Below are 57671 nucleotides of genomic sequence, written 5' to 3'. Positions count from 1 at the left end.
ATCGGCAAGAAACGCACACTCGTCGCCGTCCTGCTGGCCGTCCTGGCCGGCTGTCTGATCGCCGCGCTCGCGCCCAACATCGGCGTACTGATCGTCGCCCGGGTCGTCCAGGGCATCGGCGGCGCGCTGTTCCCGCTCTCCTTCGGCATCATCCGCGACGAGTTCGACGCGTCCCAAGTACCGGGCAGCATCAGCAACTTGTCCGCCGTGATCGCCGCGGGCGGCGGTGTCGGCATGGTGGCCGCCGGACCCATCGTGTCCGCCCTCGACTACCGCTGGCTGTTCTGGTTCCCCGTCGGCATCGTCGCCGTCACCACCCTCATCGCCCTGCGCTACGTCCCCGAGTCGCCGAGCCGCGCCGAGGGCAGCGTCAACTGGTCCGGCGCCGTACTCCTGTCCGGCTGGCTGGTGGCGCTGCTGCTCCCGCTCAGCCAGGCGAGCCGTTGGGGCTGGGGCTCCATCCGCGTCGTGGGCCTGTTCGCCGCGGCCGTCGTACTCTTCGCGGCCTGGCTGTACGCCGAGGCCCGCTCCCGCAGCCCGCTCATCGACCTCAAGGTGATGCGGCTGCCCTCCGTGTGGACCACCAACACCGCCGCGCTGCTCTTCGGCGCGGGCATGTACTCGATCTGGTCCTTCCTGCCCGGCTTCGTCCAGACGCCGTCGTCGGCCGGCTACGGCTTCGGCGCCAGCGTCACCGCGTCCGGACTCCTCATGCTGCCGATGCTGATCGCGATGTTCGTCTCCGGCGTGCTCAGCGGCCGACTGGAGCCGGTGGTCGGCGCCAAGGCGCTGCTCACCACCGGTGCCGCACTCGGCGCGGTCGCCTGCGCGATCCTCGCCCTCTGGCACGACCAGCAGTGGCAGATCGCCCTCGTCGCGGGCATCTTCGGTCTCGGCATCGGACTCGCCTTCGCCTCCATGGCCAACCTCATCGTCGGCAGCGTCCCGCCCGAGCAGACCGGCGCCGCGACCGGCATGAACGCCAACATCCGCACCATCGGCGGCTCCATCGGCGCCGCGGTGACCAGCGTCCTGGTCACCGGCCACCTCCAGGCGTCCGGCCTGCCGTACGGCTCCGGGTACACCCACGGCTTCGCGCTGCTGGCGGTGCTGCTCCTCGGGGCCGCGCTGGCCGCACTCCTGGTGCCGGCGCGACGGTCCGGCCGTAGCGGCGGAAAGACCGTCAGCACCTCCGAGTCCGCGCTCCTGAAGGCGGAGGAGGAAGCGTCGGTGATGGCTCCCGGCGCCCTCAACTGACCCGGCCGGTGTGCCAGCATGAGCCGATGATCGAACAGAGCGCCCGGCGCCCCGGTGCCGAACTCCTGGACGTCCACCGGCTCAGGCTCGTCGAATCAGCCGCTCCTCGGCTCACCCCCGAGGAGCGGCTGGCGATGGACCGGGTGTGGGACGCGAAGGTGCGGGACAACCCGAGCTTCTTCGACGGGCCGGTCCTGGTGTGCGCGGGCGCGGAGCGGGACGGGCCGTACGAACTGGTCATCTCCTGGGTGCGGACGACGTACCGCCACTTCGCCCTGCGCCGGGTCCCGTTCGCCACCTCATGGCTGCCGTCCTTCTTCGTCTCCGTCCTCCAACCGGCCGACGACGGACGCCTGTTGGTCGGCCGCATGTCCGACTCCACGGCGGCGCCCGGCCGTTGGCAGCTGCCGGGCGGCTCGCTCGAACCGCCCGAGGGCGACGAACCGCTCGACATGAAGGCCCTGCGCCGCCACGCCGCACGGGAGTTGATCGAGGAGACCGGCATCGAGGCCCGGCCCGAGGACCTCACCTTCTGGAACGTCACCCGCGCCGGGAACGGCGGCATCGGCGTCCTCTTCCGCGCGCCGTCGCTCCCGGAGACCGAAGTGCGCGCGCGGCACGCGGCGATGGCCGAGGCGGAGCGGGCCCGGGGCCGCGAACCGGAACTCGACGCCATCGCCCTGATCCACTCCACCGCCCAATTCCCGCTCCTGGTGGGCACACGCGCGGACTATCTGGAGCCGATCGTCCGCCGCTACGCGGAAGGCGGCGGAACGGGTGTCTCGATATGAGACACCCGCAATGGTGACGAAGCCTTCAAGATCGGCAGAGCACGACCGCTGTGAAGAAAGGTGATCACCATGGCCCTCGCACTGCTCAGGCGCTGGCTGCCCCAAGGCGCCGCCGCCCCGGCGGCGGGCCTCTCGCTCCCCCTCCCGCCCGGCGCCGGCGGCCTCGGCCGTGAGATCGTCGACCCGATGGGCGCGCCCATGGCGTCCGCCGAGGTCACGGTGACGGCCCTGGACTCGCACCGCGTAACCGCCTCCGGTACGACCGACCCGTACGGCTTCTTCCTCGCCGCGCTGCCGCCCGGGCGCTACAGCCTCCTCGTCTCGGCCCAGGGACTCCAGCCGCACCAGGAGACGGTGGAGATCGCCGCCGGAACCGCCGCGCCCACCGAACGCGTGTGGCTCCAGCCCGGCCGCGCCCAGGAACTCCCGCCGCCCGGCACCTGGCTCTTCGACCCGCCGCACACCGCGATCCGCTTCATCGCCAAACACGTCGGCATGGCCCATGTGCACGGCCGCTTCGAACGCTTCCAGGGCGGCATCCAGATCGCCCAGGAGGTGACCGAGTCCAAGGTCCACGTCCGCATCGACGCGTCCAGCATCACCACCGGCAACACCACGCGCGACAACCACCTGCGCTCCGGCGACTTCCTCGACGTGGAGCGCTACCCGTACATCGACTTCACCAGCACCCGGTTCGCGTACCGCGGCGGCAGCAAGTGGACGCTGCAGGGTTCCCTCACGATGCACGGCGTGAGCCGATCGGTGAACCTGGACACCACCTACCTGGGCACCGTCAACGGCGGCTACGCGGAGGAACTCCGCTGCGCGGCCCTCGCCACGGCCGAACTGCACCGCGAGGACTACACGTTGAACTGGCGCAGCATGCTCGCCCGGGGCATCGCGGTCGTCGGCCCCACCGTCCAGCTGGAGCTGGACATCCAGGCGATGTACCGCACCCACGACACCCCGACGCCGCCGAAGTGACCCGGCGCATGCGGTAAGGTTTACCTGCGCGTTCACCCGACCGACCGGGTGCGACGCGACCGGGACGTGGCGCAGCTTGGTAGCGCACTTGACTGGGGGTCAAGGGGTCGCAGGTTCAAATCCTGTCGTCCCGACTCTATGGAGTCGCAGGTGAGGGGCGGTTTCGGAGGAATCCGAAGCCGCCCCTCGGTCATGGTTGGGGTCCGGCGTCCCTTGACCGCACTCAGTGGGTGAGGACAGTCGTTGTGGGAAGGGCATTCAGCACGCCGAGGAGTGCGGAGAGCGTCGTACCCGCGGCTGTGATCTTGTGGACGTCCGGGGGCAGGTAGCGCTGAGCGGTAGTCCGCGAACCGTGGCCGGCGATCCTGAGCGGTAGGTGGAGGGGGATTCCGACGACCTCGCCCCAGTGGGTGGCGTCGCGCAGGATCGCGGTGGAACAGGATCCCGTTGACCATCGGCCGCCGCGTTGGCCTGGCGGAGGCAGATACGGCTTCAGCCGCACCGACTCCGCGCTCGTCAGATCACCCCGCCCCAGACCGAGACCAACGAGCAGGCAAGCCGACAGTCACATGATCTGCCGGGTAGGGTCGCGGGGACCTGGACCACGGGTGGACTCGGCTTCTCGGCAGTCTGAACGTGCGTACCTGGTTCCAGGGAGCTCCAATAGTCGTATGACCAAGGCGCCCGGGCAGCGCTCAGCGACCTGCTGCAGCGGCTCGCGCGGCGGAAGGGGCTGCGACCACCTCGCGAGCGGATGAGGATGTAGAAAACGCTGGAGCGAACTGTCGCCCTGCTGGCGGCGTTTAGCGCTATCGCCGTTGTCGGCTTCATCTGGAAATCGATCAAGCAGCTCAACAGTGAGCAAGTCATTACCCGAGAGGGACAGATCACCGATCGATACATGGCCGCCGTTGAGCCTCTCGGCAACAAGGACTCCGAGGACGTGCGTCTCGGTGGCCTCTATTGTCTCCAACGTGTCGTGCAGGATTCCCCACGGGACCAGCCCACCGCGATCAACGTAATCTTTGCCTTCATCCGTGCCCACGGGAAAGACCGAAGCCTGGCGCTGGTCAGAAGGCTGTGACCAGTGGCATCGCTGAGGCAGCTGCCCAGACGCGTCGTCCGTCCTTGTTGACGATCGGGCGCCAGGTTTCCGCTCACTGACTAGGCTTGTCGCTCATCAGCCGCGTACGGGGGTGGGGACACGGTGAATGGTGACACGGTGTGCGAGGTGAGCCTCCTGCTGGAGGGCGGCGAGGACAGCGAACAGGAAGAACTTGACCGTCTCACCCTCCAGTTGCGTGAGTGGCTCCTGGAACTGGACGTCGAGCGCGTCCAGTTGGACCGCACGGACCGGGCACCGGGTGGCTCCAAGCCCGGTGACGTGATCTCCCTAGGCGCCCTGACCGTCACCATGGCCCCGTTCGCGCTCCGGGCGGTCGTGCGCCTGGTTGAGCGGTGGATCGAGCACCGGCCCGTTCGCACGGTCAGCATCACGCTCGGTGAGGACAGCCTGGAACTCCAGGTCGTCTCATCGACGGATCAGCGTCGGTTGGTCGACGCCTTCATCGCCGCTCACGAGTCGCATCCCGCCGAGGCGCGAGCTGTTGGCCCCGGGTCCGAACCCGGGCCGGTGTCCGGTTCCGGAACAGGCGAGCGGGCCTGAAACCGCCGCCGTGACCGGAGGTCGCTTCGCCCTGCTCATCGCCGCGGGCCGCTATGACCAGCCGGGCCTGCGGCTGCTCCGCTCGCCCCAGTACGACGTCGACGGGCTGGGCGAGGTGCTCCGGGACCCACGGATCGGCGGGTTCGAGGTCCACCGCCTCATCGACGGCCGGCACCACGAGGTGAACCGCGCCATCGAAGTCTTCTTCCGTGACCGCGGCCTGAACCAAATGCTCCTGCTCCACATCTCCTGCCACGGCATCAAGAACGACAGCGGGGAACTGTTCTTCGCGGCACGCGACACCGACCGGGAACTGCTCGCCTCTACCGCTGTGTCCGCGGCCTTCCTACAGGCCCAGATGCGCGGTTGCCGCGCCAGATCGATCGTGCTGCTGCTCGACTGCTGCTACAGCGGCGCCTTCCTGACCGGCAGCAAGGGCGACGACAGCGTGCTTGTCGCAGAGGAGCTGGCCGGGCGCGGCCGGGCGGTTCTCACCGCGACCAGCCGCACCGAGTACGCCTGGGAGGGAGACCGCCTCGACGAACTGGGCCCCGAACCCTCCCACTTCACCGGTGCGCTCATCGAGGGACTGCGCTCGGGCGAGGCGGATCACGACCGGGACGGCCTGGTGACTGTCACTGACCTGTACCACTACGTCTACGAGCGGATGCGCGCCGCGCGCCTGAAGCAGCGCCCGCAGATGTGGGCCGAACTGGAACACCGGGTGGTGATCGCGTACTCGGCCCGGGGCGACCTCGCCGGAAACGGCCCTCTCGATCTCACGGCCGGCCCGCTTGATCCGAGATCCGGCCCGATCGCCGCCGTCCCGCAGGCAGAGGCGAGCACCGTGCGGCCTCTCCGGCTCGCCGACCGGTACGAGCTAGGTCATCTGCTCGGCCGGGGCGGGGCGACCGAGGTCCACAGGGCTCGTGACACCCGGCTGGGCCGTACCGCCGCTGTGAAGACGCTCGGGGCGGGCCTCGCCGACGACGCGTCCGTCCTGGCCCGGTTCCGGCGGGCGGCCCGGTCGGCCGCCCGACTCAACCACCCCGCGATCGTCGCGGTGTACGACGCAGGCGAGGACTGCGTCGACGGCGTCCGCGTCCCGTACATCGTGATGGAGTACGTCGACGGCGTCACCCTGCGGGAACTGCTGCGCCCCGGACGGAGGATGCCGCCCGAACGGTGCCTGGAGATCACTGTCGAGGTCTTGCGGGCTCTCGAGTACGCCCATCGCAAGGGTGTCGTCCACCGTGACGTTCAGCCAGCGAACGTCATGCTGACGCGCACGGGCCAGGTCAAGGTCACAGACTTCGGGATCGGCCGCGCGATGGGCGGTGTCGGTGTCTCGACGAGACGGTCCGCCGCGATGACAGGCACGGTGCACTATCTCTCCCCGGAGCAGGCGAAGGGTGAGCGGGTCGACGCCCGCTCCGACCTCTACTCGACGGGCTGCCTGCTGTACGAACTTCTGGCCGGTCGCCCGCCGTTCATCGGGGACGTCCCGGTCGCGATCGCGTACCAGCACATGCGCGCGGACCCGAGTCCACCGAGCGTCTTCGATGCCGGAATCCCGCCCGCGGTGGACGCCGTAGCCCTGAGGGCCTTGGTGAAGGAGCCGAACGACCGCTATCAGTCGGCCGTCGAGATGCGGACGGACATCGAGACCCACCTGTATGGCCGAGTCGGTGCGTCCGCCGGTGCACCTGATCCGACCGCGGAGCAGGAGTCCGGAGCGACGAAGTCGTCCTGCGGAGAGGGCGACTTCGTGGCGGGTCCCGGACTCGCCGACCCGATCACGTTGTCCACTCAGCTCTGCGAGAGCTGCGCCGTGGTGAGATTCGGCGGGGAGCTCGACTACGCGAGCAGCTGGTTCGTTGCCGAACTGCTGCGAGATCTCCGGACGCAGGGCCGTGTGCACTACGTGGTCGTCTTCGAGGAGGCGGCCTTGCTGGACTCTGCCGGGCTCAACACGTTCTTGGCCCATCTGGACGCCGTCAGGGCCTTGGGCGGCTCGATGCGTGTCGTCATAGAAAGCAGCGTGATCCGCAGGGTCTTCGAAGTGACCGGCGTCGACGGTGTGCTGCTGGTGGATCACTCCCTCGACGAGGCGATGACGGCCATGCGGGCGACGGCGAATTGCCCGGATCAGTGAGCCCTTTCGGGTTTTCGATGTGGTGGCCGAACCGAGACCGCCTCCACGGCGGAAAGCCTCCTCGTCAACTGCCCTGCAGGCACCGGCGCGTCGGTCCGGGCGCTGTCCACCGAGGTCGGCTTGTGGCGTCTCCGTAGTCAGGCGCCCACCCAGTGCTCCTGTCATCTATCGTCCCCAGAGAGACCGAAACTGTCGAGCCCGCATCCCTTCGACACTGACAGTCCACATACGGGGGTCGTTCATGCCACGTGCACTGTGCTACGCCGATGCCGTCAAACTGCTGGGTGGCGACAGCCCGTTGGTGAGGGCGATCGACCGACTGACAGGCGGACTCCTCCTGTTGGCGACCGGAGGCGGCAGCGAGCTTGCACTCAATCTCTTCGACGCGAAAGGTGAACTGGCCGCAGTCAGCGGGCAGTTAGTGGGGCGCCTGCGAGACCGGCTGCACGGGTTGAGCCGCATCGACCGCACCGAACGGCTGACGGCCGCGCACAAGGTCATCGTTCTGACCTCGTACTTCGAGGCACTCAGCACGGTCGAGCTTCCCTTCGACCGAGAAGCGCTCCCACGGCGCCGAGCCTCCCAAGTGGTGCTGGCTACTGGGGAGTCGGCGTCCTCGGACAGGCTGGGAGACCTTGCCGGCATTCTCCGTGACACCAGCGTGCCCGGAGAGTGCCTGCCGTTCGGCGGGGAAGCACCGTCCGACGAACTGCGGCGGTTCTACGCCTCCGTCAGTGCCCGGATCAGCACCTATGTGCAAGGGCTCGATGCCTGGAACGCGGTCAGCCCCGACATGCAGGCCGGCTTCAACGGCTGCCTGGCCGACGAGATACCAGCGCTCGCCCTTCGCGGCTACGAGGAGCACCTGCGGCGGCTTGCCGCCGAGTTCCCCGAGGTGGCGTTCTGGACGCACCGACAGGGCCTCGGCTCGGTCCATGAACAGCTCCGGCAACTGCACACCGGACTGGAGGGGTTGGGGCAAGTCCTCGGCGAGATCGCGTCCGGTGCTTCTCCGGACGACCGGCGCGAGGCTCTGGCCCGCCGGTACCGGAACACCCTGGAGCGGCCGATCGTAGCGACCGGAGAGGTGCCCGCGGGCCTGACCATTCCGTCCCTGGCTGTCGCCTACATCAACCATCGCTACCGCGCGGCCCCCGCCACGGTCTCCGCCCGGCTGGACCGGGAGTCCTGGTGGCAGGAGTTCCCCGTGCAGGAAGACGTGCAGGAGTTCCTGGCCGGCTATCTGACCTCGGCCCGCGCCACAGAGGGCCCGCTGGTCGTACTCGGGCAGCCCGGATCGGGAAAGTCCGTGCTGACCATGGCGCTGGCCGCCCGTCTACCCGCCCGCGACTTCCTGACGATCAGGGTCTCGCTGCGGGAAGTGCCGGCGGACACCGATCTGCAGTCCCAGATCGAGTACGCGATCCGCGATGCCACCGGAGAGAATCTCTCCTGGCCGGTGCTGGCTCGGTCGGCCGGCGATGCGCTCCCCGTGGTCTTGCTGGACGGCTTCGACGAACTCCTGCAGGCCACCGGAACCGGCCAGACCGACTATCTGGAACAGATCACCCGCTTTCAGGAGCGGGAGGCCGACCAGGGACGGCCGGTGGCCGTGATCGTCACCAGCCGTACCGCCGTCGCCGACCGGGCCCGGATCCCGCAGTCGGGAGCCGTGGCTCTGAGGCTGGAGGCGTTCTCCGAGAGCCAGGTGGAACGCTGGCTGACGGTCTGGAACAACCACAACTCCGCCTACCTGACGGAGCACGGGCTGAACGCGCTCCCGGCGAGCGTGGTGCTGCTCCAGCCGGACCTCGCGGCCCAGCCGCTGCTGCTGATGATGCTGGCCCTCTACGATCTTGCCGGCAACGCGCTCCAGCGCTACGGCGAGGGCCTCGACGAGGCAGACCTCTACGAGCGGATCCTCACGAGTTTCGCCGAGCGTGAGGTCCGCAAGACCCGGCCCGAGTTGCACACAGGCCCCCTGCAGACCGCGGTCGAGGAGGAGTTGCTACTGCTGTCGGTCGCCGCGTTCACGATGTTCAACCGAGGTCGGCAGTGGGCAGCGGAGGACGAACTGTCCGGCGACCTCGTCGCCATGCTCGGCGATATTGTCACACCCCGCGGTGCGACGGGATTCCATGCCGCAGCCACCCCCGCGCAGACGCTGGTCGGCCGCTTCTTCTTCATCCACGAGGCACAGGCCCTGCGCAACGACGTCAGGCTCACCTCGTGCGAGTTTCTGCATGCCACCTTCGGTGAATATCTGGTGGCGCGCCTTACCGTTCGCGAACTCGATGACCTCGCCCTGGTCGCCTCAGCGCGCAGGCGGCACAGTGGAGACGATGGATTCCTTCGCGCGCTGCTGTCCTTCTCCCCGCTGACCATCCGCGGGAAGATCATCGACTTTCTCACCTCGTTGATGCAACGGCTTCCGGTGGACCGACGCGCCCTGGCCCGGGAGGTCCTGCTCACCGCCTTCCGCGGCGCCCTCGCCCCCTGGAAGGACGGCGGCCATGAAGGCTACGGCCCGGAGCAGGTCAGCATGCCCGCACGGCACGCCGCATACTCGGCGAACCTCGTCGTTCTCATCCTCATGGCAGGCCACCCCGAACCGGTCACCGGCCGCGACCTGTTCCCTCAGACCCCGTCGGTCAAGCACGACTGGCGTTGCCATGCGATGCTCTGGCGCTCCCAGTTCACCATCGAGGGATGGGCCAGCCTGGCCCCCCGGCTACGCCTCGAACGCACCTGGACGCTCGGAGAGCGGGACATCTCTCTGAGCATCGCCCCCTGGACGCCGCCCGACCCCGAGGGTTTCTGGGTCTCCAACAGCCACCCCGAGAACGTGGAGGGGTGGGTGGGATGGAGTCATGCGTCGGTGGAAGACCTCCGCCGGGAAAGCTACTTCACCTGTGATTTTGCCGAGGACATCGCATGGCACGCGTTGCTGCCGATCATCGAGGCCCTGGACGTGGCGGCGTCAGCGGGCCGCGAAGGCACCGACGCCACCACGGCGTTCGGCGTCCCGTCCGGCGGACGAGCCGTCTCCGCCGCGCAGGCCATCCTCGCGCTGTGGATGGCTTCCAGTGGTCCCACGACCACGGAAGAACTCCAGCAGTCCTACGAGACATGTCTCAGAGTCATTGACTACAGCCGCCCAGAGAATGACGCGAACCGGCATGTCCTGCTCGCTCGCGTTCTGCGACAGCTGGCCGCGGACCGGGACAGGCTCTCCCGTGAATTCCGGGACAAGCTGTTACAGGACGTCTTCGGTCCTTCTCTTCTCGCCGATGCGTACTTGGACGAGCATCCAACAGTCCGGCAGTGGGCTGCCCAGGCTTTCGGAGACATAGGCTTCACGGACCCGGTCGGCCCCAGTCCCCGTTAAGGGCGTCCGACGGACCTTGGTGGGGGACTTCGCCCTCGGCACCAAGGCCCTGCGAGCCTTCCGGCAGGAGATCTCCCGACCAGTGCTTGGTTCACTGCAGAGCGCCTTCAAGGAAGATGCCTGTTTTCCTGTCGTCCCGACTTTTCGAAGTCGTGGATCAGGGGCTGTTTCAGAGAGATCTGAAGCGGCCCCTTTGATCGTTTTCGGGGAGCGCCTGGGGAGCAGGACGTTCGGCCAGGAGGAGATTCCCGTGGGGAAGACCTGACCGGCGGGAACCTTGTCGGGCTGTCTTACGCGTGCGTAGCGTGTGTCGTGACCTGGTGCCTGGGAGGCGTCGACAGGGCGACGCCGGTGAAAGGGCTGACCGGCCAGGGCAGAGTGCGGACGGTGCGCGCGTCCGATCGCCGGGGGTTGTCGTGGTGACGTTCAGACTTCTCGGGCCCGTCGAGATAGTGGGCCGCGGCCCCGTCGACGTAGGCCCTCCGCAGCGGCGGAGTGTGATGGCGGCGCTCGCGGTGGACGCCGGACGGGCGGTGCCGCTCGAGACGTTGATGAGGCGGGTGTGGGGTGAGGAGCCGCCGGAGGGGTCGCGTTCGGCGCTGTACGCGCATGTGGCCCGTATCCGGCAGGTGTTGGCAGCCACCGGGGGCGTTCGCCCGCCGGGCCTGCTGCGGCGCGGCGGCGGTTACGTGCTGGACACCGACTCCGACGAGGTGGACCTCCACCGGTTCCATCGCCTGGTCGCCGACGCCCGCAGAGCCGGCCGGAGCGACGCCGACCAGGTGAGGATGCTCCGCGAGGCCCTGGACCTGTGGCGCGGGGAGCCGCTCACCGGACTGTCGGGGGAGTGGGTGTCGCGGATGCGCGACACCTGGGAGCGGCAGCGGCTGGACGCGGTCACGGCCTGGGCCGACGCGGAGACGGCGGTGGGCAACCATGCGGTGGTGATCGGCCGGTTGCCCGAGCTGATCGGCGAACACCCGCTCGTGGAGCCGCTGGTGGCCGCGCTGATGCGGGCGCTGTACGAGGCGGGGCGCGGCTCCGAGGCCCTGGGGTGCTTCGCCGAGGTACGGAAGCGGCTGGCCGAGGAGCTCGGCGCCGACCCCGGGACCGAGCTCCGGCAGATCCACCGGGCGATCCTGCAAGGTGCCTACGAGCCGGGTCGGGCCACGGCTCCGCCGCCCGCGGCGCGGCCCCGGTCCACGCCGGTTCTGGCTCGACTGCCCCTGGACGTACCGGCGTTCACCGGCCGGGAGGAGGAGCTGGCCCGGCTCGACAAGATCCTCGCGGAGGGCATCGGCAGTCCCGCGGTGGCGGTGGTCTCGACCCTCTCCGGCACCGCGGGCGTGGGGAAGACAGCGATGGCCGTCCACTGGGCGCACCGGGTGGCCGACTGGTTCAAGGACGGCCAGATCTACGTCAACCTCCACGGCTTCGAGCCTTCGCGGCCGCCCGTGACCCCGGCGGAGGCACTGCCCCGACTACTGGAGGCACTGGGCGTGCTCCCGCAGCACATGCCGGTGAGCCTGGAGGCGCAGACCGGGCTGTACCGGAGCCTGCTGGCGGGACGGCGGATGCTGGTGATGCTCGACAACGCCCGCGACGCCGAACAGGTGCGGGCGTTCCTCCCCGGCAGTCCGGGCTGCTTCACCCTGGTGACCAGCCGGAACCGGCTCTCCGGCCTGATCGCCCTGGAAGGCGCCCGGAGCCTCGTCCTGGACGTGCTGCCCGCCGCGGAGTGCCGACGGCTGCTCGCCCGCCGGATAGGGGCCGAGCGTGTCATGTCCGAACCGCTGGCGGTCGACGAGATCGTGAGCCGCTGCGCGCGGCTGCCGCTGGCCCTGGTGATCGTGGCGGCCCGCGCGGCCATCGAGCCGCGGCTCGGCCTGGCCCGGCTCGCCGCCGAACTCCGGGACGCCCAGGCCTCACCCGACGGGCTGGACAGCTTCGGCGACGAGGACACCCGGGCGGACGTACGGACCGTCTTCTCCTGGTCGTACGGGACCCTGAGCCCGCAGGCCGCCCGGATGTTCCGGCTCCTCGGCGTGCACCCCGGGCCGGACATCGGCGTGGCCGCCGCCGCGAGCCTGGCCGGGCTCCCCGTCCACAGCGCGGACCGACTGCTGACCGTGCTGGCCGACAGCTGTCTGGCCACGGAGTACTCGCGCGGCAGATACGTACTCCACGACCTCTTACGGATGTACGCCGCCGAACTCGCCGGCACCGCGGACGCGGCCGACGAGACGCGCGCCGCCCACGACCGCGTGTTCGGCCACTATCTGCACTCCGCCCACTCCGCCGACCGCATGCTGGATCCGCACCGCGACCCGATCGCTTTGCCGCCCGTGGTGCCCGGCGTCTCCCCCGAACACGCCGCGGACCACGGAGCGGCCCTTGCCTGGTGCACGGCCGAGCACCAGGTACTCCTCGCGGTGGTGCACCGGTCGGGCACCGCCACGCGGGCGCCGGATGCCCCGGTCTGGCAGCTGACCCGCGCCCTGAGCACGTTTCTGCAGCGCCGCGGCCACTGGTCCGACTGGGCCGCGGCGCAGGAGGCCGCGCTGGACGCCGCACTCCGCTCGGCTTCCCCGGTCGGCGAAGCCGACGCCCACCGCGGCCTCGGCCGTGCGTACACCCGCCTGACACGTCTGGACGACGCGCTCACCCACCTCGCCCGCGCCCTGGACCTCCACAAGGCCCTCGACGACCGTACGGAAGTGGCGCACACCCACCTCGACCTGGCCCGCCTGCACGCCCGGCGGGACGCCTGTCCCGAAGCCCTGGCCTGCGCCCAGGAGGCCCTCGACCAGTACACGTCCCTGGGCCATCGGGCCGGACAGGCGCGGGCTTTGAACGCGGTCGGCTGGTACCACGCGCAGCTCGGCGACCACCGGCGGTGTGTGGAGTTGTGCGGGCGGGCGCTGGAGCTCTTCACCGAACTCGGCGTCCGCGACGGACAGGCGGACACCTGGGACAGCCTCGGCTACGCCCACCAGCACCTCGGCGACCACCGAAGGGCCGCGGACTGCTACGGCAACGCCGTCGCGCTCTTCCACAGCCTCGGCGACCGCTACTTCGAGGCCGACGTGCTCGTCCACCTCGGCGAGAGCCACCGGGCCGCCGGCGAGGCCCAGGCGGCACAGCGGGCCGCCCGGAGCGCGGCGGACATCCTCGACGAACTCGGCGTACCGGACTCGGACGGCGTCCGAGCCCGGCTGCGCCGGCTCGGCCTGCCGGCCGGGCCGGCGCGCGGAGACGTCAGGGAGCGTCAGTAGTAACAGACGCCCGTGTGCCTGCCGTTCTGGCCGTTGGAGTAGTCGTATGCTTGAAAGTGGAAGTAGGAGCTGGTGATGGGGCCGAAACGGCCGTCCACGTCCACCACGTGGGAGTGCCAGTTGTTGTTGATCTGCGTCTGGGCGTTCCGCACCGCCTGCTCGGTGGCGGGGCCGAAGTCCCGGTCCTCCGCGATGTTCTGGTCGAAGCAGGCGTTCAGGCTCTCCTGCACGACCAGTACGGGGAGGCCTTTCATCCCCCGGACCACGACGCAGTTGTAGTTTCCCGAACCCGCCGACGGCACATGGAGGTACCAGTCGCCACCGAGACTCACGTTGGTGAAGCCGGTGCACGGGACCTCGGCGGCGGCCGTGTCGGACGCGGCCGACGCCGTTCCCGGGCTGCCCACCACCAGTGCCGGGACGGCGAGCGCCGCCACTGCCGCGAACGAAGCCAGGCTTGTCCGTCGTGTTGCTCGCATTGATTCCCTCTCCTTTGTCCCACGTCCCCCGCGCGGATGCGCTCGGTGCACGTGACGACGATGGAGAGGTGTTCTTGCCGGAACCTTGTCGGAATCTTGCTGCCTGTGGGGCGCAACCGCGTGCGCCGTCGCTACAGCGGAGTCGCCGCGTGCAGCAGGAGCAGCAGGGTCACCGCCGAGTTCGCCGAGAACGTCGCGGACAGGGCCGCACCCGCCGCGGCGCTCCAGAGCGCCAGGCCCACGGCGGTGAACAGCGGCGGCCAGGTGCGTGCCGGAGGCGCCGGCGCCAGCAGCGCGGCGACACGGCGGGGGAGCGGGCCCGGCGCCGCGAGGCCCGCGAGCGTCGGTCCCGGCGTGCCGCGTGGGACGAGCGCCGCTTTGCCGATCGCGCGGGCCACGGCCTTGCGGCTGCCGACACGGTGCGCGGCCTCCTCGTCCGCCCAGCGCTCGGCGACGTAGGAGACGGCCGTGCGCAGCGGCACCAGGAACGGGTTGGCCTGCGCGGCCAGTTGAGCGATCAGCAGGTGGCGGTGGTGGCGGGCGGTGAGGTGGGCCCGCTCATGCGCGAACAGGGCTCGGCGCTCCCGGCTGTCCAGGCGGTCGAGCATGCCGGTGGACACGACGATCCGGTCGCGTGGACCGGCGGGCAGGGCGTAGGCGTACGGCTCGGCGTCGGGGAGGACCGCGACCGGGGTGTCGCGCAGGCCGGTGAGCGCCGCGTGAGCCTGCCTCCGTACGCGGACATGGCGCCACAGGGTCCGGCCGCAGCCCGCAACCACCGCCAGGAGCAAGGGAATTGCGGCTTTCCCCGCGATCTCGTCCTGGGGCACGCTCTCCCGTACCTCGGGGTCCGACCAGCCGTCCGGCAGTGGATTGCCGGGGAGTTGGGCGGTACCGACCACCATCAGCAGGCCCAGGCACAGGGTGCTGCACACGGCCATGACGGCGGCCACGACGCTCAGCAGGGTCGTGGCGGCGCGGGGGTGGAGGTGTTGGGTGGCGAGGTGGGCGATCGGCCAGGCCGTCAACGGCAGGAGCAGCGGCAGGAGGACGAAGACACCCACGGGGCGTCAGCCCGCCGACTCGTCGGGCTCGTCGGCCGCCTGGTCCAGCAGGGCGCGCAGCAGTTGCTCGTCGTCCTCCGGCAGGGCGGTGATGAAGCTGGCCAGTACCGCCCTGCGGTCCTGCTCGCGATCGAGCACCTTGCGCATCTTCAGCGCGGCGAGCCCCGCCTCGTCAGCGGCGGGCGACCAGACGAACGAGCGGCCCTCCCGCCTGCGCGTCACGGCCTGCTTCTCCAGCAGACGGATCAGCACGGTCATCACGGTCGTGTAGGCGAGATCGGCGTCCAGGTGCTCCTGCACCCAGGCCGCGGTCACCGGCGTCCCGGCGGTGTGCAGGACGGTGAGCACCTGCGTCTCCAGCGCGCCCTGTGCCCGGCGCGGGGGACGCGGATCCGGCTTCGCCACGTTCCGTTCTCCTCCTGCCGCCGCGGGGACGCGATCGCCACATCGTAGCGACGCGGGGCCGACCGGCGGTGCCGACCTCCCGCGGATTTCTACACTGTTGTAGATTCTAGCTGCGGGTCCGTGCCTCGGACCCGGATCGTCGGCATGCGTGGAGGGACGAGTCATGGGTGTTTCCCTGTCCAAGGGCGGCAACGTTTCGCTGAGCAAGGAGGCGCCGGGCCTCACCGCGGTACTGGTCGGACTCGGCTGGGACGTGCGCACCACGACCGGCGCGGACTTCGACCTGGACGCCTCCGCGCTGCTGCTCGACGCGTCGGGCAAGGTCCCCTCCGACCAGCACTTCGTCTTCTACAACAACCTCAAGAGCCCCGAGGGCTCGGTGGAGCACACCGGCGACAACCTCACCGGTGAGGGCGAGGGCGACGACGAGTCCCTCAAGGTGGACCTCGCCACCGTACCGGCCGAGGTCGACAAGATCGTCTTCCCCGTCTCGATCCACGACGCCGACTCCCGCGGACAGAGCTTCGGACAGGTCCGCAACGCCTTCATCCGCGTCGTCAACCAGGCCGGCGGCGCCGAACTCGCCCGCTACGACCTGTCCGAGGACGCGTCGACCGAGACCGCCATGGTCTTCGGCGAGCTCTACCGCAACGGCGCGGAGTGGAAGTTCCGCGCGGTGGGGCAGGGTTACGCCGCCGGGCTGGCCGGCATCGCCGCCGACTTCGGGGTCGGTGTCTGAGAAGTCCGACCCCGGGCCCCGAACTCCTCGTCCAGCAGCCCGCCGAACGGCAGAAAGAGAGACCGCGCATGTCCGTCAACCTGGGCAAGGGCCAGCAGGTCAGTCTCAGCAAGTCCGACGGCAGTGCCCTGACGTCCGTACGCATGGGGCTCGGCTGGCAGGCCGCGCCCCGCAAGGGATTCCTGGCCAAGCTGACCGGTCCCCGCGAGATCGACCTGGACGCCTCGGCCCTGCTCTTCGCGGGCCGGGAGTCGGTCGACGTCGTCTACTTCCAGCATCTGACGAGCAATGACGGCTCCGTCCGCCACACCGGGGACAACCTGGTCGGCGGGGCCGGCACCGGTGACGACGAGACGATCCTGGTGGACCTCGGCCGCGTCCCCGTCCACATCGACCAGATCGTCTTCACGGTCAACTCGTTCACCGGACAGACCTTCGCCGAGGTGCAGAACGCCTTCTGCCGGCTCATCGACGAGACCACCGGACAGGAACTGGCCCGCTACACCCTCAGCGGCGGTGGCACCTACACGGCCCAGATCATGGCGAAACTTTACCGAGCCGGTGGCGGCTGGCAGTTGAAGGCGATCGGCGAACCCGCGGCCGGCCGCACCTTCCAGGACCTGCTGCCCGCCGTGACCGCCCATCTGTGACCGCTCCCGACCCGTGCCGAGCGGCACGGGTCGGGAATCGGGAGCGCCGACTGTGCTTCGCCCCCGCGAACTGCGAACTGCCGCGCCTCATCGCGGACTTGGGCATCCGTAACACCGCCGACCGCGCTACCGCCGTGTTCCGCACCCCGGGCAGAACGCGGCGCCGTCCGGCACCACGGCGGAGCAGGACGCGCACGCGGTGGACTGGGCGAGGTGATAACCGCAGCCGGAGCAGAAGGCGGCGCCGTGGGTCTCGGTCCGGCACTGCGGGCACACCAACTGCCGCGGTGTGGAGGGGTCGTAGCCCTGCCCGGCCTGCTGGCCCGCGGCGTAGGCCCGCTGGGACGCCATGTCGTTGAGGCCGCGCTGCTGGGCCGCCATGGCCTCGGCCGCGGTGTCGGGCGCGCAGCGCAGACACAGGCCCTGGGCCGCGTTCCAGCAGCGTCCGCAGACGTAGTCGGTGCAGCGCGCGCAGCGGTTGAAGTGCCCCTCAGCGTTGTCGATCGCCTGCTGGAAGGCGTGGTCACGGGCCTGTCCCCAGCCGGCGCCCGCGAGCCCGTCGGCCGCGGACGACACTCCCCGGCCCGCGCTGCCCAGCAGACTCCAGGCCACATCGACGCCCTTGCCGAGCCAGGTGGCGGCCCGCTCACCGACGTACGCCTCGAACGGCGAACGCCAGGTGTCGTAGCAGCGGGCGCACGAGAACTCGAACTGGAAACCGGCCCCCGTTCCGTTGCGCACGCACAGATCACGGTAGTTGTTGCTGAAGTAGATTTCACCGCTCACGTGGTCCCCCCACAGTTCAGGCCATCGGCACACTGCCGTATGACGCGAGCGGCAGAGTACTGGTTCTCGCCAAATTCCCGGTGATGGGGGGACATCTGCCCAGGGGAAGGGCCTGCGGTACGTTCGGTCCCGGATGTGCACGCCGTCCCGAGAGAAGGCGGGAGATGGCCGAACCCCGGTCCCGGCGCCGCTGGCTCGCGCTCGTGGTCTTCGCGGTCGTCGTCTACGTCCTCGTACGCGCGGCCGACACCCCGCAGGCCGCGACTCCGCGCCCCTCGACCGGGCCGGGGGCGTCCGGATCGGCCTCACCGAGGAGTTCGGCCAGTCCTTCACCTCGGGTCACCGCCTCTTCCTACGACCCCGCCGCCTACGCGCCCCAAGTCCGCGCCAGGGCCCAACAGGCCGGGGTGAGCGCCCAGTTGGTGATGGCGATCCTCTACAACGAGGCGTACAAGCCGCACGACGCGGCCTTCGAGCGGGCCTGGCAGCGGTCCAAGCCGGACGCGGCCTTCGGTATCGCCAACATGCACCGCGCGACCTTCGACGAGGTCAAGCGGGGCCGGGACTTCGCCGACCGCAGCTGGGACGAACTCCCCGACGACCGCGACCTCGCCATCGAGGCCGAGGCCTGGTACCTGCACGACCTCGCGGCCCAACTCCCCACGACCCGCCACACCTCCCTCGGCAAGGACGACCTCCTCGCCCTCGGCTACAACACCGGCGCGGGCAACATGCTCGCCTTCGCCCGCGGTGCGACACCGGGCAGCCAGGCGCAGTCGTACCTGGACCGCTTGCACGCCAACTGGGCGAAGGCCGGGAAAGCCGTTGCGCGGTAGGGCAGGCGAGAGGCTGCGCGGCCGAACAGGGCCTCGCCCGATCCGAGTTGGGGACCGCGGAAGGGGGAGCCCAGAGGCGGAAGTGATGACAGTTGCTATATTGCGCAATCATCCGGCCCGTGGGCTGGGCCCTGACGTGCGGCTCGGCCCGTCGGTGCCGCCCGTCGGGGCGGCGGTCGGTGCCGGTGTCGAGGACAGCGTAGGGAGTGGTGGATGAGCGACCCCCGGGGCGAGAGGTCCGGCCGTGCGGCCACGAGGGATCGCTCCGGCATGCCACGCCCGCGCAGAGCGGACGAAGGGTCGGCCCATCGGCCACCCGCCGGGAGGGCCGCGGCGCGGCAGGCGGCGAGGAGCGGCGGCCATCGCTCGCGACGCCGGGCCAAACCGGTGGCCCGGCGCCGAAAGGCCGCCCGCATAGCCCTGATCACGGTCTCGGCGCTCATCCTCGTCACCGCCGGAGTCGGCACCTGGCTCTGGCAGCACCTGAACGGCAACATCAACAGTGTCGCGCTCGACGACGGCGCGGGAGGCAAGGAGAAGGCCGACGCCTTCGGCCGTACACCGATCAACCTGCTGGTGATCGGTTCGGACGGGCGGAACAACGCGGCCGACTGCAAACTGGGCGGCGGCTGCGGCTCCGGGAGTTCGACCGTCGGCCACAACGCGGACGTGGAGATGGTGGTGCACGTCTCCGCCGACCGCTCCAACGCCACCGTGATGAGCGTGCCGCGCGACACGATGACCCAGGTGCCCGCCTGCAAGGACCCGGACAGCAGCCAGGCGACGGCCGGTTACTACGGGCAGATCAACAGCGCGCTCCAGTACGGCCCGGCGTGCCAGGTGAAGACCGTGCACCAGCTCACCGGCATCACGATCGACCACTTCGTGATGCTCGACTTCGCCGGCGTGGTGAAGATGTCCGACGCGGTCGGCGGGGTCTCGGTCTGCGTCAGCGACAACGTCTACGACACCTACTCGCACCTGAAACTGGCCAAGGGCACCCACACCCTCAAGGGCACCGCGGCACTGGAGTTCGTGCGCTCCCGGCACGGTTTCGGGGACGGCAGCGACCTGGGCCGTACCGTCTCCCAGCACCTGTTCCTCAGCGCGATGATCCGCAAGTTCAAGAGCGCGGGCACGCTGGCCAATCCCGCCAAGGTGTACTCCCTGGCCGACGCCGCCACCAAGGCCCTGACCGTCGACACCGGACTGGGCAGCGTCGGCAAGCTCGTGGACCTGGCGACCGACCTGGACAAGGTCCCGTCGAAGCGGATGACCTTCACCACCATGCAGACCGGTGCCGACCCGGCCAACGCGGACCGGGTCGTCCCGGCGGCCGGTGCCAAGTCCCTGTTCGCGGCCATCGCCAACGACCAGTCCCTGAGTTCGGGCAGCGGCAAGAAGAAAGCATCCTCCTCGCCCTCCACGACCGCGCCCGCCACCGTGCCGGCCGCCGAGGTCGCCGTAAAGGTGGAGAACGGCACCACCATCGGCGGACGCGCCTCCGTGATCGCCAACGCCCTCATCACCAAGGGCTTCAGCCCCGGCACCAGCACCGGCAACGCACCCGAACAGGCGGCGACCACCAAACTCACCTACGGCCCCGGCGAGAAGGCCGAGGCCCAGACGGTGGCCTCCGCCCTCGGCCTGTCCGCCGCACACCTCACCCAGAGCAGCGCGAGCGGCCTGACCCTCGTCATCGGCGCCGACTGGCCCACCGGCACGACGCTCTCGAGCGGTTCCTCGTCCGCCGCCCCCGCCGACACCCACGCGGCCGTCTCCAACGCCAACGCCTCGACCGCCGACCAGTCCAAGACCTGCGCCAAGGTCAGCCCGTACAAGACCGTGTCCCTGAACGGTGTGCCGATGACCCCGGCCCAGGCCTACGCGGCGGCGAGCAGCAGGAAGGACTCGGCGTCGTAGCCGAGGAGACCGTCGTAATAATCCCGGCAGAGGTCTTCCCCACGTCCGTATGATCCTGCCGCGATGAAGAGACGAGTGCAGTTCACCGAGCAGGTCGCGCGGTTCCGTGAGTACATGCCGGCCTCTGACCGGGAGAAGTTCGAGCGCCTTGTCGACCGGATCGTGGCCGATCCCGAGGGCGACGACAGTCACCTCGTCTACACCACCGACACCGTGACGCGTTCGGCCTGGGAGGACCGCGTGATGGTCCACTTCGTCGTGACGAGTTTCTTCGTGGTCGTCATCGAGCTGGACATCTACGACGCGGCACGCGGCTTCAACGAGGTGTAGCAACGCGCAACATTCATAAATTGCGTGACAGTGCAAGAAACTTGCATCGGCTTGCGTAATTCATTCTTTGTTTCGTCGTAATCTAGCGGGCTGGATGCGGGCTCTGTACGGTCGGGGCGCCGGTTCCCCCCACTCCGTGAAGGAGCATCAGATGCTGACGATCCTCAGACCCCGGCGACTGGCGGTGGCCGTAGTCGCCACCGTCGGCGCGATGTGCGTATCCGTCTTACCGGCCGCCGCCACCCAGCAGTCGCCGCCGACCAGGGCGGCGGCGCACCCAACGGCAGTTCACCCGGCCACAGCGAGTGCAACGGCGGGCGCGACAACCCCGTTCGAGGTCGACGAAGCCGAAGCCGGAACCCCCACCGCAGGCGCGGTCGTCCGCTCGCTGACCTCGGCCCCGACGACCCAGTACTCCAGCGCAGCCCTCGAGGCCTCAGGCCATTCCTACGTCCATCTGGACGGCACAGGCCAGTCGGTGCAGTGGACGAACACCACCGGCCGACCCATCTCCTTCCTCAACGTCCGCGCGAGCATCCCCGATTCGGCGTCCGGCGGTGGCACCACCGCGACACTGAACCTGTACGTCGACGGCGTGTTCCGGCAGGCGCTGAACCTCAACTCGCTGCAGAGCTGGGTGTACGAGGGCAACGGGAACTACAACACGAGCGACAACCAGAACCCGGCCGACGGCGATCCGAGGGTCTTCTGGGACGAGTCGCACACCTTCGTCACGGGGGACCCGATCCCGGCCGGCGCCACCTTCTCACTGCGCAAGGACTCCGCCAACAGCGCGTCCTTCTACGACATCGACTCCGTCGACGTGGAGAACCCGCCGGCGCCGAAGGCACAGCCGGCCGACTCGATCTCGATCACGAGTTGCGGCGCCGTGGCGGACAGCACCCCGACCAACGGCGCGGCCGACAGCCAGTCGGTGGACAGCCGGGCCGCCATCCAGAACTGCATCGACCAGGCCGAGCAGCAGGGCAAGATCCTGTGGATCCCGCAGGGCACCTTCTATGTGAAGGGCACCGCCGGACTGACCGCGCAGGGCATCACCGTCGCGGGCGCGGGGCTCTGGTACAGCACGGTCTACCGTGACGTCCCGGTCCCCAACTCCACACCCCTGGCAGCCCTGTTCGACCTGACCTCCTGCACGGTGCGTGACTTCCACATCGACGCCAACGCCGTCAGTCGGAGCACCATCGGCGGGGACGGCGGTGCGATGGACACCACCGGCACCGACTGGCTGGCCGACGGCATCTGGACCCAGCACACCATGTCGGGCTTCTGGGCCTCCGGCACCGGCGGGACGGTGAGGAACAGCAGGCTGACGTCGGTCTGGGCGGACGGGATCAACGTCAACAACGTGTCTCTGGGCGCGGACACCGGCAACGACCTGACCGTCACCAACAACTTCGTGCGCGGTACCGGGGACGACGCGATCGCCATCAACTCGGTGAACTACAACACCAACAGCGACGGTTCCAAGACCTACTACAGCCCGATGACCAATGTCACCGTCAGCGACAACACCTCGATCGCGCCCTGGGGAGGCAAGGGCGTCGGCATCTACGGCGGCAGCGGCCACCTGGTCAAGGACAACTACGTTGGCGACACGGCCCGTTACATCGGTCTGGGCGCCGGACGCTTCGGCGTCAACGGCAGTGACCTGCTCTCCGCGACCGTGACCGGCAACGCCGTGGTCCGCTCCGGCGGCAACGCCTACAGCCAGGGCCAGCCCGCCCTGCACATCGGCAACGGCGGCGACGGACAGAACGTCGGGACCGTCGACAAGGTGACGGTGGCCGGCAACACCGTCACCGACTCCCTCTACGACGGGATCGGCTTCTCCACCTCGACCAACACCCTGCTCCAGGACAACACCGTCAACTGCCCGGGCCGCAACGGCATTTCGATCTCACCGCCGTTCTACCCCGCGCCCACCGGCTCCGCGACGATCACCGGCAACACGGTCACCGGACTCGACCCCGGCACCTCGGCCTTCGTCAACAACTCCACCGGTTTCACCGCCACGTTGAGCGACAACCACTGGCCGCCGCCCGCTCCCGAGGGCCCCTACGGGGGCACCCCGGCCGCCGTGCCTGGAACGGTCCAGGCGGAGGACTACGACACCGGCGGCCAGGGCGTCGCGTACAACGTCACCTCTGTCAACGGCAACGCCAACTCCTACCGGGCCGACGGCGTCGACCTCGACAACACCTCGGACACAGGGGGCGGTCACAACCTGGGTTGGACCGGTCCAGGGCAGTGGTTCCGCTACACGGTCGACGTCGCCACGGCCGGCACCTACACCCTCGGCCTCCGGGTCGCGGCCCCGACCGCGGTGACCGGCGCGCTGCACCTGTCGGACGCCTCCGGCACGAACCTCACCGGAGCCGTCGACCTGCCCGCCACCGGCGACTGGCAGACCTGGTCCACCGTGACCACCCGGGTGACACTGCCCGCCGGCCGACAGGTTCTGACGCTCGACCAGGACACCGGCGGCTGGAACCTCAACTACCTTGCCTTCGCCGCGAGTTCGGACACCCCCAGCACCGATCTCGCCGTGGGCAAGCCCACCGGCGAGTCCAGCCACAACGACGTGTACCCGTCCTCGAACGTCACGGACGGCAACCAGAACACCTACTGGGAGAGCGCCAACAACGCGTTCCCGCAGTGGGTCCAGGTCGACCTGGGCTCGGCCCGGACGGCCTCCCGCGCGGTCCTGCAACTGCCCGCCGCCTGGGGCGCCCGCACCCAGACCCTGACGCTCGGCGGCAGCACCGACGGCACCGCCTTCACCACCCTGAAGTCCTCGGCCGCCCTCACCTTCGACCCGAGCACCGGGAACACCGTCACGCTCACCTTCCCCGCCACCGCCCAGCGCTACTACCGCGTCACCGTCACCGCCAACAACGGCTGGCCCGCGGCCCAGTTCTCCACGTTCCAGGTCTGGGCCGCCTGACCTCCGACCCCACCCTCCCCACGGTGCCGCCGGACCCTCCGTCCGGCGGCGCCGGCATATGCACGGCCCGCCTGAGATCTTGCGGGCCGTGTTTTTGTTTGTTGCAGAGTTCTGTCTAGTTATTGCGTGATCATGTCTATGACATTACGGTCCCCCATACATCGTCACCAACCCCCCGTCTCCCTCCCCTCCCTGGCGATGCCCGCGGAACAGTTGCGGCATTTCGTGATCAAAGGAGTGGCACGTGTTCCATTCCATCCGAGATCTGAGACGAGCCCTCGTCTGGGCGGTCAGCACCGTGATGCTGGCCGCCGTAGGCGTCTTCGCTCTGGCGGCACCACCCGCCTCGGCGGCGTCCACCGCCACCGGCGGCAGCGGCGCGAGCCTGCCCTACGTCGAGGTGCAGGCGGAGAACTCCGCCACCAACGGCACCAACATCGGCCCGAGTTACACCGCCGGCCAGCTCGCCGACGAGGCGTCCTACCGCAAGGCGACGACCCTCCAGGGCACCGGCCAGTACGTCACGTTCACCACGCCGGTGGCCACCAACTCGATCAACTTCCGCTACAGCATTCCCGACACCTCGGGCGGCTCGGTGTACACCGCCGCGCTGTCGCTGTACGTCAACGGCGTCAAGCAGCCCGACTTCACCCTGACCAACGCCTACAGCTGGTACTACGGCAGCTACCCCTTCACCAACACACCGGGCAGCAACCCGCACCACTTCTACGACGAGGCCCACCGCCTGTTCTCCACCACCTATCCGGCGGGCACGACCTTCAAGCTCCAGGTCGACGCGGGCGACACCGCCTCCTCCTACACGATCGACTTCGCCGACTTCGAGCAGGTCGGCGCCGCCCTGACCGCCCCCTCCGGCTCGGTCTCGGTGACCAGCAAGGGCGCCGACGCGACCGGCGTGGCCGACGCGACCAGCGCGTTCAACGCCGCGATCAGCTCGGCCGGCCCCGGCGGCACCGTGTGGATCCCGCCGGGCACCTTCAACATCCCCGGCCACATCAGCGTCAACAACGTCACGATCGCCGGCGCCGGCATGTGGTATTCGACGGTCACCGGCACGGCCCCCGGCTTCTACGGCAACTCCGCGCCCAACGCGAGCACCGGTGTCCGTCTGCAGAACTTCGCGATCTTCGGCAATGTGCAGGAACGCGACGACAGCGCCCAGGTCAACGGCATCGGCGGCGCGATGAGCAGCTCCACCGTCTCCAACCTGTGGATCGACCACATGAAGGTCGGCGCCTGGATGGACGGACCGATGGACGGACTGACGTTCACCGGCATGCGCATCCGGGACACCACCGCCGACGGCATCAACTTCCATGGCGGCGTCACCAATTCGAAGGTGACCAACAGCGACATCCGCAACACCGGCGACGACGGCATCGCCACCTGGGCGGACTCCGCCATCGGCGCCGACGCCAACGACACGATCTCCAACAACACCGTGTCCCTGCAGATCCTCGCCAACGCCATCGCGATCTACGGCGGTCACGACAACACCGTCAGCGGCAACCGCGTGGTGGACACCGGCATCGCCCAGGGCGGCGGCATCCACGTGGGGCAGCGCTTCACCTCGACACCGGTCGGCACCACCACCATCTCCGACAACACCATGGTCCGGGCCGGCAGCCTCGACCCCAACTGGCAGTTCGGCGTGGGCGCGTTGTGGTTCGACGGCAGCCAGGGCGCGATCACCGGCCCCATCAACGTGACCAACGCGCTGATCCAGCAGAGCCCCTACGAAGCGGTCCAGTGGGTCGAGGGCACCATCAGCGGGGTCAACCTCAACAACGTGACCATCGCCGGCACCGGAACCTTCGCCCTCCAGGAACAGACCGGCGGCGCGGCCAAGTTCACCAACGTCTCGGCCACCGGCGTCGGTTACTCGAACCCGGTGTACAGCTGCTCGGGCGGCAGCTTCGTCGTCACCGACGGCGGCGGCAACTCCGGTATCAGCGGCACGCCTTACTGCGGCGGCTGGCCGGCCCCGGTCTACCCGCCGTACCCACCCGAAGGCGTGACGGCCACCCCCGGCGCGCTCAACTTCGGTTCGGTGGCGACCGGTTCGACGAGCGACGCGCAGACCGTGACGGTCTCCAACCCGACCAGCTCCGCGGCGTCCGTCTCCTCGATCTCCACCAGCGGCGACTTCTCCCAGACCAACACCTGCGGCTCGTCGATCGCGGCGAACGGCTCCTGCACGGTCAGCGTGAAGTTCGCGCCGACCGCGACGGGCAGCCGTAGCGGATCTCTGACCGTCAACGCGGGCGGGGTCACCAACACGGTCACCCTCTCCGGTACCGGCACCGCGCCGGGACCGGTACTGAACACCGACCCGGCGAGTCTGGCCTTCGACGGTACGGTGGTCGGCTCGTCGGCCACCGCGCAGACGGTGAAGGTGACGAACTCGGGCACCGCGTCGGCGACCGTCTCCGCGGTCGCGGCGACCGGTGACTTCAGCCAGACCAACAACTGCTCGACCCTCGCGGTCGGCGCCTCCTGCACGGTGACCGTCGGCTTCAAGCCCACCACGGGCGGAGCGCGCACGGGCAACCTGACCGTCACCAGCAACGCCAACAACAGCCCGACCACGGTCTCCCTGACCGGAACCGGCATCGACAGCACCACCAACATCGCCGCCGGGCGGCCGGCTTCGGCGAGTTCGAGCAACAGCCCCTACGTCGCCTCGAACCTCACCGACCCGGACGCGTCGACGTACTGGGAGGGCACGAACGGCTCGTTCCCGCAGTGGGCGCAGGTCGACCTCGGCCAGAACTACAGCGTCGGCAAGGTCGTCCTCAAACTCCCGCCGGCCACGGCATGGTCGGCCCGCACCGAGACCCTGTCGGTGCAGGGCTCCACGGACGGCTCCAGCTTCTCCACGATCAAGGCCTCGGCGGGCTACACCTTCGACCCGAACGCCAACGGCAACACGGCGACCATCACGTTCAGCGCCGCCACGGCGCGCTACGTGCGGGTCAACATCAGCTCCAACACCGGCTGGAACGCCGCCCAGTTGTCTGACTTCGAGGTGTTCCCGAGCAGCGGGGGCTCCTCACCGGCGACCCTGTCGGCCAGCCCGACCTCGTTGACGTATCCCACCCAGGCGCTCAACACCGCGAGCAGCGCGCAGACGGTCACGGTGACCAACACCGGGACCGCGGCCGCGACCGTCTCCGGCGTCACCACCACGGGCGACTTCGCGCAGAGCAACACCTGCGGGACGTCGATCGCGGCGGGTGCCTCCTGCACGGTGGCCGTCACGTTCACACCCACCGCGTCCGGCACCCGCACCGGCGAACTCGACATCGCAAGCAACGCGTCGAACGGTACGACCACGGTCGCGCTGACCGGCACCGGAGCCGGCACGGTGAGCAGGAACCTGGCGGCGGGCGCGGCCACCACCGAGTCCAGCCACACCGACGTCTACGCCTCGTCGAACGTGACGGACGGCAACCAGGGCACCTACTGGGAGAGCGCCAACAACGCCTTCCCGCAGTGGGTCCAGGTCGACCTCGGGTCCGCGCAGAGCGCGAGCCGCGTCGTCCTCCGGCTCCCCGCGACCTGGGGCGCCCGGGGCCAGACGCTGTCCCTGTCGGGCAGCACCGACGGCGCCGCCTTCACCACCCTCAAGTCGTCGGCGACGTACACCTTCGACCCCACCACCAACAACACCGTCACGATCACGTTCACCGCGGCCACCGAGCGATACCTGCGGGTGAACATCACGGCGAACAACGGCTGGCCGGCCGGCCAGATCTCCGAGTTCCAGGTCTGGAACACCTGACCTGACACGACGGTGCCGCCGGGCGCGTCCGCGCCCGGCGGTCCCCACCACCGAAAGGAGTCGAGATGGGTGTCACCCGCAGAGTCTTCCTGAGGGCCGCGATCGCGGCCACCGCGGTGGGAGCGGCGGAGGCCGTATTCCCCCCAACAGCGTCAGCCGCGAGCTCGCCGGGCGACGTGGTCGGCAAGGTCACCGTCGGCTACCAGGGCTGGTTCGCCTGTATCGGCGACGGCGCGCCCATCAACGGCTGGTGGCACTGGAGCCAGGACTGGGGCCAGGCGCCGTCCCGCAACAACACCAACATCAAGTGCTGGCCCGACGTGCGTGAGTACACCAACACCTACCAGACCTCGTATGCCGCCCTCGGCAACGGCCAGCCCGCCAAGCTGTTCTCGTCCTACGACCAGCAGACGGTGAACACCCACTTCCTGTGGTTGCAGCAGAACGGCATCGACACGGCCGCCCTGCAACGCTTCAACCCCACCGGCGGCGAGGGCCCCACGCGTGACGCCATGGCGACCAAGGTGCGCAGCGCCGCCGAGTCGTACGGCCGGAAGTTCTACATCATGTACGACGTCTCCAACTGGACGAACATGCAGTCCGAGATCAAGACGGACTGGACGAACAAGATGTCGGCGCACACGGCGAGTTCGGCGTACGCGAAGCAGAACGGCAAGCCGGTGGTGTGCATTTGGGGCTTCGGCTTCAACGACCCCAACCACCCCTTCACTCCCGACGCCTGCCTGGACGTCGTCAACTGGTTCAAGGGGCAGGGGTGTTACGTCATCGGCGGCGTTCCGCGCGAGTGGCGGACCGGTACCGGGGGCTCGCAGTCCGGCTTCCTGGGCGTCTACCACGCCTTCAACATGATCTCGCCGTGGATGGTCGGCGCCATCGGCAATGTCACCGAGGCCGACAACGCGTACACCACCTACACGGTCCCCGACCAGGCCGACTGCAACGCCAACGGCATCGACTACCAGCCCTGCGTCCTGCCCGGCGATGTCTCCGGACGGCAGCGCGCGCACGGCGACTTCATGTGGCGGCAGTTCTACAACGTGGTGCGGGCCGGGGTGCAGGGCATCTACATCTCGATGTTCGACGAGTACAACGAGGGCAACCAGATCGCCAAGACCGCGGAGACGCAGGCGTGGGTGCCGATCGACTCCGGGTTCCTCGCCCTCGACGAGGACGGCACCGCCTGCTCCTCCGACTACTACCTGCGGCTGACCGGCGACGGTGGTCGCATGCTCAAGGGCCAGCTCGCACTGACCCCAACTCGCCCCACTCAGCCGGTGGTTCCCAACGGAGGTGACACCAGCCCGCCCGCCGCGCCGGCCGGCCTGACCGTCACCGGACACACCAGCAACTCCGTCTCACTGAGCTGGAACACCTCGACCGACAACGTCGGCGTGACCGGCTACCGGATCCTCCAGGTGTCCGGCTCGACCAGCACACAGGTGGGCACCACCGGCTCAACGTCCTTCACCGTCACCGGACTTGGCGCGTCCACCGCCTACACCTTCGACGTCGTCGCCCTCGACGCGGCCGGAAACGTGTCCCAGCCCTCCAACCAGGTCACCGTCACCACCGACGCCCCCTCCTCCACCACCAACCTCGCCCTCCATCGCCCCACTTCGGAGAGCAGCCACACCCAGGTCTACGCCTCGGCCAACGCGACCGACGGCGACACCTCCACCTACTGGGAGTCCGCCAACAACGCCTTCCCGCAGTGGATCCAGGTCGACCTGGGCGCCGCGACCGGCGTCAGACGGATCGTCCTCAACCTCCCGCCGGCGACGGCCTGGTCCACCCGGACCCAGACCATCTCAGTCCAGGGCGGCACGGACGCCGGCACCTCCACCCAGCTCCTCGCCGCGGCGGGCTACACCTTCGACCCGGCGACCGGCAACACCGCGACCCTCACCCTCCCGTCCACGGTCAGCGTCCGCTACGTACGCCTCACCGTCTCGGCCAACAACGGCTGGCCGGCCGGGCAGGTCTCGGAGTTCCAGGTGTTCGGAGCCTGAGGAGCGGGCGGTGTCGCGTCAGCCCCCGCCGTCCAGGTCCGTGCGCTGCCGCACCACCCGCAACTCGCGGTCCAGCAGCTCCACTTCGTACAACTTGCCGCGCGCGTTCTCAAACGGGCGGTGGAGAATCAGCATCAACCGCCCGTCGAACGTGGGGAACAGCATGCCGTGCCCGCTGTCCTCCCGTACCAGCGGCCGGTGTTGGCGCCACGGCCCGGTGAGTTCGCCCGACTCCGAGACGGCGTACGTCTGGACGTAACCGCCGCTCAAGGTGCCGTCCGGGTCCGCACGGTTCTTCTCGTACGTCGACCAGAGCATGAGCAGGGAACCGTCGGGGGTGCGGTAGAGCTGCGGTCCGTCCGTGACGTAGGGCGGGAGTTGGTGCGGGACGCCGGCCGGGATCTCCTCGCCGATCCAGGACGCGTCCGAGGCCTTGAACAGGAAGACCGGGTCGCCGATCGTCCCGGTGAGGTCCGGGGCCAGCCGGATCGCCTCCATGGTGCCGTCGACGGTCTGCAGCCACTCGTGCGCGTACACCATCCACGGCTGCCCGGACGGGTCGACGTACAGCGTGCCGTCCAGGGTCATGAGGTGCCCGGGCGGGGTGGGGCGGGCGGGGTCGACCGAGGTGAAGGGGCCGAGCAGGGAATCGGACACGGCCGTGACCGTGCCGCGCCGGTGGTTCACGAGGGCGAACGGTGTGCCCCAGCGGCCGGGGGGCGGCACCGGCAGCGGGCTCTTCTCGTCGTGCAGCGTGGTGAACAGGTAGTAGCGGCCGTTCCACCGGTGCACCTCCGGCGCCCAACCGCCGTCGCCCGCCCAGAGGCCGGTCTGCTCCGCCGCCTGGAAGACCACCGCGGGACGCGCCCAGTCGCGCAGGTCGTGGCTGCGGTAGACCATCGTGCCGACGCCCTCCACACCCGACACCGAAGGGTCGTTGGACGTGTAGAGGTGATAGGTGCGCGTCTCCTCGTCCGCGACGACGAACGGATCGTGCAACGGCATGTCGGGGAGCCGCAGGGGCTCACTCACCGGGATCACCATGGAGTCACCGTAGGGCCCACATCCCCCGTGCGCATCACCGCTGTTGAGGGAAAAACGCTTGGACCGCACCCGTGCCTGCGCGGGACACTGCCATTCCTGGCCAGCGCCGATGCCGGGCTGCCGTACGACATCATGGGGTGGGGGATGGGAACGCCTGACACGCGCGAGGCCGGGTCGCGCCGGGGCTCGGTGCTTCTCGCACTGCGTTACTACGGCCGGGAGTTGGCCCGGCTCCGGCGGTGGACCGCGCCCGCCACACTGCTGCCGGCGCTGGGCAACATCGGCATCAACTACATCGCTCCGCTGATCGTCGCCAAGCTCGTCGGCCGCATCGCCGGCGACACGGGCATCGGCGTCGGCTCGACGCTGCCGTACGTCCTCGGGTTCGCCGGGGTGCTGCTGTTCGCCGAGGTGCTGTGGCGGCTCGGACTGCACTGTCTGAACCGGCTGGACGCGCTCGGGATCGAGCACCTGTATGTGATCGGCATGGACGAACTGTTCGCGAAGGACGCCGCGTTCTTCCACGAGAACTTCGCGGGGTCGCTCACCAAGCGGGTGCTGAGCTTCGCCTCCCGCTTCGAGGAGTTCGTCGACACGATGACCTTCCAGGTCGTCGGCAGCCTGGTGCCGCTGCTGTTCGGCTCGGTCGTGCTGTGGCGCTACGAACCGCTGCTCGTCGTAGGGCTGTTGGTGATGATCGCGCTCACCGCCCTGGTCGTGGCACCCCTCATCCGGCGCCGCCAGGCACTCGTCGACCAGCGCGAGGAGGCCATCGCCCGGGTCTCCGGCCATGTCGCCGACAGCCTGATGAACATGGACACGGTCCGCGCGTTCGCCGCCGAGGAACGCGAGGCCGCCGAACACCGCTCCCGCGTCGCCAAGTCACGCCGGCTGACCCTCCGTTCCTGGGACTACGGCAACCTGCGCATCGACACCATCGTCGCGCCACTCTCCGTACTCACCAACGCACTTGGCCTGCTGCTCGCGGTCGCGCTCGGCGGCGGCGAGCACGGAGTCGAGGCGGTCGTGGTCGCGTTCACGTACTACTCCAACGCGACCCGGATCATGTTCGAGTTCAACCAGATCTACCGGCGCCTGGAAAGCTCGATGACGGAAGCCGCCCAGTTCACCGAACTGCTGCTGGCCTCGCCCACCGTGCTCGACCCGGACACGCCGGAACCGCTGCTCTCCCGCGCCGCCGACGTCCGCTTCGAGAACGTGACCTTCGCCCACGCGGGCGCCGACACCCTCTTCGACGGGCTCGAACTGGCCGTGCCCAGCGGGACGAAGATCGGCCTCGTGGGCCGGTCCGGCGGCGGCAAGACCACGCTCAGCCGGTTGCTGCTGCGCATGACGGACATCGACTCCGGTCGCATCCTGATCGGCGGCCAGGACATCAGCCGGCTGCGCCAGGCCGACCTGCGGAGCCTGATCGCCTACGTCCCGCAGGATCCGGCGATGTTCCACCGCACCCTGCGGGAGAACATCGCGTTCGCCCGGCCCGACGCCACCGATGCCGAGGTCCGCCGGGCGGCCGAGGCCGCGCACGTCACCGAGTTCGCCGACGCGTTGCCGGACGGCTTCGACACGATGGTGGGGGAGCGCGGGATCAAGCTCTCCGGCGGTCAGCGCCAGCGCGTCGCCCTGGCCCGGGCGATCCTGCGCGACGCCCCGATCCTGCTGCTCGACGAGGCCACCAGCGCCCTCGACTCGGAGAGCGAGGTCCTCGTCCAGGAGGCGCTGTGGCGGCTCATGGAGGGGCGGACCGCACTCGTGGTCGCGCACCGGCTGAGCACGGTCGCCGGCATGGACCGGCTGGTCGTCCTCGACCGCGGCCGGATCGTCGAACAGGGCACGCACCAGGAGCTGTTGGCGGCCGAGGGCGCCTACGCGAAGCTCTGGCAGCACCAGTCGGGCGGCTTCCTCGACGAGAGCCCGGAGCGCGCCGCGGACCTGCGCTGACGTCCCGGACACCGGCCCGGTGTGCGGGACGTCGCACCCACTCACGGACAACCGGTTTCTAGTAGACGGTGTTCCGGGACTGTGTCGCAGAGGTCACCCAGTCTTTTCGAAAGTTCGCCCAAGGTCTTGACGCCGTTTCCAAGCCGGAAGAAGCTCTGCCCCAACGTGTGACAACCGGTTTCTATTGGAGGTGGTGCGGTCATGCACCCACATGCTGGTGCTCCCCTGAGCCGCCGACGATTTCTCGCCCTCTCGGCGACCGGTGCCGCGGCCGGCGCGGCGGCGCTGAACGGCTGCGCCCTCCAGGTCTCCACCGGGGTGGGCGCGGCGGGCGAGACCGTCACGGTGATGGCGAAGGCCGACGACCTCAACCCCGACCTGATCGGGCAGGCCCGGAAGGACACCGGAATCGCCATCAAGCGCGTCGACTACGACATCACCAAGCTGATCGCGATGCTCACCAGCGGCAACCCGCCGGACCTGGTGCGCGGGGTCGGCGCCGTGGACGCCGCGTTCTACGCCGCGCGGGACGTGATGCAGGAACTGGACTCGTACTTCGCCACCAGCAGCGTTCTGCGTCCCGACGACCTGGACCCCGTCAACGACCTCTGGCGCTACGACGGAAAGGTCCAGGGAAAGGGCCCCCGCTACGGCATGGCCAAGGACTTCTCCCAGGACTCCATGTACTGGTTCAACACCGCGGCCTTCGACAAGAAGGGCGTCGCCTACCCGTCGGAGGACACCCCCATCACCTTCGACGAGTGGCTGGACCATGCCCAACACCTCGTACAGCGTTCGAAGGGTCAGACAACGGTCTTCGGCGGCAGCTACAACGGCCTGGTCAAACTCACGCTCATGGCGACCATGACCGCCTCCGCCGGCGGCAGCCTGTTCGCCGACGACTTCTCCAAGGTCGACTTCACCACCCCCGAGGCCCGCCAGGCGCTCGCCTGGTACCTGGACTACTGCAAGCTCAAGGTCGGCCCCAGCCCCGTCCTGCCGGACCCCAACGGCTGGGACGGCCCCACCTACCAGGCCGGTCGCATGGCCATGTCGAACAACGGCTACTGGATGGGCGGCATGATCGGCACCGACAAGAAGCTCGCCGAGGTCTCCCGGCTCGCCCCCGCCCCCGTCTTCGCGGGCGGCCCCCGGATCAGCGCCTGCCAGGGCGGCACCGGCATGTGGATGCCCCGCAAGTCGAGGAACAAGGACGCCGCCTGGCGGGTCTTCGAGTGGTACTTCGGCGAAGCGCCGGCCAAGACCCGCGCCTCCAGCGGCTGGGGCATCCCCACCCTGAAGTCCCTGCGACCCCTGATGCCCCATCAGGAGGACTTCCAGAAACGGACGTTGAGCGCACAGGAGAACGAGCTGAAGCACTTCTCGGTGGTCGCGATCTCCCCGTACATCTCGGGCGACGCCTTCGAGTCCCTCTTCAACCAGGCCGCCACGCCCGCGATGCAGGGCGAGTTGTCCGTCGACCGCCTCGCCGGACGCCTCAACTCGGTCATCAACAAGCAGATCAAACGCGGGAAGGAGCAGGTGGGATGACGGTCGATCAGGCCTCGTCGCCGGCCGTCGGACGGCCGCGCCCGACCGCGAAGGCCGGCCTGTCCCGGTCCGCCGCGCGCACCGGGCCGTCCATGACCACGCGCAAGCACCGCGCGTTCTACATGTTCGCCTCACCGTGGATCATCGGCTTCTCCCTGCTCACCATCGCGCCCATGGCGTACGCGCTGTGGCTGAGCTTCACCACCTACGACGGCATCTCCCCGCACTGGCACTACGTCGGCCTCGGCAACTACCGCGAGCTGATGGGCGATTCGGTCACCTGGGACGCCCTCGGCCGGGCCGGTCTGTTCGCCCTGCTCTCCGTGCCGCTGTCGATCATCGCGGGACTCGCACTCGCCGTCCTCGTCAACCGGCCCATGAAGGGACGCGGGCTCTTCCGCACCCTGCTCTACCTCCCCGCCGTGGTACCGCCGGTGGGCGCGGGCATCGCCTTCAAGAACCTCTTCGACCAGAACTCCGGTGCCGCCAACGGTGTGTTGACCTTCTTCGGCTTCGACGCGATCGGCTGGCTGGCCGACCCCTACGCCCGCTACGTCCTCGTCATGACGGTGCTCTGGGCCGCCGGCAACATCATGATCATCTCGCTGGCGGGGCTCCAGGACGTCCCTCGCGAACTCCACGAGGCGGCCCGCATCGACGGCGCGAGCGCCTGGCGCACCTTCCGCAGCATCACCGTGCCGCTGCTGTCACCGGTTCTGCTCTTCCAGACCGTGACCGGGGTGATCGCCTCGGTGCAGACCATCATGCCGATGCTGCTCGCCCCCATGGCCGGCACGAGCGGCCTCACCACCATCCCGCAGTCCAACTACACCTACATGATCCATGTGTTCTCGGAGTACTTCGCGCTCGGCCGGTACGGCTACGCCTCCGCGCTGCTGTGGGTGCTCTTCGTCCTGATCCTCGTCGCGACCGGACTCATCTTCAGGTTCACCTCCGGCGTGGTCTTCTACAACGTCGGCCCGGAGGCACAGAAGTGACCGCCACCAGCGTGAACCCCAAGTCCCCGGCCCGCACGCGGATACGCGTCAACAGGCTCGTCCTCTACACGGCACTCGTCGTCATCACCGGCCTGTTCCTCGGCCCGTTCGGCTGGCTGATCCTCACCGGCCTCAAGGCCCCCGCCGAGCTGGCCGCCGCACCCGTGCACTGGCTGCCGACACACTTCGAGTGGCACAACTTCGTCGACGCCTACCGGGCCATCGACTTCCTCGGCTACGCCCGCAACTCCCTGATCATCGCGACGATTTACGCCACGCTCGTCACGCTCAGCTCCGCCTGGGTCGGCTTCGGCTTCGCCCGGCTCACCGCGCCCGGCAAGAAGGTGCTGTTCGGCATCCTCATCGGCTCGATGATGCTGCCCCAGATGATCACCCTGCTGCCGACCTATCTGATCTTCGCCAAGTTCGGCATGGTCGACACCTATTGGCCGTGGGTGCTGTGGGGCCTGTCCTCGGCCCCGTATCTCGTCTTCCTCTTCCGGCAGTTCTTCGCGGGCCTGCCCCGCGAGTTGGAGGAGGCGGCCGTCGTCGACGGCTGCGGATACGGCGGGATCTTCTGGCGGATCTTCCTCCCGCAGTCCTGGCCGGTCCTCTCGGCGAGTTTCGTCATCGCCTTCACCTGGACCTGGGGCGACTACATCGCGCCCCAACTCCTGCTCTCCACCGACCACTCCACGCTCGCCGTCGCGGTGATGACCACCTACGTCTCGGCGGCCGGCACCCCCAACACCAACCTCCAGGCCGCGGCCTCCGTGATGTACGTCGTCCCGATCCTGCTGATCTTCCTCGTCGCCCAGCGCGGGTTCGTCGCCGGGATGTCGACGAGCGGTCTCAAGTAGCCCGTCCTCTCCACCCTTTGCAAGGAGTAGGTATGAACACGCCCCTTTCCCGTCGTGCGGCCCTCCAAGCCGCCGGTGCCACCGCGCTCGCCGCCGGTCTGTCCGGGCTGACCGCCACGGCGGCGCACGCCGGCGACGGCCACAACTCCCTCCCGAAGCTGGTGACTTACCCGCGCCCGACGACCATGCCGACCAACACCAGCTTCCAGGTGCGGGTCCGTACCGCCCCCGACGGTGCCTGGCAGACCCTCGACATCTACCGGCCGCAGTTCGAGGAGATCAACGCCACCACCGGGTCGGGCAAGGTCTACAGCTCGTCGATGGCGTACTTCGACTTCAACGGCTCGGTCGAGATCGAGGTGACCTACCTCAAGGGCGGCACCACCAAGGCCCGGGTGAGACCGGACGCGCTGGGCATCAAGCCCGAACTCCTCGGCGACACCCTGCGGTTCACCCTCGACGAGCCGAAGGACGTCGTCGTCCAGATCAACGACGAGATCTTCGACGCCCTGCACCTGATCACCAACCGCGTCGAGCACCACGCCCCGTCCGCCGACGACCCGGACGTCATCTACTTCGGCCCCGGCGTCCACACCGTCACCGGCAACGTCCTCACCGTCCCCAGCGGCAAGACCGTCTACCTCGCGGGCGGCGCCGTCCTGACCGCGCAGGTCTACTTCAAGGACGTGGAGAAGTCCCGCCTCACGGGCCACGGCGTGCTCTACAACAACCCCGGCGGCGCCGTCCTCTGCGAGGGCAGCAAGAACATCCGCGTCGAGAACGTCATCATCCTCAACCCGGCCGGCTACGCGGGCACGTTCGCCGAGAGCGACAACGTCCACATCAAGAAGGCACGCGCGTTCAGTTCGAAGGGCAACGGCGACGGCTTCGACGTCTTCTCCTCGACCCGGATCACCTTCGACGGCTGCTTCATGCGCAACTCCGACGACTGCATCGCCATCTACTGCCACCGCTGGAACTACTACGGCGACACCCGCGACATCACCGTCAAGAACTGCACCCTGTGGGCCGACGTCGCCCACCCGATCAACGTCGGCACACACGGCAACACGGACGCGCCCGAGACGATCGAGAACCTCGTCATCAAGAACATCGACATCCTCGACCACCGCGAACCCCAGATGAACTACCAGGGCTGCATCGCCCTCAACCCCGGCGACTCCAACCTCATCAAGAACGTCCGCATCGAGGACGTACGGATCGAGGACTTCCGCTGGGGCCAGGTCATCTACATGAAGGTCATGTACAACACGAAGTACAACACCTCGGTCGGCCGCGGCATCAACGGCGTCTACGTCAAGAACCTCAGCTACACGGGCACCCACGCCAACCCGTCGCTCTTCCTCGGCTACGACGCCGAACACGCCATCACCAACGTCACGTTCGAGAACCTGGTGATCAACGGGCTGGTGGTCGCCGACTCGATGAAGAAGCCGAGCTGGTACTACACCACGGACGCGATCCAGTGGTTCTACAACGAGCACGTGACCAACTTGAAGTTCCTTACGACTGCCGAGGCCGAGGCGGCTGCCGCGTCATGACGAACCCTGCACCTGGGAGGGGGCGTCGGTCGGCTGCGGCGCCGTGGGAGCTGGTCGCGCAGTTCCCCGCGCCCCTTTGGGGCGCTGTTGGCGAGCCGCAGTCGAATACATCGGGAACGCTCAGCCGCCGAGGTTTCCTCGGCGGCGCTGCCGCCCTCCTGCTGGCCTCGGGCGTGAGCGGACTGCTCGTGCCCGGGCGGGCCGCGGCGGCCCCGGACAACACCGAGGTGACCTTCTCCCACCCCGGCCTGCTGCACACCGCCGACGATCTCGCCCGGATGAGGGCGGCGGTCGCCGCCAAGCAATCCCCGGTCTACGACGGCTACTTGGCGCTCGCGGCCCACGCCCGCTCCTCCGCGTCGTACACCGTGCAGAACACCGGGCAGATCACCACCTGGGGCCGTGGTCCCGCCAACTACCAGAACCAGGCCGTCGCCGACTCGGCCGCCGCCTACCAGAACGCCCTCATCTGGTCCGTCACCGGCGACACCGCGCACGCGGACAAGGCCCGCGACATCCTCAACGCCTGGTCCGCCTCGCTCACCGCCATCACCGGAGCCGACGGCCCGCTCGGCGCCGGCCTCCAGGCCTTCAAGTTCGTCAACGCGGCCGAACTCCTGCGCCACACCGGCTACGAGGGCTGGAGCGCCGCCGACATCGCCCGCTGTGAGGACTCCTTCCTCCGCGTCTGGTACCCGGCCGTCTCCTGCTACATGCTCTACGCCAACGGCAACTGGGACCTGACGTCCCTTCAATCCCTGCTGGCCATAGGGGTGTTCTGCGAAGAACCGAGCCTCTTCTACGACGCGCTCCGCTTCGCCGCGGCCGGCGCGGGCAACGGGAGCGTCCTCCACCGCATCGTCACCGCCGCCGGCCAGGGCCAGGAGAGCGGCCGGGACCAGGGCCACGAACAACTCGCGGTCGGCCTCCTCGCCGATGCCGCGCAGGTCGCCTGGAACCAGGGCGTCGACCTCTGGGGCTTCGACGACAACCGCATCCTCGCCAACGTCGAGTACGCCGCCCGCTACAACCTCGGCGGCGACGTCCCCTTCGTCCCCGACCTCGACCGCACCGGCAAGTACATCAAGCTGGCCGTCTCGGCCACCTCGCGCGGCACCCTGCCACCCATCTACGAGATGGCGTACGCGCATTACGCAGGCGTGCGCGGCCTCGACACCCCGTACACGAAGAACGCCGTCTTCCGTGGCACCGGGGGCAGCCGGGTCGTCGAGGGCAGCAACGACGACCTGCCGAGCTGGGGCACCTTCGCCTACGCCGGCGCCACGGCATCCGCGCCGACCGTGCCGACACCACCGGCCGGTGTCACGGCTGTGGGCAACGACCGTTCCGTGCAGGTGAGTTGGCTGCCCTCGACCTGGGCCGACTCCTACACGGTCCTGCGGGCCACCGACGTCGACGGCCACTACGAGAGGATCGCGTCCGGGGTCGCACGGCCGACGTACACCGACCGGAACGTGCACGCGGGACGGACGTACTACTACACGGTCGCCGCTGCCAACTCGCTCGGTGTGAGCGGCAGTTCGGCATGGGCAGCCGCCTCGGCCGGGCTCCCCGGGCCCTGGTCGACCCAGGACATCGGCGACGACGTGAAGATCCCCGGTTCGGCTGTCTTCGACGGTGAGCGTTTCGTCCTGGAGGCGAGCGGCACCGCCGACACCTACCGCCTCGCTCACCTCCCGCTGCGCGGCGACGGCACGGTCACCGCGCGGATCGTGTGGCCGGTCAGCTCGCAGTACTCCAAGATCGGCGTCACCGTACGCGCCTCCCTGGACGCCGACGCTCCGCACGCCTCGATGCTGATCCAGGGGCTGCCGCTGCACACCTGGAGCGGGGTGTTCTCCACCCGGCCCTCCACCGGCGCCGACATCTCCGCGACCGGCAGCACGCCCGTACCACCCTCGCAGCAACAGGCGATCACTGTGAACGCGTCCTTCCCGATCTCCAACCTCGGCACGCTGCCCGAGTCGGCGACCCCGCTGGAGGCGCCGTACGTCGAGGGCGCGGGCGACGGCTACCGGCTGCGGAAGCCCTACTGGGTGAGAGTGACCCGGAAGGGCGCGCGCTGCACCGGAGCCATCTCGCCGGACGGCGTCCATTGGACCGAAGTAGGCGTGTCTGAAGTCGAGTTGGGGCGCACCGCCTACGCGGGCCTCGCCCTCACCTCCTGCCTCGGCGTCGACCAGGCCTACGCCGAGACCGGCACCGGCGCCTTCGACAACGTCGACGTGACGTCCACGAGCGGCACGGTCTGGTGCGTGCCCCGTCCGGCCCGCGCCGCCACCGACCTGAGGGCCGAAACCGGTGCCGACGCCGTCGAGTTGGCCTGGTCCGACCCGGACCTGTCCGCCGAGTACACGGTCCTGCGCGCCACCCGAGCCAACGGGCCGTACAAGACCCTCGCCACCCGCGTCGGCCCGGTCGGCTTCGGCACCCGCATCCGGTACGTCGACCCGACGGGGACGCCTGGAACGACGTATCACTACACGGTCGCGAAGACCAACGCCGGTGGGCGCGGGCCGCGTTCGGTGCCGGTGCGGGCTGTGATGCCGAGCCCCTCCACGCCCCAACTCACCTCCACGAACGTCGTGTTCACGAACGAGGGAGCCGACTTCCGCCATCTGCTGCGGGCCTCGCACGAGCCTGTGCGGTTCGCCGCGGACGGCCTGCCCGCCGGGCTGCGCATCGACCGGCGTACCGGGCTCATCTCCGGAATCCCCACGGAGACAGGGGAGTTCACGGTCGCGACCACCGCCGCCAACGCCTCAGGAACCGCCACCGGCACCCTCGTCCTCACGGTCGGCACCGCGCCGCCCGCGCCGTGGACGTACGGCGATCTCGGCGACACCGTGCTCGACGACCGTGACTTCGGGACGCTGGGCGTGGTGGCGATCACCACGCCGGGCAGCACGTCGTACGACGGCGGGACCTTCACCGTGCGGGGCGCGGGCGTCGATCTGAACGCCAATGGCCAGGGAATGACAGGGCAGTTCGTGCGGCGGCCGGTCAGCGGTGACTGCGAGGTCGTCGCCCGGCTCGTCTCCCGGACCGGTGCCACGGCCGACCGGGTGGGGCTGCTCATGGCCAAGTCGCTGTCGCCGTTCGACCAGGCGGCGGGCGTGATCGTCACCGGTGGTACGACCGCTCAGCTCATGCTCCGCAAGACCGTGGCCGGTGCCTCCGCCTTCACCGGCGGTGCCGCCGTCACCCTCCCCGCCCTGCTGCGGCTGAAGCGCGCCGGGACCGCCTTCAGCGCAGCGCTGTCCACCGATGACGGTGTCACCTGGACCCCCCTCGCCGACGGAGAGATCCCCGGCTTCGGTGACGCCCCCTACTACGTCGGCCTGGTGGTCTGCTCGCGCAGTCAACCGGTCCGCTGCACCACGGAGTTCGACGAGGTGAGCATCGCGCCCACCTGATCCTCCACGGATTGGAGATGCACCGCAATGAGCCGCACTTCCCCCCACGAGCACCTCCGCAGAACAGAGTTGAGCCGCCGCGGTCTGTTGAAGACCGCGGGCGGGCTCACCGCAGCCGTCGCTCTCGGCGGCGCCGCGGTGGCCACGACCGCGCACGCGGCCCCGGCCACCTTCACCCACCCCGGCATGCTGCACAACGCCGGCGACATCAACCGGGCCAAGGTCAGGGTCGCGGCGGGAACCGACCCCTGGCTGTCCGGCTGGAACAAGCTGACCGCCAACTCCCACTCGCAGTCGACCTGGACGAACCGGGCGACCGCGACGATCATCCGGGGCGGCGACGGCCAGAACTACAGCCTGCTCTACAACGACATCGCCGCCGCCTACCAGAACGCCCTGCGCTGGAAGGTCGGCGGCACCGAGGCGAACGCCGTCTGCGCCGCGAACATCCTCAACGCCTGGTCGTCCACGCTGACTTCGGTCACCGGGAACGCCGACCGGTTTCTCGCGGCCGGCCTCTACGGCTGGCAGTTCGCCAACGCCTGCGAACTCATGCGGGACTACAGCGGGTTCAACCTGTCTGCTGCCCAGCAGATGCTGGCGAACGTCTTCTACCCGCTCAACAACAGCTTCCTCACCAACCACAACGACGCCTGCATCACCAACTACTGGGCCAACTGGGACCTGTGCAACATGGCGTCGATCCTGGCCATCGGGATCCTCAACGAGGACAGCGCCAAGTACGACCAGGCCGTCACGTACTTCAAGTCGGGTGCGGGCAACGGCTCGATCGCGCACGCCGTGCCGTATCTGTACACCGACTCGGACGGCTATGCGCTCGGCCAGTGGCAGGAGTCCGGCCGCGACCAGGGCCACACCGTCATGGGCATGGGGCAGATGGGCGCCGTGTGCGAGATGGCCTGGAACCAGGGCGACGACCTGTACTCGTACGACAGCCGCCGCTTCATGAAAGCCGCCCAGTACGTCGCCAAGTACAACGCGGGCAGCGACGTGCCCTTCACCACCTACACCTGGGGCACCGGGCAGAGCTGCGCCCAGTCGTCCCAGACGGTGATCTCCGCGTCCTCGCGCGGCCAGATCCGGCCGGTGTGGGCGATGCTCCACTTCCACTACAACCGGCGCATCGGCCTCGACGACAAGTACATCTCGGCCATGTACTACAACCTCGTCGCACCCGAGGGCGGGGGAGGTGACTACGGCTCCGACAGCGGCGGCTACGACCAGCTCGGCTTCGGGACCCTGATGTACGCGAAGTAGCGGCCCGGCCTGTCCACGGGTCGGGACCAGTGCCCGACCCGTGGACGCCCTCTTGACCCCGGGCGACGGTGGATCGACACTCCAGTAGGGAATCCTAGTGAACAGGTAGGGAAACATGGGGCGCCTTGAGCCGGTCACCACCAGCCGAGTGGACCGTTCGCCCCTTCTGACCTCCCGCCGTCACATCGATCTGCTGCGGGTCTGCAGCGCCATGAGCCCACTGCGCTGAGCCCCTCCACCGTTCGACGACGCTTCCGCCGCGCGTACGTCCACGCGCCCGTACCCGGGGAGTCCCATGTCCGTCACGCCTCTCGCCGCCGTCCCCTCACCCCGCTCCGCCCCCCAGTTCCGGGGCCGGATCGGGAGCGACGCGCGCAGCGGGCACTACGCCGTGCCGCGCCGCTACCGCCTCCACCTGTCCACCGCCTGCGCCGACGGCCTGCGCATCGCCGTCACCCACAGCCTGCTCGGCCTCCACGAGAGCTGTCCGGCCGTGTTCCTGTCCGCCGTGCCCGACTGTCCGAGTGGTGGACACTCCGCGCTGCGCCCGCTCTACGAGGCGAGCGCCCACCGCTACTCCGGACCCGCCGCCGCGCCCGTGCTCAGCGACGACTGGTCCGGCCGCATCGTCAGCACCCACGCCCCGGACATCACCCGTGACCTCGCCCGGCACTTCGGCGCGGGCGGACCCGAGCTCTATCCGTGCGGCGCCGAGTCGGAGATCGAGGCCGTCGAGCGGCTCTGCGCGCAGGGCATCGAGGAAGCGGCACAGCGCGCCGGCGCGGCCGCTGGCGAACAGGCCGAGCGCGACGAAGCCCTCGGCCGGCTGCTCGAGACGCTGGGCTCGCTCGACCGCTGGCTGGACGGCCGCGAGCACATGATCCGCGACGAACTCACCGCCGCGGACGTGGAGTTGTGGGTGACGCTGGTGCAACTCGACACCGTGCACCGCTACCACCTGGACGCCGCCGCCGTGCAGCGCATCGCCGACCACTCCCACCTGTGGGCCTACGCCCGCCGGCTGGCCGCCCACCCGGCCTTCGGCACCCACCTCGACCTCGACGGCATCGCCCGCCGCCACCACGCCCGCTGCCAGGGCCTGGAGGCCGCCGGTGCCGCCGTCCAGATCCTGGACTGGGCAGCCCATGCCGCGGACGAAACGGGAGCTTGCCGCAGCTGAGCGGCGTCTTCGCCGTCCACTTGCTGGACGGCCGTTGACATTCGTTCGGGCAATTGTCTTAACTTACGGCCAGAACGGTCATGAGTGTCAGCGACAAGCCCTGGCTTGCTGACCGGCAACCCTCGCACGCGGTGGGGTGCCCCAGGTGACGACCGGACCGGATGACGTTTCGGTAAGCGCGAGGCCCTGCGGGGCCGGAACAGTGACAGGTGACGCCATGTACGCAGCTCCCAGGACGGCCACATGCCGCCCGCAGGGCTGCGTACGGTCGTACGCCAACCTGTTCGTCGCCGACCGCGCTGTCGATCTGCTCCGGGTCAGCAGCGCACTGTGTACCGCGCCGGGCCGCGCCCGCTGTCGGGCCTGACGACCAGTCGGCCGACGCACCTCTGACGCACACCCGATCCCGTCGGTGTGCCTGCCCCCTCCCCGCCCCCGGTCCCGCGCACCCGCGCGTGCCGTCCGCCGTCGCGCGCCCACCGCCACGGACCGGGGTCTGTGAACCCGCCGGAGCCCACCATGAGTGAACCCCCAGGCACCACCGTGTCCCTGGCCGAAGCCCCCTCGGCCGACACACCGTCAAAACCCCTGACGGCGCAGCGAGTTCAGCCGCTGCGCCGGCCCGGCCGGTGGATCGTCACGCTGGTCGTGCTGGTGCTGATCGCCCAGTTCGTCCACGGACTGGTCACCAACTCCTTCTACCAGTGGGACCGTTTCGGCTACTGGTTCCTGCGCCCGACGATCCTCGACGGACTCGTCATCACGCTCGAAGTGACCGCGCTCAGCGCGGTGTTGGGCCTCCTCGGCGGCATCCTGCTCGCCCTGGCCCGGCTGTCGAAGAGCCCCGTGCTGCGCGCCGCGAGCTGGACCTATGTGTGGGCGCTGCGCTCGATCCCGCTCATCGTGGTGCTGATCTTCCTCTACAACTTCAGCGCCCTGTACCAGACGCTCAGCATCGGCGTCCCGTTCGGCCCCGCCTTCTTCTCCTTCGACGAGTCGAAGCTGGCCACCGACATGGTCGTCGCCGTCGTCGGACTCAGCCTCAACGAGGCGGCGTACGCGGCCGAAGTGGTCCGCGGCGGCATCCTCTCCGTCGACCAGGGCCAGCACGAGGCGGCCTCCGCCCTCGGCCTCCCCAAGGGCTACCAGTTCCGCAGAATCGTCTTCCCGCAGGCGCTGCGCTCCATCACCCCGAACTACGTCAACCAGCTGATCGGCCTGATCAAGAGCACCTCACTGGTCTTCTACGTCTCGCTGCTCGACCTGTTCGGCTCCGCGCAGACGATGGGCTCCACCTACCCCGGCGACATCGTGCCGCTGCTCCTGGTCGTCACCGTCTGGTACCTGATCCTGACCAGCGTCGTGTCGGTCGTCCAGTTCTACGTCGAGCGTCACTACGCTCGGGGCGCCACCCGCTCCCTGCCGCCCACCCCGATCCAGAAACTCCGCAACGGTGTCACCGATCTGCGGGCCCGCATCCGCAGGGAGACCGCCGTATGACCACGAACACCGTCGAACCGCTGGCGGACATCACACCCGCCGCCGTAGAGGTGCACGACGTCCACAAGTGGTACGGCGCCCACCGGGTGCTGGACGGCGTCGACCTCACGGTGCGGCCCGGCGAGGTCACCGTGATCCTCGGCCCGTCCGGTTCCGGCAAGTCCACGCTGCTGCGGGTCATCAATCACCTGGAGAAGCCGGAGATCGGCTACGTCAGCGTCAACGGCGAGCTCATCGGGGTGAAGCAACAGGGCGGACGGCTCAAGGAGTTGAGCGAACGCGCCATCCTCGCGCAGCGCAGCCGGATCGGGTTCGTCTTCCAGAACTTCAACCTCTTCCCGCACCTGACCGTCCTGGACAACGTGGCCGCCGCCCCGGTCGCCACCGGCAGGCTCGGCAAGCCCGAAGCCCTGGAACTGGCAAGGGAGTTGCTCGGCCGCGTGGGTCTCGCCGAGAAGACCGGCGCCTATCCGAGGCAGCTCTCCGGCGGCCAGCAGCAGCGCGTCGCCATCGCCCGCGCCCTCGCCCTGCGGCCCGGCGTCATCCTCTTCGACGAGCCGACCTCCGCCCTCGACCCCGAACTCGTCGGCGAAGTCCTGTCCGTCATCAAGGACTTGGCGACCAGCGGCACCACCCTCGTCATCGTCACCCACGAGATCGGCTTCGCCCGCGAGGTCGCCGACCGGGTCGTCTTCATCGACGGCGGAAAGATCGTCGAACAGGGCCCGCCGCACGAGGTCCTCGACAAGCCACAGCACGAACGGACCAGGGACTTCCTCAGCAAGGTCCTCTGAGCCACCCCTTCTTCACCTTCACAAGCCCTCAACACCGAGCCTAGGAACAGCCATGTCTACTCTCAGCCTGCGCAGCAGAATCACTCGCGGACTCACCGCGGGAACCGTCCTCGCTTCCCTCGCCGGTGGTCTCGCGGCCTGCGGCGGCGACAGTGACGCGGCCACCACGTCCGGCAGTGCCGCCTCCGGCACGGTCACCGTGGGCGCCTTCTCCCTCGGTGCCGCCAAGGAGGCGAAGCTCAAGGTCGCCGAAGTGAAGTCGATCAGCGCCGAGTTGCCCAAGTCCATAGCGAAGAGCGGCAAGTTGGAGATCGGCGTCGGCTTCCTGCCGGCCGGATCCCCGCCGCTCGGCTACGTCGGCTCGGACCAGAAGACCCTCACCGGCTCCGAGACCGACATCGCCCGCCTGGTCGCCGCCGTCCTCGGTCTCAAGCCGGAGCTGAAGAACTCCACTTGGGAGAACCTCTTCATCGGCCTGGACAGCGGCAAGGTCGATGTCGCCTTCTCCAACGTCACCGACACCGAGGAGCGCAAGGCGAAGTACGAGTTCGCCTCCTACCGCGAGGACAACCTCGGCTTCGCGGTGAAGGCCGACAACTCCTGGAACTTCGACGGCAATTACGAGAACCTCGCCGGCAAGACCGTCGCCGTGGGCGCCGGCACCAACCAGGAGCGGATCCTCCTGGAGTGGAAGAAGAAGCTGGCCGCCGAGGGCAAGAAGGCGCTCACCGTCAAGTACTTCCAGGACAACAACAGCACCTACCTCGCGCTGGCCTCCGGGAAGATCGACGCCTACCTCTCCCCGAACCCCTCGGTCGCCTACCAGGTCTCCTCGACCAAGGGGACGGCCAAGGCGGTCCGCAACGCGGGCACGTACTCCGGTGCCGGATCCACCCTCCAGGGCCTGATCGCGGCCACGGCGAAGAAGAACAGCGGCCTCGCCAAGCCCCTCGCGGACGCCATCAACTACCTGATCAAGAACGGTCAGTACGCCAAGTGGCTGGCCGCCTGGAACCTCTCCAACGAGGCCGTCGCCAAGTCCGAGATCAACCCGCCCGGACTGCCGAAGACCGACTCCTGACCCACCCCTCCCAGCAAGGGGACCCCGCCGCACCCCGGCGGGGTCCCCGACCCGTGCGACCAGTACCGGAGCCGTCACCCGATGTCTTCCACCGCCAGTATCGAAACGACCACCTCCCACGTCCTGGACAACCCGGCCTGGGCCGCGCTCACCGGCCCGCACGCCCACCTCGCCGAACGCGTCGGCCGTGCCGCCCGCTACCGGGTCGACGTGGCCGGCTTCAACGCCATCACCGACAACGACGACCCGCGCGCCTGGGCCGACCTGGCCACGCTCATCGGACCCGGCGGCACCGCCGCCGTGCGCGGAGTGAGCGAGACCCCGGACGGCTGGGAGATCGTCCGTTCCGGACAGGGTGTCCAGCTCGTGGACACCGCTCTGCGGGCCGAGCACGACCCCGAGGCCGTCCGTCTCGGCGCCGACGACGTGCCCGAGATCCTCGACCTGGTCGCCCGCACCGAACCCGGCCCCTACCTTCCCCGCACCGTAGAGATGGGCACCTACCTCGGCATCCGCCACGAGGGCCGACTGGTCGCTTTGGCCGGCGAACGCCTCCACCCGCCCGGCTGGACCGAGATCAGCGCCGTGTGCACCGACCCCGACCACCGCGGCCGGGGCCTGGCCACCCGCCTGGTCCGCGCCGTCGCCGCCGGCATCAAGGAACGCGGCGACCACCCCTTCCTGCACGCCGCGGCCACCAACGCCAACGCCATCCGGCTGTACGAGTCGATCGGCTTCACGCTGCGCGCCCGTACGGTCTTCTCGCTCGTACGGTTCACCGGCCCGACTTCCGCCGCCGATCCGGAAGAAACGGCATAGCCGTGCGGTTGCCCCTGATGAAGCCGGAGTCCGAGGAGGTGGAGCACATGTGTGGCGCCGCTGTCCTCCACGTGCGACTCACCACCCGCCAGCACATAGACCTGCTGCGCGTGGCCGGCGCGCTCTGTCGCCCCTGACCCCGTTGCCCCAGCCGCCGTGCGCCCGCTTCCAGGGCCGGCGATCTCGTACGGACCTCCAGGAAGGCACCACTCGTGTCATCGACCTCCCCTTCTCCTCTGCATCTCGCCGTCGCCCTCGACGGCACCGGCTGGCACCCCGCCTCCTGGCGCGAGCCGGTGGCCCGGCCCCGCGACCTGTTCACCGCCGCCTACTGGGCCCACCAGGTCGCCGAGGCCGAGCGCGGTCTCCTCGACTTCGTGACCTTCGAGGACGGCCTCGGCCTCCAGTCCTCGCACTACGGCGAGCTGGACGGCCGCACCGACCAGGTCCGCGGCCGCCTCGACGCCGTACTGATCGCGGCCCGCATCGCACCGCTCACCAGCCACATAGGCCTGGTCCCGACGGTGGTGTCCACGCACACGGAGCCGTTCCACATATCCAAGGCGATCGCCACCCTCGACTACGTCAGCACCGGCCGCGCCGGTGTACGAGTGCAGCTCTCGGCCCGCCCGCACGAGGCCGACCACTTCGGGCGGCGCGACTTCCCGCCGATCAGCCTGGAGAGCCTGCGCACCCCGGCCGGACAGGAACGGCTCGCCGAGCACTTCGAGGAGGCCGCCGACTACATCGAGGTCGTGCGCCGCCTCTGGGACAGCTGGGAGGACGACGCCGAGATCCGGGACGTCGCCACCGGCCGCTTCGTCGACCGCGACAAGCTCCACTACATCGACTTCGAGGGCCGCCACTTCAGCGTCAAGGGCCCCTCCATCACCCCCCGGCCGCCGCAGGGCCAGCCGATCGTCAGCTCCCTGGCCCACCAGACCATCCCGTACCGGCTGGTGGCCCGCGCCACCGACATCGGCTACGTCACCCCGCACGACACCGACGACGCCCGCGCGATCGTCGCGGAGATCCGCGCCGAACAGGACGCGGCGGGCCGCGCCGACGAACCGCTGCACATCTTCGGAGACCTGGTGGTCTTCCTCGACGACGACGAGGCCACGGCGGTCGCCCGCCGCGAGCGCCTCGACGCCCTGGCGGGGGAGCCGTACACCAGCGACGCCCGGATCTTCGCCGGTACGCCCGTCCAACTCGCCGATCTCCTCCAGGAGTTGCAGTCGGCGGGGCTGACCGGTTTCCGGCTGCGGCCCGCCGTCGCGGGACACGACCTGCCGGCGATCACCCAGGGGCTGGTCCCCGAACTCCAGCGCCGGAACGCCTTCCGCCGCGCCTACGAGGCCGACACCCTGCGCGGCCTGCTGGGGCTCACCCGCCCCGCCAACCGCTACGCCGCCGCGAACGCCTGAGCCGGAGGGACCGTACGACATGAGCAAGCCCCTGAAGCAGATCCACCTGGCCGCCCACTTCCCCGGCGTCAACAACACCACCGTGTGGAGCGACCCCGCGGCCGGCAGCCACATCGAGTTCAGCTCCTTCGCGCACTTCGCGAAGACCGCCGAGCGCGCCAAGTTCGACTTCCTGTTCCTCGCCGAGGGCCTGCGGCTGCGCGAACAGGGCGGCAAGATCTACGACTTGGACGTGGTCGGCCGCCCCGACACCTTCACGATCCTCGCCGCGCTCGCCGCCGTCACCGAACACCTCGGACTCACCGGCACCATCAACTCCACGTTCAACGAGCCCTACGAGGTGGCCCGCCAGTTCGCCAGCCTCGACCACCTCTCCGACGGGCGTGCGGCCTGGAACGTCGTCACCTCCTGGGACGCGTTCACCGGCGAGAACTTCCGCCGCGGCGGCTTCCTGCCCCAGGACGAGCGCTACTCCCGGGCCAAGGAGTTCCTCGCCACCACCAACGAACTCTTCGACTCCTGGCACGGTGACGAGATCGTGGCCGACCAGGCCACCGGCACCTTCCTGACCGACGCCAAGGCCGGAGCCTTCGTCCACCAGGGCCAACACTTCGACATCCACGGCCAGTTCAACGTCCCGCGCTCCCCGCAGGGCCGCCCGGTCATCTTCCAGGCCGGCGACTCCGACGAGGGCCGCGAGTTCGCCGCCTCCAGTGCCGACGCCATCTTCAGCCGGTACAGCACCCTCACCGAGGGTCAGGCCTTCTACACCGACGTCAAGGCCCGGCTCGCCAAGTACGGCCGCAGGTCTGACCAGTTGCTGATCCTCCCGGCCGCGACCTTCGTGCTCGGCGACACCGACGCGGAGGCCGAGGACCTCGCGAAGGAGGTGCGCCGCCAGCAGGTCAGCGGCGCCACCGCCATCAAGCACCTGGAGTTCGTCTGGAACCGGGACCTCTCCTCCTACGACCCGGACGGCCCGCTGCCCGACATCGACCCGGACGTCAGCGACAACCACATCTCCAAGGGCCGGGCCCAAGTACGCATGTACCGCGACCCGTTGGCCACCGCCCGCGAGTGGCGTGAGCGGGCGGCCGCGAACAACTGGTCCATCCGCGACCTGGTCATCGAGACCGGCAACCGCCAGGCCTTCATCGGCTCCCCGTCGACCGTCGCGAAGACCATCAACGACTTCGTGCAGGCCGACGCCAGCGACGGCTTCATCCTCGTCCCGCACATCACCCCGACCGGACTCGACCCCTTTGCCGACAAGGTGGTCCCGCTCCTCCAGGAACAGGGCGTCTTCCGCACCGAGTACGAAGGCCCCACCCTCCGCGACCACCTCGGCCTGGCCCACCCCGACGACGTGCGCGAGGAACGGGCGGCGTCGTGAAGTTCCTCGCGATCACGCTCATCGTCCACCGCCCCGACCCGGTCACGGGCATCCAGAAGTCGACCCACGAGCGTTTCCGCGAGGTCCTCGAAAACGCCGTACTGGCCGAGGAGATGGGCCTCGACGGCTTCGGCGTGGGGGAGCGGCACGAGCGCCCCTTCATCTCCTCCTCACCGACCGTCGTCCTCAGCCACGTCGCCGCGCTCACCCGCCGTATCCGCCTCTTCACGGCCGTCACCACACTCAGCCTCCTCGACCCGGTCCGGGCCTACGAGGACTACGCCACGCTGGACCATCTTTCCGGCGGACGCCTGGACCTGATCATCGGCAAGGGCAACGGCACGGCCCAGCGCGAGCTGTTCCACGTCACGCCCGAGGACCAGTGGGAGCGCAACGCCGAGAGCTACGAGGTGTTCCGGCAGCTCTGGCGGCAGGACAAGGTGACGGCGAAGACCCGGTTCCGCCCGGAACTGAAGGACGCCGAGGTGTGGCCGCGGCCCTACCAGCTGCCGATCCGGGTCTGGCACGGCAGCGCCACCAGCAAGGAGAGCGTCGACCTGGCCGCCCGCTACGGCGACCCGCTGTTCTCCGCCAACGTCACCAACCCCATAGAGCCGTATGCCGAGTTGATCCGCTACTACCGCGAACGCTGGGAGCACTACGGCCACGACCCGGCGGACATCGCGGTGGGCGCGGGCACGGCCGGCCTCTACGTCGCCCCCACGACCCAGGAGGCGCTGGCCGTCTACCGGCCGATCTTCGAGAGCAACCTCGCCTTCCAGAAGCAGGTGGGCCTGCCCATCGTCTTCGAGACCCTGGAGGACTTCGTCGAGCGCAGCTCCGCGCTGATCGGCAGCCCCCAGCAGGTCATCGACAAGGTGCACCGCTACCACGAGCAGTTCGGGCACACGGTGCTCCATCTGCACGCGGACGCCGGCGGCTTGACGGACCGTCAGCACCGTGACTCGCTGGAGCTGTTCGGGTCGGCGGTGGCTCCCGTGCTCCGCAAGGACATCCCGGACCCGCCGTTCGACTGGGCCCCGGTACTGCCGGAGGCGTCCACCACCGAGGAGCCCGCGCATGCCTGACATCCCGCTCGGCGTCCTCGACCTGGTCCCGATCTCCTCCGGCTCCACCGCACCCGAGGCGCTGCGCAACTCCATCGAACTCGCGCGCAGGGCCGAGGAGTTCGGGTACGCCCGCTACTGGTTCGCCGAGCACCACCTCAACCCCGGAGTCGCCGGCACGTCCCCCGCGGTGGTCCTGGCGCTGACGGCGTCCGCGACCTCCACCATCCGGCTCGGCTCCGGCGCCGTACAACTCGGCCACCGCACCGCGCTGTCCACGGTCGAGGAGTTCGGCCTGCTCGACGCGCTGCACCCCGGCCGCTTCGACCTGGGCCTGGGCCGCTCGGGCGGCCGACCGTCGCCCCCGCTGCCCTCGGCCACCCCGGTCGTCGACGGCCGGGCCCCCAACGGCCTGCGCATCCCGCCCCGCTTCTCCTTCGAACGGCTCCTCGGCTCACCCCGGATCGCCCTCCAGCGCAAACTGCTCCTGCTGCCCAAGGCCGAGTCCCAGGAGTACGGCGAGCAGATCGACGACGTCCTCGCGCTGCTGGCCGGCACCTACCGTTCCCCGGAGGGCGTGGAGGCCCACGTCGTACCGGGCGAGGGCGCCGACCTGGAGCTGTGGATCCTGGGCAGCAGCGGAGGCACCAGCGCCGAGGTCGCGGGCCGCAACGGCCTCCGCTTCGCGGCGAATTACCACGTCAGCCCCGCCAGCGTCCTTGAGGCGGCGGACGGTTACCGCGCCGCGTTCCAGCCCTCCGACGTCCTCGACAAGCCGTACGTCAGCGTCTCCGCCGATGTCGTCGTCGCCGAGGACGACGACACGGCACGCGAACTCGCCACCGGCTACGGCCTGTGGGTGCGCTCCATCCGCACGGCGGAGGGCGCCATCAAGTTCCCGACCCCCGACGAGGCCCGCGCCCACGTCTGGAGCGACGAGGACAGCGAACTGGTCCAGGACCGCATCGACACCCAGTTCGTCGGCTCACCCACTCGGGTCGCCGACCAACTGGAACAACTCCAAGAGGCCGTCGGCGCCGACGAGTTGCTCATCACCACCATCACCCACGACCACCCGGACCGGGTGCGCTCGTACGAGCTCCTCGCAGAAGAATGGCGCCGCCGGGGTCACTCCTCCCAGTCGAGCTGATGCTCCGGGGTCCCCACGGAACGCCCGTACGCGACCGCTTCGGCGCGGCCCGGCTCGTCGCCGCGCCGATAGCGGAACACTTTCCCCGCGAAGACGACGACCCGTTCATCGCCGACGGTGAAGTCGGCGTACCAGCCATTGGCCGGCTCCAGAGCGGCGGCGAGTGCCTCCGCGATCGGACCCGCGGCGCTGTCGTCGTCGGTCTCCCACTCGATGAACGTCCAGGCGTCGGGCTGCCCGGCGGTCGCACTCGCCGAGTTGTCGACCCGCTCGACCTTCCGGATGCGCAGCCCGTGCGGCGCGAACACGGCACCGGGGCGAAGGCTCTCGCCGAGGACGTAACCCGTGATCATGACCTGTCTCCTTCTCGACTCCGTACGGCTCTCTGCCATGATCGATGCCATGGACGTCCGTATCGAACCTGCCGATGTCACCGACCTCCACCAGGTACTGGAGGACCACGCACGCTACTGGGGCGAGCGTGACCTTCGCGCGCTCCATGTGACCGCGCTGGTGCAGGAGTTCGGGTCCACCTGTCTGGTCGCCCGGGCCGACGACGGCATCCGTGGTTACCTCTTCGGGTTCGTCACGCCCGACCACACCGGGTACGTGCACCTGATCGCGACCCGGGACGACGCACGCGGCACCGGTCTCGGGCGCGACCTGTACACGGCGTTCATCGAGGCCGCCGGACGGCAGGGCGCGGTCCGCCTCAAGGCCATCACCTCGGTCACCAACGAGGGGTCGATCGCCTTCCACCGCACCCTCGGTTTCGACGCGCGGACTGTCGAGGACTACGACGGGCCGGCCCGACCCCGGGTCGTCTTCACCCGTGAGCTGAGGCCGACCCGCTAGCGCCGCACAGGTCCAGCAGGCGGCGACCGCCGTCCCCCGCGAACCACTCCGCGTGGCCCACGTAGTACTCGTACGCCAGCCGGGTGTTCTCCGCCGATCGCGTCACACCGTGGAAGTAGCCCAGCTCGGAGAGCGCGAACTCGGCATGGACCAGGGGGAGCAGGGCGGGCAGCGCCTTCGACTCGGTGGGGGTGAGCGGGCGTACGGACCGGTAGCCGTCCAGGAGCGCGAGGGCGTCCTGCTCGCGGACCGGGAAGCCGGGCTGGAGCCACTGGACCGTGTTGCGTTCGATCGCGGTGGCCAGGTCGTGCACGGCGGTCGTGCGGTCGCTCATGCCGAAGTCCAGCGCTGTGGCGACCGAACCGTCCTCGTTCCAGAGGAGGTTGGAGGCGTGCCAGTCGTTGTGGGTCCACAGGGGATCCAACCCCTCTAGGTGTGGGGCCAGTTCCTCGTGGAGCGGGAGCAGGACCCGTCGGGTGTCCTCGCGCCACGGGAAGTCCGCCAGTCCCTTTGCCAGTTGGGGGCGCTCCTCCACATAACGCTCCAGCTCCGCCGCAGGGTCGGCCGAGGCGAACACCGTGAACGACGCGACCAGCGGCTGCACTTGGCGGCGCGGCGCGTCGAAACCCTCCGAGGCGAGGTGCAGGCGGGCCAGTGCCTCGCCTGCCGCGCGAGCGTGGGCGGAGGTGTGGAACGGGGACCAGGACAGGGCATCGCGGTAGAGGTCCGTGCCGGTGCCGGACGAGTGCACCTCGTACGTCCACTCGCCGCGCGTCGCCGCGTCCAGCACCTCGACGACCGGGGCGCCGCGCAGCCGCAGGTGTCGTAGGAAGGCGTGTTCCTCGGCCAGACCCTCTGCCGTGCGGACGGAGGTGTGGTGGCGTTTCACGAAGAGGCGGCGGTTGGACCGTTCCACGACGGCCGCCGCAGACAGAGGGCGCGGGCTGCGCCACACCACCCGGGCCGGGCCCACGATGTCGGTCACCTCGGTGTCCGTCAGGGGTGGCCAGTCGGGGGCGACCGGGTCGGTGCCCAGGCCGTGGGCGAGGTGTGAACTCACGCTGTCTTCACCGCCGTTGTGCCCCGCAGGGCGTCCAGGACGCGGCGCTCAGTGGCGGCGAAGTCCGGGTTGGTGAAGTCGTCGGCGCCGCGCGGGCGGGCCAGCGGGACCTCGACGTGGTCGACGATCGTGGCCGGGCGGGGGGAGAGGACGTGGACCGTGTCCGCGAGCAGGACCGCCTCGCGGATGTCGTGGGTGACCAGGACGACCGTCCAGCGGTGGCGCTGCCACATGCCGGCCAGCCACAGCTGCATCTCGGTGCGGGTGAGGGAGTCGAGCGCGCCGAAGGGTTCGTCGAGCAGGAGGACCGGTCGCTCCAGGACCACCGTGCGCAGCAGGGCCGCGCGTTGCCGCATACCGCCGCTGAGTTGGGACGGGTACGCCTTCTGGAAGCCGTCGAGGCCGAAGTCCGCGAACAGGGCGTCGGCCCGGCGCCGTGCTTCTTTCTTTCCAACTCCCTGCGCCTCAAGGCCAAGTGCCGTGTTGTCCAGCACGGTCCGCCAGGGGAAGAGGAGGTCCTTCTGCGGCATGTAGGCGACCTTGCCGGACTCCACTCCGGCCGGTTCGCCCTCCACCAGTACCTGGCCCGACGTGGGACGGTCGAGGCCGGAGACGAGATTGAACAGGGTGCTCTTGCCGCTTCCGCTTGGGCCGATGACCGCCGCGAACTCGCCCTGCTCCACGGTGAGTTCGAGATCCTGCAGGACTTCCAGAGGACCGAACGACTTACCGACACCCTCAATGCGCAGACTGCTCATGACGACCTGTCCTCCTTCAAGGCCCGTTCCCACGGGAGTACCAGCCGTTGCAGCAGATAGGTCGCGCCGAACAGGGCGATGCTCAGCGCGGCCGTCACCGCGACCGCCGCGAACACCAGGTCCGTACGGAACGCGCTTTTCTGGGCCTGCATATAGATGCCGAGGCCCGCCTCCGCGCCCGCGTACTCGGCGAAGACGGCGCCGACGACGGCGTAGGTGATGCTCACGCGGAGCCCGGCGAAGAAGTACGGCATCGCGCTCGGCACCCGGACCAGCCGGAACGTCCGCCAGCGGCCCGCGCCGAGCGAGCGCAGCAGCCGCATCGCCTCGCGGTCGGTCGCCGCGAAGCCCGCCGCGAGGTTGGCGGCGAGCGGGAAGAACGTCGTCAGGGTCACCACCAGCATCTTCGGCAGCAGACCGAAGCCGAACCAGATGATCAGTAGGGGCGCGACGGCCACGATCGGGATGGTCTGCGAGGCGACGAGCAGCGGGTACAGGCCCCGGCGGGCGGCGGAGGAGAAGTCGAGGAGGACGGCGACGAGCCAGGCCGCCGCGAACGACAGCGCGAAGCCGAGCAGCGTCTCCTGGAGGGTGGGGAGCGTCTGGTCCCACAGGTCTTGGCGGTTCAGCCAGCCCTGCTCCACGACCCGGGCGGGAGAGGGGAGCGTCGTCGGATCGACGCCGGCGGCGGTGACGTACAGCTGCCAGCCGCCGAGGAGCACGGCCAGGACGAGGAGCGGCGGCCACAACGACCGCAGCAGCGGCCTCACTTGGCGTCCGGGAGGTAGGCGTTGGTGAAGAACGTCGACGCCTTCGGGGCGGAGGTGAGCTTCTTGCCGTTGGCGTCGACCAGCAGGCCCGCCTTGTACTCGAAGTCCGCGAAGGCCTGCCAGCGCTCCGCGCTCTGCGTGCCGATGGAACCCTCGGTGCCCTTGTAGTACTCCTTGGCGAGCAGCGCCTCGCTCTGCTGCACCAGCTTGGTGTTGGTGAGGACGCTCTTGTTCGCCGAGATCAGCAAGTCGGCTGCCTGGGACGGGTGTTCGACGGCGTAGCGGTAGCCCTTGTCGACGGCCGCGAGGAACTTCTTCGCCAGCTCGGGGTTCTTCTTCAGGAACTGGTCCGAGGACGCGACGAGGGTCGAGTAGATGGCTGGGAAGCCGTAGTCGGAGAGCTGGAAGTTCTTGAGCGGCTTGCCGTTCAGCTCCGCCTCCAGGCCCTCCCAGGTCGGCATCGGCATCGCGAAGTCCGCCTTGCCCGCGTAAAGCGCCTGGTACGCCGCGGTGTTGAGGGTGACCTGCTTGAAGTCGCCCTTGCCGCCCGCACTTTGGATCACCTTCTGCAGCAGCGGCTTCTCGTACGGCGCGCCGAAACCGGCGTACGTCTTGCCGTCGAGGTCCTTCGGCGAGGTGATGTCGCTGCGGTCTGCGCGCACGGCGATCGTCACGTCGGTTTTCTGCGTCACCGCGTAGACGGAGGTGATGTCCTGGCCGGCGGCCCGTGCGGTGGTGATGCCCTCCTGGTACGAGATCCCGAAGTCCGCCTTGTGGTTGGCGATCAGGGTCTCGGGAGCGGTCGAGCCGTACGGCACGATCTTCAGGTCGATCCCGGCGGTCTTGAACCAGCCCTTGGCCTGGGCGACGTAGATGCCGGTGTGGTTGGTGTTGGGCGTCCAGTCCAGCGCGAGGGTGACGGTCGTGGTGCCGTCCTTCGCGGCGGCCGTGGAGTCGGCGGAGCAGCCGGTGGCGGCGAGGAGGGCGGTCGCGGCGATGGCGGTCAGGGCGGTACGGCGATGCATGTCGGGTCCTTCGAGGGGTGGGAGGGCTGGCGGGTCGGTCCGGTCACGGCCGACACAGCGCGCTGCCCACCCGCATGAAGTCGACGGCGAGGCGCCGGGTCAGCGTCCGCGCCTGGCAGGCCAGGGCTCTCATGTGGCCACGTCCAGCAGGCCGTTGGTGAACGACTTCGCCCAGTCCCGGTCGTCCGGGATCGCGCCGTTCTCGGCGAGCCAGTGCGCGTACGGGCCCATCCGGCCCTCGTCGATCACACCCCAACGGCCGTCCGCGTCCGTCCAGGTGGGCGCGATCAGTGCCAAGGAGCGGGCGATCAGCGGGCGCGGGAAGTACGGGATGACGTGCTCCAGCAACTCCAGCGTGGCGTCCGGCTCTTGGGCCGCCGCCGCGTAGCCGCGTGCCGTGACGGCGAGGAAGTCCCGTACCAGGGAGGGGTGTTCGGCGAGCAGTGTCTCGTTCGTGCCGAGCAGGTAGCTGTGGTAGCGCGGGGCGCCGATCTCGTCCACCGGCCAGGTCAGCCGCTGTTCCTCGGGCAGATCGCCGCGCAGGGCGTCCCAGGACCAGTAGTTGCCGA

The 57671-nt window shown here is 69.4% G+C and carries 45 protein-coding genes, 1 tRNA gene, 2 pseudogenes and 1 riboswitch (2 of these 49 running past the window's edge); of the genes and pseudogenes, 37 read left to right on the top strand and 11 right to left on the bottom strand.

Annotated elements, in window-relative coordinates:
• The 10 genes and pseudogenes from SSP08S_RS37005 to SSP08S_RS56605 form a co-directional block, all read left to right on the top strand.
• Positions 1 to 1257 carry the 3' portion of an MFS transporter gene (locus tag SSP08S_RS37005; RefSeq protein WP_019072694.1) on the top strand. The gene continues 210 nt to the left of window position 1, outside the view, so 1257 of the gene's 1467 nt are visible here — the last part of the coding sequence; the start codon falls outside the window, past its left edge; its stop codon occupies positions 1255 to 1257.
• A gap of 26 nt (positions 1258 to 1283) precedes the next feature.
• On the top strand, positions 1284 to 2048 hold the full coding sequence (locus SSP08S_RS37000) for an NUDIX hydrolase (RefSeq protein ID WP_019072693.1): 765 nt from the start codon (positions 1284 to 1286) through the stop codon (positions 2046 to 2048).
• A gap of 69 nt (positions 2049 to 2117) precedes the next feature.
• Positions 2118 to 3032: a YceI family protein gene (locus SSP08S_RS36995; protein WP_019072692.1), complete on the top strand. Its 915-nt coding sequence runs from the start codon at positions 2118 to 2120 to the stop codon at positions 3030 to 3032.
• A 60-nt stretch (positions 3033 to 3092) separates the two neighbouring features.
• A tRNA-Pro gene (locus SSP08S_RS36990) sits at positions 3093 to 3166 on the top strand.
• Between the two features lie 1097 nt (positions 3167 to 4263).
• Positions 4264 to 4698 carry a hypothetical protein gene (locus SSP08S_RS56620; protein ID WP_158697266.1) on the top strand — a complete coding sequence of 145 codons (435 nt, stop codon included), beginning with the start codon at positions 4264 to 4266 and terminating at the stop codon, positions 4696 to 4698.
• Between the two features lie 10 nt (positions 4699 to 4708).
• Positions 4709 to 5362, top strand: a pseudogene (locus tag SSP08S_RS64810) (caspase family protein); the annotation flags it as partial.
• Between the two features lie 183 nt (positions 5363 to 5545).
• Positions 5546 to 6403 (top strand): annotated as a pseudogene (locus SSP08S_RS63780) (protein kinase domain-containing protein); the annotation flags it as partial.
• A 63-nt stretch (positions 6404 to 6466) separates the two neighbouring features.
• Entirely contained in the window at positions 6467 to 6853 is a 387-nt protein-coding gene (locus tag SSP08S_RS64625; protein WP_369407109.1) for an STAS domain-containing protein, read from the top strand.
• 241 nt (positions 6854 to 7094) lie between these two features.
• On the top strand, positions 7095 to 10241 hold the full coding sequence (locus SSP08S_RS56610; protein ID WP_019072689.1) for an NACHT domain-containing protein: 3147 nt from the start codon (positions 7095 to 7097) through the stop codon (positions 10239 to 10241).
• Between the two features lie 419 nt (positions 10242 to 10660).
• Positions 10661 to 13516, top strand: coding sequence for an AfsR/SARP family transcriptional regulator (locus tag SSP08S_RS56605; protein ID WP_078532636.1), 2856 nt, complete (start codon positions 10661 to 10663; stop codon positions 13514 to 13516).
• On the opposite strand, the gene SSP08S_RS36965 is transcribed toward SSP08S_RS56605, so the two are convergent.
• The 3 genes from SSP08S_RS36965 to SSP08S_RS36955 form a co-directional block, all read right to left on the bottom strand.
• Positions 13510 to 13995 (bottom strand): peptidoglycan-binding domain-containing protein, encoded by a 486-nt coding sequence (locus tag SSP08S_RS36965; RefSeq protein ID WP_158697265.1) that lies wholly within the window; start codon positions 13993 to 13995, stop codon positions 13510 to 13512. The two genes, SSP08S_RS56605 and SSP08S_RS36965, sit on opposite strands and share 7 nt — an antisense overlap.
• Positions 13996 to 14126: 131 nt before the next feature.
• On the bottom strand, positions 14127 to 15059 hold the full coding sequence (locus tag SSP08S_RS36960; RefSeq protein ID WP_019072686.1) for a M56 family metallopeptidase: 933 nt from the start codon (positions 15057 to 15059) through the stop codon (positions 14127 to 14129).
• 6 nt (positions 15060 to 15065) lie between these two features.
• Positions 15066 to 15464, bottom strand: a complete 399-nt coding sequence (locus SSP08S_RS36955) for a BlaI/MecI/CopY family transcriptional regulator (RefSeq protein WP_019072685.1) — start codon at positions 15462 to 15464, stop codon at positions 15066 to 15068.
• Positions 15465 to 15627: 163 nt separating this feature from the next.
• Between SSP08S_RS36955 and SSP08S_RS36950 the strand changes: the two genes are divergently transcribed.
• Both SSP08S_RS36950 and SSP08S_RS36945 read left to right on the top strand, forming a co-directional pair.
• A complete protein-coding gene (locus tag SSP08S_RS36950) occupies positions 15628 to 16203 on the top strand; it encodes a TerD family protein (RefSeq protein ID WP_019072684.1) in 576 nt (191 codons plus the stop codon).
• Positions 16204 to 16271: 68 nt separating this feature from the next.
• Positions 16272 to 16853, top strand: coding sequence for a TerD family protein (locus SSP08S_RS36945; RefSeq protein WP_019072683.1), 582 nt, complete (start codon positions 16272 to 16274; stop codon positions 16851 to 16853).
• A 126-nt stretch (positions 16854 to 16979) separates the two neighbouring features.
• Here SSP08S_RS36945 and SSP08S_RS36940 read toward each other — a convergent pair whose 3' ends face one another.
• A complete protein-coding gene (locus SSP08S_RS36940) occupies positions 16980 to 17639 on the bottom strand; it encodes a zinc ribbon domain-containing protein (RefSeq protein ID WP_019072682.1) in 660 nt (219 codons plus the stop codon).
• A gap of 164 nt (positions 17640 to 17803) precedes the next feature.
• On the opposite strand from SSP08S_RS36940, the gene SSP08S_RS36935 reads away from it, so the two are divergent.
• From SSP08S_RS36935 to SSP08S_RS36910, 6 genes are all read left to right on the top strand, one after another.
• Complete coding sequence (locus SSP08S_RS36935) at positions 17804 to 18475, top strand: hypothetical protein (protein ID WP_019072681.1); 672 nt, start codon at positions 17804 to 17806, stop codon at positions 18473 to 18475.
• A gap of 213 nt (positions 18476 to 18688) precedes the next feature.
• Positions 18689 to 20398, top strand: a complete 1710-nt coding sequence (locus SSP08S_RS36930) for an LCP family protein (protein ID WP_026179151.1) — start codon at positions 18689 to 18691, stop codon at positions 20396 to 20398.
• 63 nt (positions 20399 to 20461) lie between these two features.
• Positions 20462 to 20728: a hypothetical protein gene (locus SSP08S_RS36925; RefSeq protein WP_169400767.1), complete on the top strand. Its 267-nt coding sequence runs from the start codon at positions 20462 to 20464 to the stop codon at positions 20726 to 20728.
• A 151-nt stretch (positions 20729 to 20879) separates the two neighbouring features.
• A complete protein-coding gene (locus tag SSP08S_RS36920) occupies positions 20880 to 23696 on the top strand; it encodes a carbohydrate-binding protein (protein ID WP_019072678.1) in 2817 nt (938 codons plus the stop codon).
• Positions 23697 to 23940: 244 nt separating this feature from the next.
• A complete protein-coding gene (locus SSP08S_RS36915; RefSeq protein WP_019072677.1) occupies positions 23941 to 27501 on the top strand; it encodes a choice-of-anchor D domain-containing protein in 3561 nt (1186 codons plus the stop codon).
• Between the two features lie 65 nt (positions 27502 to 27566).
• Entirely contained in the window at positions 27567 to 29531 is a 1965-nt protein-coding gene (locus SSP08S_RS36910; RefSeq protein ID WP_019072676.1) for a glycoside hydrolase family 99 protein, read from the top strand.
• An 18-nt stretch (positions 29532 to 29549) separates the two neighbouring features.
• Here the strand turns inward: SSP08S_RS36910 and SSP08S_RS36905 are convergent, their stop codons facing one another.
• The gene (locus tag SSP08S_RS36905; protein ID WP_019072675.1) at positions 29550 to 30575 is read right to left on the bottom strand and encodes a glycoside hydrolase family 43 protein; all 1026 of its coding nucleotides are present in this window, start codon (positions 30573 to 30575) and stop codon (positions 29550 to 29552) included.
• Between the two features lie 144 nt (positions 30576 to 30719).
• Between SSP08S_RS36905 and SSP08S_RS36900 the strand changes: the two genes are divergently transcribed.
• The 18 genes from SSP08S_RS36900 to SSP08S_RS36820 all read left to right on the top strand — a co-directional run bounded on the left by SSP08S_RS36900 (position 30720) and on the right by SSP08S_RS36820 (position 52634).
• Complete coding sequence (locus tag SSP08S_RS36900) at positions 30720 to 32537, top strand: ABC transporter ATP-binding protein (RefSeq protein WP_078532633.1); 1818 nt, start codon at positions 30720 to 30722, stop codon at positions 32535 to 32537.
• 201 nt (positions 32538 to 32738) lie between these two features.
• Positions 32739 to 34088, top strand: a complete 1350-nt coding sequence (locus SSP08S_RS36895; RefSeq protein ID WP_026179150.1) for an extracellular solute-binding protein — start codon at positions 32739 to 32741, stop codon at positions 34086 to 34088.
• On the top strand, positions 34085 to 35086 hold the full coding sequence (locus SSP08S_RS36890; RefSeq protein WP_019072672.1) for a carbohydrate ABC transporter permease: 1002 nt from the start codon (positions 34085 to 34087) through the stop codon (positions 35084 to 35086). The genes SSP08S_RS36895 and SSP08S_RS36890 overlap by 4 nt, the downstream gene beginning before the upstream one ends.
• Positions 35083 to 35946, top strand: a complete 864-nt coding sequence (locus SSP08S_RS36885) for a carbohydrate ABC transporter permease (protein ID WP_019072671.1) — start codon at positions 35083 to 35085, stop codon at positions 35944 to 35946. The genes SSP08S_RS36890 and SSP08S_RS36885 overlap by 4 nt, the downstream gene beginning before the upstream one ends.
• Positions 35947 to 35978: 32 nt before the next feature.
• A complete protein-coding gene (locus SSP08S_RS36880) occupies positions 35979 to 37508 on the top strand; it encodes a glycosyl hydrolase family 28 protein (protein ID WP_019072670.1) in 1530 nt (509 codons plus the stop codon).
• A 158-nt stretch (positions 37509 to 37666) separates the two neighbouring features.
• Entirely contained in the window at positions 37667 to 40945 is a 3279-nt protein-coding gene (locus SSP08S_RS36875) for an alginate lyase family protein (protein ID WP_051106057.1), read from the top strand.
• 27 nt (positions 40946 to 40972) lie between these two features.
• Entirely contained in the window at positions 40973 to 42223 is a 1251-nt protein-coding gene (locus SSP08S_RS36870) for an alginate lyase family protein (RefSeq protein ID WP_026179149.1), read from the top strand.
• Between the two features lie 115 nt (positions 42224 to 42338).
• Positions 42339 to 42452, top strand: coding sequence for a putative leader peptide (locus SSP08S_RS64620; protein WP_317880146.1), 114 nt, complete (start codon positions 42339 to 42341; stop codon positions 42450 to 42452).
• A gap of 66 nt (positions 42453 to 42518) precedes the next feature.
• Entirely contained in the window at positions 42519 to 43403 is an 885-nt protein-coding gene (locus SSP08S_RS36865; protein ID WP_019072667.1) for a glutathione S-transferase C-terminal domain-containing protein, read from the top strand.
• A gap of 76 nt (positions 43404 to 43479) precedes the next feature.
• Positions 43480 to 43588: riboswitch (SAM riboswitch) on the top strand.
• Positions 43589 to 43922: 334 nt separating this feature from the next.
• Positions 43923 to 44903 (top strand): amino acid ABC transporter permease, encoded by a 981-nt coding sequence (locus SSP08S_RS36860; protein ID WP_019072666.1) that lies wholly within the window; start codon positions 43923 to 43925, stop codon positions 44901 to 44903.
• The gene (locus SSP08S_RS36855) at positions 44900 to 45697 is read left to right on the top strand and encodes an amino acid ABC transporter ATP-binding protein (RefSeq protein WP_019072665.1); all 798 of its coding nucleotides are present in this window, start codon (positions 44900 to 44902) and stop codon (positions 45695 to 45697) included. Before SSP08S_RS36860 ends, SSP08S_RS36855 begins: the two co-directional genes overlap by 4 nt.
• Before the next feature lie 52 nt (positions 45698 to 45749).
• Complete coding sequence (locus SSP08S_RS36850; protein ID WP_019072664.1) at positions 45750 to 46778, top strand: ABC transporter substrate-binding protein; 1029 nt, start codon at positions 45750 to 45752, stop codon at positions 46776 to 46778.
• A gap of 81 nt (positions 46779 to 46859) precedes the next feature.
• Positions 46860 to 47597 carry a GNAT family N-acetyltransferase gene (locus SSP08S_RS36845; protein ID WP_019072663.1) on the top strand — a complete coding sequence of 246 codons (738 nt, stop codon included), beginning with the start codon at positions 46860 to 46862 and terminating at the stop codon, positions 47595 to 47597.
• A gap of 17 nt (positions 47598 to 47614) precedes the next feature.
• Positions 47615 to 47734: a putative leader peptide gene (locus SSP08S_RS64615; RefSeq protein WP_369407108.1), complete on the top strand. Its 120-nt coding sequence runs from the start codon at positions 47615 to 47617 to the stop codon at positions 47732 to 47734.
• A gap of 75 nt (positions 47735 to 47809) precedes the next feature.
• Positions 47810 to 49024, top strand: coding sequence for an LLM class flavin-dependent oxidoreductase (locus SSP08S_RS36835; protein ID WP_019072661.1), 1215 nt, complete (start codon positions 47810 to 47812; stop codon positions 49022 to 49024).
• A gap of 19 nt (positions 49025 to 49043) precedes the next feature.
• Positions 49044 to 50417: an NtaA/DmoA family FMN-dependent monooxygenase gene (locus tag SSP08S_RS36830; RefSeq protein ID WP_019072660.1), complete on the top strand. Its 1374-nt coding sequence runs from the start codon at positions 49044 to 49046 to the stop codon at positions 50415 to 50417.
• Positions 50414 to 51505 carry an LLM class flavin-dependent oxidoreductase gene (locus tag SSP08S_RS36825; RefSeq protein WP_019072659.1) on the top strand — a complete coding sequence of 364 codons (1092 nt, stop codon included), beginning with the start codon at positions 50414 to 50416 and terminating at the stop codon, positions 51503 to 51505. The genes SSP08S_RS36830 and SSP08S_RS36825 overlap by 4 nt, the downstream gene beginning before the upstream one ends.
• The gene (locus tag SSP08S_RS36820; protein WP_019072658.1) at positions 51498 to 52634 is read left to right on the top strand and encodes an LLM class flavin-dependent oxidoreductase; all 1137 of its coding nucleotides are present in this window, start codon (positions 51498 to 51500) and stop codon (positions 52632 to 52634) included. Before SSP08S_RS36825 ends, SSP08S_RS36820 begins: the two co-directional genes overlap by 8 nt.
• Here SSP08S_RS36820 and SSP08S_RS36815 read toward each other — a convergent pair.
• Complete coding sequence (locus SSP08S_RS36815; protein ID WP_019072657.1) at positions 52613 to 52987, bottom strand: hypothetical protein; 375 nt, start codon at positions 52985 to 52987, stop codon at positions 52613 to 52615. The two genes, SSP08S_RS36820 and SSP08S_RS36815, sit on opposite strands and share 22 nt — an antisense overlap.
• Positions 52988 to 53036: 49 nt before the next feature.
• Between SSP08S_RS36815 and SSP08S_RS36810 the strand changes: the two genes are divergently transcribed.
• Entirely contained in the window at positions 53037 to 53489 is a 453-nt protein-coding gene (locus SSP08S_RS36810) for a GNAT family N-acetyltransferase (RefSeq protein WP_043259939.1), read from the top strand.
• Here the strand turns inward: SSP08S_RS36810 and SSP08S_RS56600 are convergent.
• The 5 genes from SSP08S_RS56600 to SSP08S_RS36785 all read right to left on the bottom strand — a co-directional run.
• Positions 53461 to 54549, bottom strand: coding sequence for a phosphotransferase enzyme family protein (locus SSP08S_RS56600; protein ID WP_019072655.1), 1089 nt, complete (start codon positions 54547 to 54549; stop codon positions 53461 to 53463). The genes SSP08S_RS36810 and SSP08S_RS56600 overlap by 29 nt on opposite strands.
• The gene (locus SSP08S_RS36800; RefSeq protein ID WP_019072654.1) at positions 54546 to 55307 is read right to left on the bottom strand and encodes an ABC transporter ATP-binding protein; all 762 of its coding nucleotides are present in this window, start codon (positions 55305 to 55307) and stop codon (positions 54546 to 54548) included. The genes SSP08S_RS56600 and SSP08S_RS36800 overlap by 4 nt, the downstream gene beginning before the upstream one ends.
• Positions 55304 to 56077, bottom strand: coding sequence for an ABC transporter permease (locus SSP08S_RS36795; protein ID WP_019072653.1), 774 nt, complete (start codon positions 56075 to 56077; stop codon positions 55304 to 55306). Before SSP08S_RS36795 ends, SSP08S_RS36800 begins: the two co-directional genes overlap by 4 nt.
• The gene (locus tag SSP08S_RS36790) at positions 56074 to 57102 is read right to left on the bottom strand and encodes an ABC transporter substrate-binding protein (protein ID WP_019072652.1); all 1029 of its coding nucleotides are present in this window, start codon (positions 57100 to 57102) and stop codon (positions 56074 to 56076) included. Before SSP08S_RS36790 ends, SSP08S_RS36795 begins: the two co-directional genes overlap by 4 nt.
• A 129-nt stretch (positions 57103 to 57231) precedes the next feature.
• Positions 57232 to 57671: the final stretch of an ABC transporter substrate-binding protein gene (locus SSP08S_RS36785; RefSeq protein WP_019072651.1), read on the bottom strand. 481 nt of this gene lie beyond the right edge of the window; 440 of the gene's 921 nt are visible here — the last part of the coding sequence; the start codon falls outside the window, past its right edge — the gene reads right to left on this strand; it ends in the stop codon at positions 57232 to 57234.

The organism is Streptomyces hokutonensis, from assembly GCF_000376565.1.
Classification (GTDB): domain Bacteria; phylum Actinomycetota; class Actinomycetes; order Streptomycetales; family Streptomycetaceae; genus Streptomyces; species Streptomyces hokutonensis.
Note: the sequence above shows the minus strand (reverse complement) of the source record. Positions and strands in the feature narration are given on the sequence as shown.

Excerpts from the sequence above, each read along its gene's own strand:
- SSP08S_RS37000 (WP_019072693.1), top strand. The coding sequence starts at position 1,284 with ATGATCGAACAGAGCGCCCGGCGCCCCGGTGCCGAACTCCTGGACGTC.
- SSP08S_RS36995 (WP_019072692.1), top strand. The coding sequence starts at position 2,118 with ATGGCCCTCGCACTGCTCAGGCGCTGGCTGCCCCAAGGCGCCGCCGCC.
- SSP08S_RS56610 (WP_019072689.1), top strand. The coding sequence starts at position 7,095 with ATGCCACGTGCACTGTGCTACGCCGATGCCGTCAAACTGCTGGGTGGC.
- SSP08S_RS36965 (WP_158697265.1), bottom strand. The coding sequence starts at position 13,995 with ATGCGAGCAACACGACGGACAAGCCTGGCTTCGTTCGCGGCAGTGGCG.
- SSP08S_RS36950 (WP_019072684.1), top strand. The coding sequence starts at position 15,628 with ATGGGTGTTTCCCTGTCCAAGGGCGGCAACGTTTCGCTGAGCAAGGAG.
- SSP08S_RS36945 (WP_019072683.1), top strand. The coding sequence starts at position 16,272 with ATGTCCGTCAACCTGGGCAAGGGCCAGCAGGTCAGTCTCAGCAAGTCC.
- SSP08S_RS36935 (WP_019072681.1), top strand. The coding sequence starts at position 17,804 with ATGGCCGAACCCCGGTCCCGGCGCCGCTGGCTCGCGCTCGTGGTCTTC.
- SSP08S_RS36930 (WP_026179151.1), top strand. The coding sequence starts at position 18,689 with ATGAGCGACCCCCGGGGCGAGAGGTCCGGCCGTGCGGCCACGAGGGAT.
- SSP08S_RS36925 (WP_169400767.1), top strand. The coding sequence starts at position 20,462 with ATGAAGAGACGAGTGCAGTTCACCGAGCAGGTCGCGCGGTTCCGTGAG.
- SSP08S_RS36920 (WP_019072678.1), top strand. The coding sequence starts at position 20,880 with ATGCTGACGATCCTCAGACCCCGGCGACTGGCGGTGGCCGTAGTCGCC.
- SSP08S_RS36910 (WP_019072676.1), top strand. The coding sequence starts at position 27,567 with ATGGGTGTCACCCGCAGAGTCTTCCTGAGGGCCGCGATCGCGGCCACC.
- SSP08S_RS36905 (WP_019072675.1), bottom strand. The coding sequence starts at position 30,575 with ATGGTGATCCCGGTGAGTGAGCCCCTGCGGCTCCCCGACATGCCGTTG.
- SSP08S_RS36900 (WP_078532633.1), top strand. The coding sequence starts at position 30,720 with ATGGGAACGCCTGACACGCGCGAGGCCGGGTCGCGCCGGGGCTCGGTG.
- SSP08S_RS36895 (WP_026179150.1), top strand. The coding sequence starts at position 32,739 with ATGCACCCACATGCTGGTGCTCCCCTGAGCCGCCGACGATTTCTCGCC.
- SSP08S_RS36890 (WP_019072672.1), top strand. The coding sequence starts at position 34,085 with ATGACGGTCGATCAGGCCTCGTCGCCGGCCGTCGGACGGCCGCGCCCG.
- SSP08S_RS36880 (WP_019072670.1), top strand. The coding sequence starts at position 35,979 with ATGAACACGCCCCTTTCCCGTCGTGCGGCCCTCCAAGCCGCCGGTGCC.
- SSP08S_RS36870 (WP_026179149.1), top strand. The coding sequence starts at position 40,973 with ATGAGCCGCACTTCCCCCCACGAGCACCTCCGCAGAACAGAGTTGAGC.
- SSP08S_RS64620 (WP_317880146.1), top strand. The coding sequence starts at position 42,339 with ATGGGGCGCCTTGAGCCGGTCACCACCAGCCGAGTGGACCGTTCGCCC.
- SSP08S_RS36865 (WP_019072667.1), top strand. The coding sequence starts at position 42,519 with ATGTCCGTCACGCCTCTCGCCGCCGTCCCCTCACCCCGCTCCGCCCCC.
- SSP08S_RS36860 (WP_019072666.1), top strand. The coding sequence starts at position 43,923 with ATGAGTGAACCCCCAGGCACCACCGTGTCCCTGGCCGAAGCCCCCTCG.
- SSP08S_RS36855 (WP_019072665.1), top strand. The coding sequence starts at position 44,900 with ATGACCACGAACACCGTCGAACCGCTGGCGGACATCACACCCGCCGCC.
- SSP08S_RS36850 (WP_019072664.1), top strand. The coding sequence starts at position 45,750 with ATGTCTACTCTCAGCCTGCGCAGCAGAATCACTCGCGGACTCACCGCG.
- SSP08S_RS36845 (WP_019072663.1), top strand. The coding sequence starts at position 46,860 with ATGTCTTCCACCGCCAGTATCGAAACGACCACCTCCCACGTCCTGGAC.
- SSP08S_RS64615 (WP_369407108.1), top strand. The coding sequence starts at position 47,615 with ATGAAGCCGGAGTCCGAGGAGGTGGAGCACATGTGTGGCGCCGCTGTC.
- SSP08S_RS36830 (WP_019072660.1), top strand. The coding sequence starts at position 49,044 with ATGAGCAAGCCCCTGAAGCAGATCCACCTGGCCGCCCACTTCCCCGGC.
- SSP08S_RS36820 (WP_019072658.1), top strand. The coding sequence starts at position 51,498 with ATGCCTGACATCCCGCTCGGCGTCCTCGACCTGGTCCCGATCTCCTCC.
- SSP08S_RS36815 (WP_019072657.1), bottom strand. The coding sequence starts at position 52,987 with ATGATCACGGGTTACGTCCTCGGCGAGAGCCTTCGCCCCGGTGCCGTG.
- SSP08S_RS36810 (WP_043259939.1), top strand. The coding sequence starts at position 53,037 with ATGGACGTCCGTATCGAACCTGCCGATGTCACCGACCTCCACCAGGTA.
- SSP08S_RS36800 (WP_019072654.1), bottom strand. The coding sequence starts at position 55,307 with ATGAGCAGTCTGCGCATTGAGGGTGTCGGTAAGTCGTTCGGTCCTCTG.
- SSP08S_RS36790 (WP_019072652.1), bottom strand. The coding sequence starts at position 57,102 with ATGCATCGCCGTACCGCCCTGACCGCCATCGCCGCGACCGCCCTCCTC.